This window comes from Aquitalea sp., assembly GCF_030150775.1.
GTDB classification, from domain to species: domain Bacteria; phylum Pseudomonadota; class Gammaproteobacteria; order Burkholderiales; family Chromobacteriaceae; genus Aquitalea; species Aquitalea denitrificans.
Map to the genome: position 1 here is coordinate 1 of NZ_JASLFG010000018.1, position 57671 is coordinate 57671.

At 56.2% G+C, this 57671-nt stretch carries 49 protein-coding genes and 2 tRNA genes (1 of these 51 running past the window's edge); 28 read left to right on the forward strand and 23 right to left on the reverse strand.

Translation table 11 applies throughout. The features are described 5' to 3' along the window. Together QVF59_RS06090 and QVF59_RS06095 are read right to left on the reverse strand one after the other, a co-directional pair. Window positions 1-7035, reverse strand: a 7035-nt coding sequence (locus tag QVF59_RS06090; protein WP_287878069.1) for a hemagglutinin repeat-containing protein, incomplete at its 3' end; no start/stop codon positions are given. A 29-nt stretch (window positions 7036-7064) separates the two neighbouring features. Next, window positions 7065-8744 carry a ShlB/FhaC/HecB family hemolysin secretion/activation protein gene (locus tag QVF59_RS06095; RefSeq protein ID WP_287878070.1) on the reverse strand — a complete coding sequence of 560 codons (1680 nt, stop codon included), beginning with the start codon at window positions 8742-8744 and terminating at the stop codon, window positions 7065-7067. Window positions 8745-9251: 507 nt separating this feature from the next. Here QVF59_RS06095 and QVF59_RS06100 point away from each other — a divergent pair. Together QVF59_RS06100 and QVF59_RS06105 are read left to right on the forward strand one after the other, a co-directional pair. Next, window positions 9252-9467, forward strand: coding sequence for a hypothetical protein (locus QVF59_RS06100; RefSeq protein WP_287878072.1), 216 nt, complete (start codon window positions 9252-9254; stop codon window positions 9465-9467). Between the two features lie 329 nt (window positions 9468-9796). Then, window positions 9797-10471, forward strand: a complete 675-nt coding sequence (locus QVF59_RS06105; protein ID WP_287878073.1) for a helix-turn-helix domain-containing protein — start codon at window positions 9797-9799, stop codon at window positions 10469-10471. Between the two features lie 1273 nt (window positions 10472-11744). Here QVF59_RS06105 and QVF59_RS06110 read toward each other — a convergent pair. The 4 genes from QVF59_RS06110 to QVF59_RS06125 all read right to left on the reverse strand — a co-directional run bounded on the left by QVF59_RS06110 (window position 11745) and on the right by QVF59_RS06125 (window position 16451). After that, window positions 11745-12977, reverse strand: a complete 1233-nt coding sequence (locus tag QVF59_RS06110) for a hypothetical protein (RefSeq protein ID WP_287878074.1) — start codon at window positions 12975-12977, stop codon at window positions 11745-11747. 301 nt (window positions 12978-13278) lie between these two features. Then, a complete protein-coding gene (locus tag QVF59_RS06115) occupies window positions 13279-13866 on the reverse strand; it encodes a hypothetical protein (RefSeq protein WP_287878075.1) in 588 nt (195 codons plus the stop codon). 98 nt (window positions 13867-13964) lie between these two features. Further along, window positions 13965-14573 (reverse strand): hypothetical protein, encoded by a 609-nt coding sequence (locus QVF59_RS06120; protein ID WP_287878076.1) that lies wholly within the window; start codon window positions 14571-14573, stop codon window positions 13965-13967. A 663-nt stretch (window positions 14574-15236) separates the two neighbouring features. Further along, window positions 15237-16451 carry an ankyrin repeat domain-containing protein gene (locus QVF59_RS06125; RefSeq protein ID WP_287878077.1) on the reverse strand — a complete coding sequence of 405 codons (1215 nt, stop codon included), beginning with the start codon at window positions 16449-16451 and terminating at the stop codon, window positions 15237-15239. Between the two features lie 73 nt (window positions 16452-16524). On the opposite strand from QVF59_RS06125, the gene QVF59_RS06130 reads away from it, so the two are divergent. The 7 genes from QVF59_RS06130 (at window position 16525) to QVF59_RS06155 (ending at window position 23533) form a co-directional block, all read left to right on the forward strand. Continuing rightward, window positions 16525-16851 carry a hypothetical protein gene (locus QVF59_RS06130; RefSeq protein WP_287878079.1) on the forward strand — a complete coding sequence of 109 codons (327 nt, stop codon included), beginning with the start codon at window positions 16525-16527 and terminating at the stop codon, window positions 16849-16851. A 668-nt stretch (window positions 16852-17519) separates the two neighbouring features. Then, window positions 17520-18074: a tyrosine-type recombinase/integrase gene (locus QVF59_RS20830; protein ID WP_353851331.1), complete on the forward strand. Its 555-nt coding sequence runs from the start codon at window positions 17520-17522 to the stop codon at window positions 18072-18074. A 912-nt stretch (window positions 18075-18986) separates the two neighbouring features. Next, window positions 18987-19769 carry a hypothetical protein gene (locus QVF59_RS06135; RefSeq protein WP_287878080.1) on the forward strand — a complete coding sequence of 261 codons (783 nt, stop codon included), beginning with the start codon at window positions 18987-18989 and terminating at the stop codon, window positions 19767-19769. 109 nt (window positions 19770-19878) lie between these two features. Then, entirely contained in the window at window positions 19879-21729 is a 1851-nt protein-coding gene (locus tag QVF59_RS06140) for a type IV secretory system conjugative DNA transfer family protein (protein WP_287878081.1), read from the forward strand. Window positions 21730-22171: 442 nt separating this feature from the next. Further along, window positions 22172-22567 carry a hypothetical protein gene (locus QVF59_RS06145; RefSeq protein WP_287878082.1) on the forward strand — a complete coding sequence of 132 codons (396 nt, stop codon included), beginning with the start codon at window positions 22172-22174 and terminating at the stop codon, window positions 22565-22567. 66 nt (window positions 22568-22633) lie between these two features. Beyond that, window positions 22634-23029, forward strand: a complete 396-nt coding sequence (locus tag QVF59_RS06150) for a hypothetical protein (RefSeq protein ID WP_287878084.1) — start codon at window positions 22634-22636, stop codon at window positions 23027-23029. Between the two features lie 264 nt (window positions 23030-23293). After that, entirely contained in the window at window positions 23294-23533 is a 240-nt protein-coding gene (locus QVF59_RS06155) for a hypothetical protein (RefSeq protein WP_287878087.1), read from the forward strand. A gap of 157 nt (window positions 23534-23690) precedes the next feature. Here the strand turns inward: QVF59_RS06155 and QVF59_RS06160 are convergent, their stop codons facing one another. Beyond that, window positions 23691-25460 carry a DUF6538 domain-containing protein gene (locus QVF59_RS06160; protein WP_287878089.1) on the reverse strand — a complete coding sequence of 590 codons (1770 nt, stop codon included), beginning with the start codon at window positions 25458-25460 and terminating at the stop codon, window positions 23691-23693. Between the two features lie 147 nt (window positions 25461-25607). Next, window positions 25608-25697, reverse strand: a tRNA-Ser gene (locus QVF59_RS06165). A gap of 206 nt (window positions 25698-25903) precedes the next feature. Between QVF59_RS06165 and QVF59_RS06170 the strand changes: the two genes are divergently transcribed. Then, window positions 25904-27055 carry a pyridoxal phosphate-dependent aminotransferase gene (locus QVF59_RS06170; RefSeq protein WP_287878091.1) on the forward strand — a complete coding sequence of 384 codons (1152 nt, stop codon included), beginning with the start codon at window positions 25904-25906 and terminating at the stop codon, window positions 27053-27055. 61 nt (window positions 27056-27116) lie between these two features. Here QVF59_RS06170 and QVF59_RS06175 read toward each other — a convergent pair whose 3' ends face one another. Genes QVF59_RS06175 through apbC form a run of 4 tightly spaced genes read right to left on the reverse strand, consistent with a single transcriptional unit; the run spans window position 27117 to window position 29786 of the window. Then, complete coding sequence (locus tag QVF59_RS06175; RefSeq protein ID WP_287878092.1) at window positions 27117-27395, reverse strand: barstar family protein; 279 nt, start codon at window positions 27393-27395, stop codon at window positions 27117-27119. Further along, window positions 27386-27838, reverse strand: coding sequence for a ribonuclease domain-containing protein (locus tag QVF59_RS06180; RefSeq protein WP_287878093.1), 453 nt, complete (start codon window positions 27836-27838; stop codon window positions 27386-27388). The genes QVF59_RS06175 and QVF59_RS06180 overlap by 10 nt, the downstream gene beginning before the upstream one ends. A gap of 3 nt (window positions 27839-27841) precedes the next feature. Further along, complete coding sequence (murI, locus tag QVF59_RS06185) at window positions 27842-28621, reverse strand: glutamate racemase (protein WP_287878094.1); 780 nt, start codon at window positions 28619-28621, stop codon at window positions 27842-27844. Between the two features lie 10 nt (window positions 28622-28631). Further along, window positions 28632-29786 carry an iron-sulfur cluster carrier protein ApbC gene (apbC, locus tag QVF59_RS06190; protein ID WP_287878095.1) on the reverse strand — a complete coding sequence of 385 codons (1155 nt, stop codon included), beginning with the start codon at window positions 29784-29786 and terminating at the stop codon, window positions 28632-28634. Window positions 29787-30086: 300 nt separating this feature from the next. Between apbC and QVF59_RS06195 the strand changes: the two genes are divergently transcribed. Further along, on the forward strand, window positions 30087-31346 hold the full coding sequence (locus QVF59_RS06195) for an MFS transporter (RefSeq protein ID WP_287878096.1): 1260 nt from the start codon (window positions 30087-30089) through the stop codon (window positions 31344-31346). Window positions 31347-31492: 146 nt separating this feature from the next. Further along, entirely contained in the window at window positions 31493-33553 is a 2061-nt protein-coding gene (gene metG, locus QVF59_RS06200) for a methionine--tRNA ligase (protein WP_159878970.1), read from the forward strand. A gap of 161 nt (window positions 33554-33714) precedes the next feature. On the opposite strand, the gene QVF59_RS06205 is transcribed toward metG, so the two are convergent. Further along, the gene (locus tag QVF59_RS06205) at window positions 33715-34035 is read right to left on the reverse strand and encodes a hypothetical protein (RefSeq protein ID WP_287878099.1); all 321 of its coding nucleotides are present in this window, start codon (window positions 34033-34035) and stop codon (window positions 33715-33717) included. A gap of 57 nt (window positions 34036-34092) precedes the next feature. Here QVF59_RS06205 and QVF59_RS06210 point away from each other — a divergent pair, with 57 nt between their 5' ends. The 3 genes from QVF59_RS06210 (at window position 34093) to QVF59_RS06220 (ending at window position 36378) form a co-directional block, all read left to right on the forward strand. Beyond that, window positions 34093-34713 (forward strand): VC0807 family protein, encoded by a 621-nt coding sequence (locus QVF59_RS06210; RefSeq protein WP_287878101.1) that lies wholly within the window; start codon window positions 34093-34095, stop codon window positions 34711-34713. Window positions 34714-35112: 399 nt separating this feature from the next. Next, window positions 35113-35189 (forward strand) — tRNA-Met (locus tag QVF59_RS06215). A gap of 199 nt (window positions 35190-35388) precedes the next feature. Continuing rightward, window positions 35389-36378, forward strand: a complete 990-nt coding sequence (locus QVF59_RS06220) for a 2-hydroxyacid dehydrogenase (protein ID WP_287878104.1) — start codon at window positions 35389-35391, stop codon at window positions 36376-36378. Window positions 36379-36390: 12 nt separating this feature from the next. Here QVF59_RS06220 and yaaA read toward each other — a convergent pair whose 3' ends face one another. Then, a complete protein-coding gene (gene yaaA / locus QVF59_RS06225; protein WP_287878107.1) occupies window positions 36391-37164 on the reverse strand; it encodes a peroxide stress protein YaaA in 774 nt (257 codons plus the stop codon). Between the two features lie 120 nt (window positions 37165-37284). Between yaaA and dtd the strand changes: the two genes are divergently transcribed. Next, window positions 37285-37737: a D-aminoacyl-tRNA deacylase gene (dtd, locus tag QVF59_RS06230; protein ID WP_287878108.1), complete on the forward strand. Its 453-nt coding sequence runs from the start codon at window positions 37285-37287 to the stop codon at window positions 37735-37737. Between the two features lie 73 nt (window positions 37738-37810). On the opposite strand, the gene QVF59_RS06235 is transcribed toward dtd, so the two are convergent. Continuing rightward, window positions 37811-39772, reverse strand: a complete 1962-nt coding sequence (locus QVF59_RS06235; RefSeq protein ID WP_287878109.1) for a LysM peptidoglycan-binding domain-containing protein — start codon at window positions 39770-39772, stop codon at window positions 37811-37813. A 194-nt stretch (window positions 39773-39966) separates the two neighbouring features. After that, window positions 39967-40725 (reverse strand): hydroxyacylglutathione hydrolase, encoded by a 759-nt coding sequence (gloB, locus tag QVF59_RS06240; RefSeq protein ID WP_287878110.1) that lies wholly within the window; start codon window positions 40723-40725, stop codon window positions 39967-39969. A 20-nt stretch (window positions 40726-40745) separates the two neighbouring features. Here gloB and QVF59_RS06245 point away from each other — a divergent pair, with 20 nt between their 5' ends. The 12 genes from QVF59_RS06245 to QVF59_RS06300 all read left to right on the forward strand — a co-directional run bounded on the left by QVF59_RS06245 (window position 40746) and on the right by QVF59_RS06300 (window position 51814). Beyond that, window positions 40746-41507 carry a class I SAM-dependent methyltransferase gene (locus QVF59_RS06245; RefSeq protein ID WP_159878941.1) on the forward strand — a complete coding sequence of 254 codons (762 nt, stop codon included), beginning with the start codon at window positions 40746-40748 and terminating at the stop codon, window positions 41505-41507. 45 nt (window positions 41508-41552) lie between these two features. Further along, the gene (gene rnhA, locus QVF59_RS06250) at window positions 41553-41996 is read left to right on the forward strand and encodes a ribonuclease HI (protein WP_287878114.1); all 444 of its coding nucleotides are present in this window, start codon (window positions 41553-41555) and stop codon (window positions 41994-41996) included. A 59-nt stretch (window positions 41997-42055) separates the two neighbouring features. Then, on the forward strand, window positions 42056-42778 hold the full coding sequence (dnaQ, locus tag QVF59_RS06255; RefSeq protein WP_287878115.1) for a DNA polymerase III subunit epsilon: 723 nt from the start codon (window positions 42056-42058) through the stop codon (window positions 42776-42778). After that, window positions 42775-43458: a 2-C-methyl-D-erythritol 4-phosphate cytidylyltransferase gene (ispD, locus tag QVF59_RS06260; RefSeq protein WP_159878935.1), complete on the forward strand. Its 684-nt coding sequence runs from the start codon at window positions 42775-42777 to the stop codon at window positions 43456-43458. The genes dnaQ and ispD overlap by 4 nt, the downstream gene beginning before the upstream one ends. Window positions 43459-43463: 5 nt before the next feature. After that, window positions 43464-43943 carry a 2-C-methyl-D-erythritol 2,4-cyclodiphosphate synthase gene (gene ispF / locus QVF59_RS06265; RefSeq protein WP_159878933.1) on the forward strand — a complete coding sequence of 160 codons (480 nt, stop codon included), beginning with the start codon at window positions 43464-43466 and terminating at the stop codon, window positions 43941-43943. A gap of 84 nt (window positions 43944-44027) precedes the next feature. Beyond that, a complete protein-coding gene (gene rpiA / locus QVF59_RS06270) occupies window positions 44028-44687 on the forward strand; it encodes a ribose-5-phosphate isomerase RpiA (protein ID WP_287878119.1) in 660 nt (219 codons plus the stop codon). 125 nt (window positions 44688-44812) lie between these two features. Then, a complete protein-coding gene (phoU, locus tag QVF59_RS06275) occupies window positions 44813-45517 on the forward strand; it encodes a phosphate signaling complex protein PhoU (protein WP_159878929.1) in 705 nt (234 codons plus the stop codon). A gap of 140 nt (window positions 45518-45657) precedes the next feature. Then, a complete protein-coding gene (gene ppx, locus QVF59_RS06280) occupies window positions 45658-47157 on the forward strand; it encodes an exopolyphosphatase (protein ID WP_240902510.1) in 1500 nt (499 codons plus the stop codon). A 2-nt stretch (window positions 47158-47159) separates the two neighbouring features. Then, window positions 47160-48227: a magnesium/cobalt transporter CorA gene (gene corA, locus QVF59_RS06285; protein ID WP_287878123.1), complete on the forward strand. Its 1068-nt coding sequence runs from the start codon at window positions 47160-47162 to the stop codon at window positions 48225-48227. Window positions 48228-48353: 126 nt separating this feature from the next. Next, entirely contained in the window at window positions 48354-50702 is a 2349-nt protein-coding gene (locus tag QVF59_RS06290) for a heavy metal translocating P-type ATPase (RefSeq protein ID WP_287878124.1), read from the forward strand. Between the two features lie 16 nt (window positions 50703-50718). Continuing rightward, window positions 50719-50934: a heavy-metal-associated domain-containing protein gene (locus QVF59_RS06295; protein WP_287878126.1), complete on the forward strand. Its 216-nt coding sequence runs from the start codon at window positions 50719-50721 to the stop codon at window positions 50932-50934. 217 nt (window positions 50935-51151) lie between these two features. Further along, complete coding sequence (locus QVF59_RS06300; protein ID WP_287878128.1) at window positions 51152-51814, forward strand: substrate-binding periplasmic protein; 663 nt, start codon at window positions 51152-51154, stop codon at window positions 51812-51814. An 11-nt stretch (window positions 51815-51825) separates the two neighbouring features. Here QVF59_RS06300 and QVF59_RS06305 read toward each other — a convergent pair whose 3' ends face one another. The 7 genes from QVF59_RS06305 to QVF59_RS06335 form a co-directional block, all read right to left on the reverse strand. Further along, window positions 51826-52593: a 3',5'-cyclic-nucleotide phosphodiesterase gene (locus QVF59_RS06305; RefSeq protein WP_159878917.1), complete on the reverse strand. Its 768-nt coding sequence runs from the start codon at window positions 52591-52593 to the stop codon at window positions 51826-51828. A 200-nt stretch (window positions 52594-52793) separates the two neighbouring features. Further along, window positions 52794-53468 (reverse strand): amino acid ABC transporter permease, encoded by a 675-nt coding sequence (locus QVF59_RS06310; RefSeq protein WP_287878132.1) that lies wholly within the window; start codon window positions 53466-53468, stop codon window positions 52794-52796. After that, the gene (locus QVF59_RS06315; protein WP_287878135.1) at window positions 53465-54202 is read right to left on the reverse strand and encodes an amino acid ABC transporter permease; all 738 of its coding nucleotides are present in this window, start codon (window positions 54200-54202) and stop codon (window positions 53465-53467) included. Before QVF59_RS06315 ends, QVF59_RS06310 begins: the two co-directional genes overlap by 4 nt. Before the next feature lie 88 nt (window positions 54203-54290). Continuing rightward, entirely contained in the window at window positions 54291-55097 is an 807-nt protein-coding gene (locus QVF59_RS06320; protein ID WP_287878138.1) for an ABC transporter substrate-binding protein, read from the reverse strand. Between the two features lie 192 nt (window positions 55098-55289). Then, window positions 55290-56858: a phosphonate ABC transporter, permease protein PhnE gene (phnE, locus tag QVF59_RS06325; RefSeq protein ID WP_287878140.1), complete on the reverse strand. Its 1569-nt coding sequence runs from the start codon at window positions 56856-56858 to the stop codon at window positions 55290-55292. Continuing rightward, a complete protein-coding gene (locus QVF59_RS06330; RefSeq protein WP_159878911.1) occupies window positions 56852-57649 on the reverse strand; it encodes a phosphonate ABC transporter ATP-binding protein in 798 nt (265 codons plus the stop codon). Before QVF59_RS06330 ends, phnE begins: the two co-directional genes overlap by 7 nt. Continuing rightward, a protein-coding gene (locus QVF59_RS06335; RefSeq protein ID WP_287878144.1) for a putative selenate ABC transporter substrate-binding protein crosses the window boundary here: on the reverse strand, window positions 57646-57671 show its final stretch. It continues 823 nt past the right edge of the window; 26 of the gene's 849 nt are visible here — the last part of the coding sequence; its start codon lies off the right edge, out of view; the stop codon is at window positions 57646-57648. The genes QVF59_RS06330 and QVF59_RS06335 overlap by 4 nt, the downstream gene beginning before the upstream one ends.

Sequence of the window (57671 nt, forward strand, 5' to 3'; positions counted from 1 at the left end):
GGGTGGCACGCAGACGCTGATGTCGAAGCCGCTGGAGGACTGGTGGCTTTCGTACTGGCTTTGGTCTTGCAGGGTGGTGATGGCCAGTTTGCCGCCGACGTCGGCATTGACTGTTTTGCCGGCCAGCTGTGCGCCAAACAGCGTAGTGTCATTGCCGCTGTGCAGGTTCAGCTGATTGCTGGCGGTGACCAGGGTGTTGTCGTAGGTGGTTTCACTACCATTGGCCACGCCCTGGCTTTGGCCGACGCCCACCTGGAAGCTAATACCGTTTTGCTGACCGAAGCCGAAGGTGGCACCGGCACTGGCATTGCTGGATTCGTTCTTGTTGTGAACTTCGGCGGTGTTGGTGGCCGCTTGCAGCAGGATGTCCTTGCTGGCGGACAGGTTGATACCGGTAGCTTGCAGCTTGGCCCCGGTGGCACTGAGGTTACCATCGGTGGCGGTGATGTTGAGGGTATCGGCCTGGACGATGGTGCCGCGCTGGGTGGTGCTGCTACTGCTGCTGTCCTGGCTGCTGCTGTTGCTACCGACCGTGGTACTGACACCGAAAGCCGATGCATTGCCACGACTGGCATTGTTAGCGCTGTCTTTGATATTGGCGGCGGCTTGATCTTGCAGTGCTTTGGCAGCCCCTCCATTCATCAGCTTGTAAGCATCGTAGCCAGCCTTGAGGGCCAGTGCGCCTTGCAGACGGTCGTTGGAGGTATTGCGCGCGGCCTGGGCAGCGTCGTAAACACTGGTGATGACGCTACCTACGGTGCCAGACAACTGGCTGCCGATGGTGAAGCTCTTGGTTTCCTGATGGTATTGGTTGTTGTCCTGATTGCTGATGGCGTCCAGGGTGACGGCATTGCCTTGCAGGGTGGCGGTTTGCTTGGCTTGCAGGTTGGCTCCTTGGCTGAGCAGATTGCCCTGGCCCGTTCCGGTGTATTGGTTGTCAGCCCCGGCCAGCACGGTCAGATTGCCGCTATTGGCGCTAAGCAGGCTGGTGCTTTGGGTGGTACTGGTCTGGGTGCCATTTTCTTTGCTGGAGGTGGCTCCAAACAGTGTCCAGCGAGGGGCAGCTCCTGGCAGCAAGCCGAATGCGCTGCTGCTGGAGCTGGCCTGGTGTGTGGTTTCCAGTGTGTTGGTGGCGGCCAGGATGTTGACGTTCCGGCCGGCTTGCACTTGCAGGTTTTGGTCGGCCAGTACGGTAGCGGCGCTGGCGCCAGCATCTCTCCCGGCAAGCAGGGTGACATTCTGGCCACTCAAGGTACTACCAGTTTGCAATGACGCCCTGGATTTATCACTTTCCTGCGATTGGCTGCTGCCAAACTGGATGCCCGTCAGCAAGCTGGCGGAAAGGCCGGATTTTTGTTCCTGATGGAAATAGCTGGAGGCATCCTTGCGGATTTGTGCCTGCAGATCGATATCCCGCTGGGCGGTGGCATTCAATGCTCCGGTGGCATTGACGTTGGAGGCGGTGACCACCACGTCGCGTCCTGCCTGCAAGTTCACTTGATTGGCGCCAAGCTGGGTGCTGTTCAGCGTGGTGCTGTCATGGCTGCTGATGTCGGTGGTGGTACTGCTGCTGAAGAAGCCGCTCTTGTGGGTGACTACCTTGGTGTAGTCGCTATGGGCGGATTCCGATGTGCCAAGCTGCAGGTCGCGCCCGGCGGCCAGGGTGGCGGTGCCCTGCGTGCTATTCAATAGCGCGCCCTGTGTCTTGATATCCTGCCCGGCTACGATGGTCAGGCCATTGTCACCAGCTAGGGTGCTGCCATTTTGCGCGGTGTCGCTTTGGCGATGTTCGTAGTTTTGCCGGTAGTTACTGCTAGCCTGGGTAGTGGCGAGTGCGTTGAGATTAATGTCCTGGCCTGCCTGCAGGGAGGTCTGACCACTACCCTGTACCTGCGCAGCAGTCAGGTTCAAGGATTGTCCTGCTGCCAGAGTGGTATCCCCCTTGGCAGTCAGGCTGGCGCTGTTGAGTGTATCTGTCCGGTTGGTAAAGCCGGTGCTTCTACCATTCATCTGCTGCTGGGTCGTGTCGGTGGTGCTTTGGACATTCAGGGTATTGCTGGCAGCCGCAACCAGATTACCGCCACTGGTGACTGCCGACGCTTTCAGGTTCATGTCATTACCGGCTGCCAGTTGCAGATTGCCCCCGGTATCAATAGTGCTGGCGACGGTATTGGTTTTGGTTTGCGACCAGCTGCTGCCTGCGTAGTAGGTGCCGAGCTGCTGCGTCGTCTGTGTGCCGGTGATGTTGAGATTCTGCCCTGCGGTGAGAGTGGCATCACCAGTAGTTTTTACCTTGGCGGCACTGACGGTGAGGTCGTTTCCAGCTTGCAGCAGGGCAGAGCCGCCGCTGACGGTAGCGGTGCGCCCCAGTTGATCGGCAGAGGAGGCCAGGGTCAGGTTCTGGCTGGCCTGCAGTGTGATGGCATTGTCTGATTTGACCACCCCGCTATTAATGGCAATGTTCTGTGCTTGTGCTGCGAGTACGCCGCCTGTGGTTTGCAGGGTGCCGCTATTGCTCAGGCTGCCATTGGCTGACAGCAGCATCGTGGTGCCGCCGATGACTGCGCCTTGTCCTGCCATGCTAGGCGTGCTGCCCGGCAGGTAGACGGTGGGCACCAGTACATCCTGGCCATCAACATGCTGGGTAACCAGCCACACGATAGGCTGGGTCAGTCTGGCGATTTGTTCGGCAGATAAGGCAATGCCAGGGCTTAACTGGAACTGCTGTGCGACTTGGACACCATTATTCATCAGCGCCTGATATTGCTGGGTGGCGGACGTGTCACCAGTCAGGAAGCGCTGTCCGGTCAGCTTGGTAATGGTCTGGCTGACCAGTTGCTGTTCGTAATAACCATCCCCCAGCCGCTTCTGGATGATGTTGGGGTCGTATCCCAGCCGGCTGAGCATGTAGTCGGATGAGATAAAGCTGGCGTACCGGGTAAAGCGTGGGTCGGTCTCTACCAGATAGTGCTGCCCCGGCGCTGTGGCGGTATGGAACAGACCGCCACTTGGCAGTTGGAAGCTGCCGCTTACTGGGTTGCCAACCAGCGCCTGTGTGTTGCTGGCCGCTGGCGGTGCACTGCCATTGCTGGCGGCAATATTGGCCGGATGGATGGTGCTGTTATTGATGCTGGGTGCGGAGATGGTAACGGTTTGATTGCCCGCAAAAATGGCATCCAGACTACCGATTTGCTGTACCGTGGTGTCGCGCCTATTGGTCTGGTAGCGCGAGCCGCTAAAAGTATCCCCGCTGGTGCTGAAGGTACTGGTGATGTCGGCAACGGTGGTCTGATTCAGGCTCTGGCCAATATTGTTGACGGCGGTTCCGGCTTTTACATCCAGATTGTTGCCAGCAGCAATGGTGCTGTACTGATTGGTGACACTTTGTGCATTGAGACTGAGGTCGCCGCCAACCAGGAGCTGGGCGGGATTGGCGGTGCCGCTGGCCTGGTCGGTGGTCACGGTGGTGTTTGTCAACCGGCTGATTTCGTTGACCTGAGCGACGGTATCTCTACCTGAAATAATAAGCGCGCCTGCTGAGAAGGATAATCCGTTACCCGTTACAGGGTAGGCTGTCGGTGCACCATTAACATCGCTGAGACCATTTATCGTATTAATTTGCCCAGGTGTCATGACAAATACGCCGGAGGAGCCCCCGCTTTGCAGGTCGTAAGATAGGAGATTGCCTGCCGGATTATATCCTGGGATGTATTGATAACCCGATCCAGACTGACTGAAATAGGCAATGGTCTGGGTGGTGGTCAAGGGGGTGACCCTATTTTGAATCTGGACTGTCCGATTGCTCCAGATTGGGTCGTCAGGATTGCTCCAGTTGGCAAAAACCCAACTGCTACCATTACTGGATGATGTCGTCAGTGTATCTAGTCGTACGGTTAGCGTTTTACTGCTTGGATCATCTTGTATAAAGGTGAATTTTTCGTAATGGTAAGCTGTGGAGGTAACTAAATCTCCCTTTGCATTTGTATGGGTTGAATAGGTTTGCCAGCTGTCAACATGCGTTCCATTGCTGAAACCAAGTTGCCCGATATATCTAAAAGAAGAGCCGCAATAATAGTTACTGTCCCCTTGGTCATTGGTCGAAATGGATTCGTTCCATTGTGAACAAGCAGAGGGCAGTCCTAGCGTCGTTTGAGATTTGCTACTGCTCGTTGAACTCTGTGTCACCGTCACCGGATTAGATGCATTGGTGAACGTCGTCGCGTATACCGTCGCATTGCCGCCGGCCTTAATGGTGGACTGATTGTTGTTCAGCAGGTTGACGGGTTGGGGGGCATTGCCAATGGCCAGGTCTTGCTCAGCCGTAATCAGCGCCCCATTGGTATTGTTGATGCTGTTGGTCAATTGCAGGGAGAGATTGCCGGTGGAGGCAATGGCTGCGGTGCTGCCGTCGTTGACCAGGTCAGCACCTTGCAGGGTAAGAGCCTGGCCGGTAATCAGGCCCTGGTTGGTCTGGGTCGGGGCTGTCAGGTTGACGGTTTGACCGGCAATGACCCCGCTGGCGCTATTGCTGGCAGATTGTGTTTGGGTAGAGGCAAGTGTGCCATTGGCCTGCATCACACCGCTGTTGTGCAAGGTCTGGCTGTTCAGAGTGAGATTGTTGGCCGCCTGCAAAGCGCCGGCATTGCTGATGTCACCACTGGTGCTGATGCTGAGATTGCGGTTGGCAAGGATGGTGCTGCCGCTGGCATTGCTGAAGTCGGATTGCAGGCTCAGCGACAGGTCATTGCCGGACTCCAGTGTGCCGATGCCGGACAGCTGCCCGGTGGTAATGGCGAGGTTATTCTGGGTCGAGATGCTGCCATGGGTGTTGTCCAGGCTGGCGGCAGTCAGGGACAGCATGCCGTTGCTGCTGACCGTACCGTCGTTCTGTACTGCGCCTTGCAAGGTTAGCTGGCTTTGTCCGCTCCCCAGGGCCTTGATATTGCCCTGGCTATTGCTGAGCGATTGCGCCTGCAGGTTCAGGGTACTGCCGGCCTGTAGCAGGCCCTGGCTGTTATTGATGCTGCCGGCCTGAATCGTCAGTTGCTGCTGGCTGGCAATAGTCCCGCCCACATTGCTGAGCCCTTGCTGGGTGCTCAGTTGGACATCACCCTGTGCGCCCAGTACACCATCATCGTTTGTCAGGCTGCCGGTACTGGCCATCAAACTGCCATTGCTGAGCAGTGTGCCATGCTGGCTATTGTCCAAGAGCCCGTTACCCGTGTTGATGGTGGCCTGACCCGTGCCAAGCTGGGCAATCTTGCCGCCCTGGTTATTCAGGCTGGCCGCATGTACGGCCAAGGCATTGGCAGCAAGTGTGCCTTGCCGGTTATCGATGGCACCCGTACTGCTGACGGAGAGCGCCGCCGCGCTGGTCAGTGTCCCGGTGTTGTTGTTGAGTGATGCGCTGCTGACCGTCAGTTGCCCATTACTGCCGATTTGCCCCCCGACACTGTTGTCCACGGCTTGTGTCACCGTGAGCTGACTATTCCCGGTATTGCCCAGTGCCAGCAGTTTGCCTTGCTGGTTGTTGACACTGCCAGCCTGGACATCGAATTGCCGGGCTGACATTACACCTTGCTGATTGTTCAGCATGGTGGCGGTCTGCAGTGTCAGTGTATTTCCAGCACTAACGGTTGCCGATTGGGTTGAGATATCATCTTGGCTGTTGAGCGCCGCGTTGCCATTCAAACTGCTGACCGTAGCGTGATCCAGAGTCAGGCTGCTGCCCTGCAAGGAGGTATTGCCGGCTGCCAGCAAGCGGCCACTATGCATAAATTGCTGGCTGGCGGTGATGGACAGGCTGCCACTGCCTGACAGTGTGCCGTCGGGTTGTACACCAGAGGCTGCTGTGCCGTTCCCGTTGACCGTAGCCGCAACCACGGCCAGATTGTTGCCGGCACTCAGTGTGCCGTTCAACAGGGCTTGCCCACCCGCGGTGGCGGACAGATTGCCGGTTGTGCTGGTGGTGCCGCTGTTATCCAGCAGTCCTGCCGCCTGTAACTGGAGATCGCCTTGGGCGCTGGTGCTGCCAGACAGTGTGAGGTCGCCCGCGCTGTTCAACTGCATACCCTGGCTGGCAATCAGTTGACCCCGGCTATTCACGCCAACACCCGCTTCGGTTCCCACCAGCTTGATGACCCCGGCGTACATGCCGCCTAACTGGGCAACATCCAGTGCCAATGCCGGCGCGTTGTTGTCGCCAGATATCGGCGTTGCCTGCAGCGTATCCTTGCTGATCAGGTTGCTGCCCAGCACCACATTGAGCTTGCTGGCATACAAGCCGGCATTCACCTGCAAGGCACGACTCAAAATGGTAAAGCTGTCGAGATTGCTGACATCTGCGGTGCCATCAATGCTGACGCTTCCACCGCGAACCTGGTAGCCGGTCAGTGCGCCGTTACTTAGCACAGGTGTGCCCGTGGTCAAGGTGGCCTGGCTGGTATTGATGAAACCGGCACCACCGCCAACACTGATTCCCCATGGATTGGCAATGATGACTTCAGCTTTTTGCCCTGCCACTTCCAGCATGCCGCGTAACTGTGAAGGATTGGGTGCCGTGACCTCGTTCAGGATGATCCTGGCAGGGCCGCCAGCCAGATTGCGGTTACCGTCGATATAACCGGCCAACTGGGTGCTTGTTGGCTGTGGGGCATTGTTGAGAATGGCTCCACCAGTCGGTACATTGAATTGCTGGTACTGGTTGTGCGACACCCCGGCTGCGGTGGGGGCTGCAATCTGGACAACAGGGATTCCGCTAGGGGCTGGTATCACGGTTGGCTGTTTGCCCGCGGTAGCATTGGGGGCAGCAACGATATCGGCAGCAAAGCTGGCAGCACCCAGGCTCATCAGGGTGAAAATGGCAACCGCCTTGAACAGCAGTCCACCTCCATGTATACCGCTCGCTGGCAATGGATTACGGGTTTCGCATCCCTTGCGTGTCCCGTTCTTTCCTTGTCCAGATACGATTTCTGCAACGGCCATCAATTGTTGGCGTGACTTGTTGAAGATAATGCGATAGCAGGTTTTATTCATGGTCAATTACCAAAATTCAATGTGCCGGATCAGTACTGCATGGCAAGGCGGAAATGGGTAATGGCGGGGCGGTTCCAACCGGTCGGTTGATGAAGGGCACGCTCATGGCTCAGTTCGGCAGTAAAACCAGGGCACAGGGTAGCGCGCAGGCCAGCAGCCCAGCCTGATAGGGTATTGGTATCCCAACTGCTGCCGGTTTGGCGGGCTACCTGGCCGACATCCAGGCCAGCAAAGATATCAAGCGTGCGGCCATGACTTGTAGGTGGTAGCAAGGCCCAGCCCAGTTCGTTGCGTAATACCCAGCCACTTTGACCTGTCAGGCTGGTGGTATTGAAACCGCGAACGGTATAACGGCTGCCAATGCTGAACTGCTCAGAGCCCATCAGCAGGTTCGGGCTGTACTGCCCACGCCACTCACTGCTCCAGCGCAGATTCTGCTGACCCAGTTTGAAAGGGGAGGAGATATTCAGGTGTGCAGTCCAGATTTCGGCGCGGGCACTGGGGCCACTTTGTGCGGCCAGGGTATTGGGCATTGCGCCCCAGAGTCCCAGCTCCCGGCTGTAAGCCAGTGCACCATCCAGCTGCCAGCTGTTCCACTGGCGACGGTGGGACAATTCCAGGCCAAGTGCGGTCAGGTCACGTCGCTGGTTGAGGATTTCAGCATCGGCAATAAAACTGCGTGAAGCCTTGCGTGTCAGTTGCAGGGCTATCTCGGTTTTACTGAACTGATCCCGGTCGATGAGGCGGGAGAGTGACAGGAAGGTGTTACGACTGTGACCACTGGAAACCAGCAGCTGATTGCTTCCCTGAATCAGCTGGTGATAGGCAGACTCACTATAGCTAGCCATCCCGGTCCAGTTCCCCCAGGGTAATACCCAGGACAAGGTATCGGAGCGGGTGCGCGGGTCTGTAAGCTGACCCAGCTCCTGGCTCCACGACAGGGACAGGGCATCGTTGATGCCGATGACGTTGTCGATGCCCAGCGTGGCATTACCTTGCTGTACGCCGGTTGAAGGCTGGCCGCTATCGTCCCAGCTGAATGCGGCGGTCCATGGTTTGCCGCGCTGGCGGGTGATGATGACATCGGACATTCCGTCCTCTGCTCCTGGAACGATTTCCATCGTTGCCTGCTGTGAGCGGGCGCGCGACAGCTGTTCCAGGCCTTGCTCAAGTGCCCGGACATTCAGGATCTCGCCAGAGGTCAACGGAAATGCAGCACGCAATGACAGATCGCTACTGCCGTCTTTGAGATGAATGCTCCCCAGTCGACCAGGAACGACCGCCAGCCTCAGCGTGCCGGTTTTGAGATTCTGTTCCGGCAGATAAACCCGGCTAGTGACAAAGCCGCGTGCAATCAGCTGATTGGTGAGGTCTTGCACCAGACTTTGTAGTTTCGGCACATTCATGCATTGGCCGCGGATTGCCGCAGTGGCATGTGTCATCCAGTCTTGCCAGGCTGGAGGGGTATTCAGCAATGCAATATGGTGAATCTCAAAGCAGGGGCCTTGCGCGGGGAGCGAGGTAGGGGCCTGCTCTGTTTGCTTGGGTAAGGGCGCAAAGATATCGGGACGTTTGAGTAGCTCTTGTCGCTGTAGGTCAAGCTGTTGCTGCTGATCCCGTAAAATCTGGTCTGGTGTTTGTGCGGCGGACAGGAAGGAAGAGTACAAGACTGCAGCTGCGGTGATTCCCCGAGGTAAAGCGATACGCATAACGGCATTAAATCATTGTGGTGTTATGCAAAAAGGATGAAATACGAACGATTTGAGGTCAAGAGATGATGGTAGCGCTAACCTGTGCGTAATGATGGTGCGGCTTACGGAGCGCTTGGCAAAAGCAAGTACTGGCGGGCTTTGCAGGTGTATGTTTGCGTAATTTTAAGTAAAACCACTTATCTCAATTGCTGGTGTGTTGAAAATGGTCTGTCCAGTTGAAAGCGACTTGGTTAACTTAAGGTTTGCTTTTGTTACTATGGCCCCTGAGATACTCAGGTACTGAGTAGTACGTGACTTTGAGTCCAATCAGCCATACGAAGATAGCTCAACTGCCTAGTGGTTGCCCTGCCAGCCCCAGAGGTGGAACCAAAGCTACAATCTCAGTTGAACTTGTTTCTGTGCGTGATTAAGGAGTGAGGTAGATGATGTGGCTCATCAGCACGAAATCTGTCAGGCAGCGGTGGTACGTCGCCATCGTAATGATCTGGATTGCGAAACAGGGTGGTGCTAGTTCTCACTCCGATCAATTCGACCTTGCTGCCTTGGGACTGTAACGTCCTGTCAAATGGGCCGGATAGCGGCATCGTCAACGACGCCAACGACTGGGCTACCGAAACCATGAACAACCCGCGCTACCCGCTAGAGCTGTTCCTGCGTGTGATTACGGTAAGCCTGGCAACTATGAAAATCGTGAAGGCACTACCCAAGCTGGATATCTGATTTGTACAGGGCGTGCAACGTTGAGAGCACGCCCTGCCGATATCACGATTTATCACTGATATATCATTGATATATCAATGGCATAACATGCTGGTTTCTTCATAATGAATGCTCCTTAACACGCCCCAACAGGAGCAAGCTATGTCGAATCATCGTGCAGATATCAAGAATGGCAACAAAGGCACTCAGGGTACTAACAAGACTTATGACCAGAACCAGGGTAACCGTGGTAAGCAGCTGAACCCTAATCAACAGCCAAAGCAACCAGCCAAGAAGTAACGGCATTACCAGAAGAAGCAGGCGAGCTAGCTCGCCTGCTAGTGTGCACAATGGAACAGAAATCGAGAAAATATCGCTATACCAAGCAGCTCATCAACATGGCAATACGCGATGGCTGGACTCAGACCCAAATTGCCAAGGAATGCCGCACTCAGCAGTCTGTTGTGAGTGATTGGAAAAATGGATCAAAGCAGGCAACTGAGCAGCAGTTAAGAAAATTGCTTGAGATTTATGGCCCTAGACTGCGTAGAAAGTCGTTTCGGATTTATCACCGTTGGGTTGAAGTGCCTGACCAAGAGCCAGAAATCACGCTAATCAAGGTGGAGGGTGAGATTGTTTTTTTGCATGCCTATGATGCCTATCTGAGCTGCCATCGATGCAACCCTGCAGAATGCAAGGACTCAAAGCATCCGAAAAAAGCTGTTCCGCAGCGCCGGATCATCATTCACGACCAAGGCGCAGGAAAGTTTTGCGTTGTGAGGCAAAAGCGGACGATTATCCCGAAGCACCAAACGAAATTTTCGGATACAAACATTTTCTATAGCTTTGCAATCGGTCAGCTTTCGGTTGAGCAGATATTGGCATCATTTGATGGCAATGAATTTTATGAAGGCCAAAAAGACTATTTGGCTGATAGGCTGTTAATTCGCATGTTGGCCAGAAAAGCCTTGCTTGAGCATGGTGTACCACTTGACGGGGTTGAAGAGCATCTGATGGTTTGTTAGTCTTGTAAACCAACCCCAAAAATAACGGTGCTACTGCTGTAGTACGCGTAAAAAGATCATGCGTGATCATAAGCGTTTCTCCGGTTGCTAATGCCCTGCGGTCTGGCCACTTTGCCCCTGCGGCGCTTGGAGAACTTTTTAAGGAAGACAACCATCTGGCAGTGATGCTGTTCTAGGTGGTGGTGCAAGCTGGCTACTACCGAAAAGTGCTTGTCTTGATTAGGGAATGGGGCGGGAAGAAGGCCGGGCCACTTTGTACAAAGTCGCCCGGCTTTCACTTTTTGGGCAGAGCGAAGCGGTTCTCACTGGCTTGCTACTTCTGTCTGACTAAGAAAATTCGCCCACCACTCCATCATCTTGACTCGTTTCTCCATGTACTCCGCCCGGTTGTAGGCGGCACGCACCTTGTTGGTCTCCACGTGCGATAGCTGGCGTTCGATCGCATCAGGATTAAAGCCCGCTTCGTTCAGGATGGTCGATGCAGTTGCTCAGAGGCCGTGTACATCGGCTTTATGTGCGTTTCGTCAATGAGATCGCTGGGGCAGAGTACCTATGCGCACTGCTATCAGATGATGCCTCTGCTCAAACGCTGGTTTGGTTGCCAGTGGCCGGGATTAACAGTTGAAGCTATGTCTCATCATCTAGCCAAAATGATGCAATGTTGTTCCGAGAAAGCAAATAGTTAATGGCATACCTGATGGCATACTGGCTAAAGTGAAAAACAAAAAAGCCCTTGATTACTCAAGGGCTTATCTGTTTGGTCTGGCGGAGAGGGAGGGACTCCTACTGTTTGAAAAAAAATACTTAAAAAACAATTGGTTACTAATTTATTGAAAGTTGGTTTGTACTTTCAATAGTCATTGGTTTTGTACCAATCTACTTCTACTATAAACCACAAAATCTACCCATGTTGCAAGCTGCTCAATGCTTAGCTGCAGAAAATTTCTCAGCGGTAACTAGCAAGTCATCATTACTCAGTAAACAATTTCAATTGACCTGAATATTTTACGGCTAAAAGTAGTAGCTGAAGAGTTTTTCCATAAGTCGACGTTATAACCATGTCTGAGTATCGGTCGTTTTGGGTTTGTTTCATGGGTAACTATAATGCACTTTGTTACTAGATATTAGTAATGCTCGTATTGCTGTGGAAAATAATAAATTTATATGGCCGAATAAGTTAATAAGCTGTCAGAGTTTATAACTGATTGAATTTTTTATAAAAAAATCCAAAATTAGAAACATTGGAGAAGAAATTATTTAAATATTTTAGCTTTTAATGAGCAAGAAGGATGAATGAGTCCATGATGTGAATGCATGCTGATTTTATCGTCATGGTTTTATTGTTTACTTTCCATAGGCGGATGCCCAGTGGGTATTCAATCAACTCCAGTGAGAAATTAAACATTTGCGGATAACCTCCAGTGTCATTGACTCGAATGTATCCATCTCCACTTCGGTAGAATTTTACTGCCAAATTTCCTCTTTGTACGGTAAAGCCGTCTTGGTTGGCTGTGATTTTAATTGCAGCTTTTATATCTGCTTTTGAATTTATCTTTATAGATATTTCCTCAATAATTTTTTGACACTTCTTTAATGATGATTTTGTATCATCTACAAGATGTGCCTTTGGATTGCTGATTTGAAGTCTTGGAAGATTCTTAGATTTAGATTCGATTAATGGTAGTACCATAAAGTTAGCTAAAGTATGTCTGCTAAGTAATTTTATTAGAATATGTACTAACTCTAAAATCTTTAGAGGATATGTGGCTATTTGCCTGAGATAGAAAATAGGTGTTTTCGTGTAGAGGCCAATATACTTTCCGCTAATGCCATTATAGAAACCTACCTCTGGCGCTCTTAATGATTTGGAAGCCTTCTCTCTGATAGCCGCATTATCTAGCAACGAGTATTTTACGACCCCATTTGTATCATCATCATTGCGATACTGCTTGAAATTGTATGGGGAAAATGTTCCGACAGACTTCCATCCTTTTCCTGGAAGATAGAAGAGTAGGTCAAGCTTTAAGCTTCCCTCTGGATTTAGAAGAATGCGACCGTATTTTTCAGGTTGAAATTCTATCACAAAGTTAGTGTTCGACCTTCCTGAAATTGATATTGGAGAAAATGAGCTTATTTCATCGCTATTGAAATCAGAAGTTTTGCTTGGCAATTGTTTAAGAAAGTTCTCAGCATAAAGCATATATTCGAAAGGAGACGTTGCTCTCGAGTCATAAATCCTAATTGCAAAGTCATCAATTCGGCCAATTTTATTTCTTCTATTGATGGCTTCAATTTTAATTATTACAGACTGCAATGATTTTCCAGTAATGCCCGGTTTATTTTCGTTTTCTTCATAGCGGAAGAATAGAGCATTTGAAATATTGAAAATAGGTTTGAATTTTAAAATGTAGTTATCAATAAAAACAAAAAAACCTAGCATGCCACCAATCATGCCGACAATTGAGCTTAACTCTTTTAAAATATCTGAATTAATTGTGAGCTCCATATGTTTCTTTCAGTCTGATGTTTTATGCCAAGTGATGTAATGTACATGTATGATATTATTCATTAAGAAAAATTTAATGAATTTGTTTTCAAGAAAATATTGTTTGTCAACTTCTAACGACTTTGTCTGACGTGTAATGCAGCCACAATTCGTAATGAGGTGAGCTTATCGATTTGATACTGCCCATGGTTGTATAAGTGCCATTAATAGATAAGCTCACATAAACTCATACTATAGCAGCATCCAAAGTATGCCATGCCACTACTGGCTAGTATAAATAGCCTGGTCTTTAGGAAATATGCTAAATATCATTGCCCATATAAAAGTCAACCATTGGGATGTCATCAAATCGACTCAGTCCACGTTCAAGGCTATAGCTGTACATTATTTCACTTTTCCCTTGCGTAAATATAACTGTTCTTCTGTTTAGCCATCTGTCATATTTGTCGTGTGCTAATTCATACTTGGAAGATAAATCATTGACAAGAATATTGCCGGATGTATTCACATATACTCTGACAAATGAAAGTTTTTTATTATCATCAAAACAGAAATATGCTTTATCAAAGCCATCAGTGGCTGTGTTGCTTTTTATTTTTAGCGTATTCCCTGCAAGACACTTTCCTTTTGTTTCGTGGATATCACTATAGTCGGTTGGACTGATTTGGCTGGTACTGTATTTTCCAGAGAGCTCATTATTTACTATGTCTAAAGTCGCAACACCTAACTCTTGATTGAGTGGCATTGCATTCTTAATGATTGGTGCTTTTATTCTCTTCTTTACTTTGGCAGATTCTGCATGGGCGGATAGTGCTGAAGATGAAAAAAACATTCCTATTATCAATGCTTTCAATGATATTGAGACGAAATTCCATTTCTTAGTTATCATGCTATGTCCTTTATTTGGATGTAAAATAATGCATCAATTTCAATAAATACTAAAATTGATGCATTATTAAATTAAACTATTATTTTCTTTTAATTCTCTCAATTGTTTGTGCCTTTGTTCTGCGCCTTGGCATCATTAGAAAGCTCAGCCTTTGCTGCGGCCTCTTGTGTTTCGGCGACAATTTTGATGTTTGCTAAGGTATATTCCATGAATACTTTCGCGGTTGCATCATGATGGCTAACTCGCTCAATTCTTTCCAAGACCTGTGGTAACCATTTTGGTTTATCTTCATCTTTCAATCCCTGTAAATCTTGAGCATGGATTGGCATGGAAGCTTTTGTTAAAAATTCGGCATGTGGTAATGTTGCCACTTTGAAAATTGGAATGTCGGCTTTTCCTGAACAAACTTTACGATTAATTAAATAAGCACGTCCGCTAATTTTATTAATATCAGATTCTGCTGGTATTGTAGTCTCGGTATTTTTAGTCTTGACTATTTCTGGCCAGCTTCTATTGAAGGGGACGACTAGGCCAACATACTTACACTTTCCGTCCCCGTCTTCCCTCCACCACTCACGGTGCATGCTAATTTCAGTTACTGCTTCAAGTGGTGGATTGCGGGGCCAAAGATAATTAACGTCAGAATAAAGTGTGATATTTGGAAGAATAAGTGTGCCAACATATAAAATGTTAAATATTTCAAACATAATTTCTTCCTTTTTTGTGATGTTTTTATGTGTGCATATATTCATTAAAAATATGCATCTGGCAATTGTATTTCTTTGGCATTAAACTTACAAATGTTAATTTAATTTAATCTTATTTAAAATAATTTAACAAAATGAATGTTGAGATAGTACGGATGCTTCAGTAACCGACTCTTGTTGCAATTTATTTTCATCAATTGTTATTTTTACTGATTTGTTATAACTAATTGGTCTATTGCGGTCGCTGTCATCATCCATCCTCTTGCCTATACGTTGAGGCTACACATTCGCCGAGCACAAGCCGCCGAATGGAAGGGCCGCCTTTCCCGATTGGAAGGCTTCGGTGAGTAGCCGCGCGTGCAGGACGGGGACAATCCACCAGCTGCTGCGGGATATCTGAAACTGGGGGAAAGCGTCTGAGACATCAGAGCGGGCGGCGAAGCTAGCACCCGTGACGCGAACGGCTGGCGGGCGAGGCGGCTCCATACCGGGGTATTTCGGGTGGTGAAACTGAGTGAAGGCTTATCCTGTAATGTAGGAGGGCTGGGCTCAGCCTCACCACCCGGGGGATTGAAACGTGAGGATATTCTCAGGCTGAGCCGATCCTCGATTGAGGATACGCTTACTCAACCCGAAGAATATCGATATCGATTTCAGATGGAGTTAGTCCATACGACCGGTTGCTGGGTTGATTTTGTTAACCTGCGCGGAAATCTGCGGGTACATCGACAGCACCTGGCGACGGAACACTTCACGTTGGTCGTTGGACAAATTGATGCCCTGCAGTCGCGCTTGGGTTACGGCAGCATTCACCTGGTTCTTGACGTTTTCTTGGGCATCAGGCGGAAGCTGAGCTTGAGCTTCGTCCAACAGCCGCTTGAATGACACCGCGTCGTACCCATTCACCACAGCAGCATTTATCGGGGCTGCTGCACTGGTCTTGCCGGTCAGAATGGGCAGCAGATTTGTCGCACCAATCTCTTTGGCAATATCTACCGGTGTTTTACCTCGCTTGTCTTTCAGAGCAACGTCAACACCGCCACCTTCAATGAACAGCTGCACGGCCACATCATCTTGCCGACGAATGGCTGCAATAAACTGCTCCTGGGAGTGGTAGGCAAAACCCATCGCAGTCAGATTTTTCCGTGCTTCGATTTTGTTGACCATACCTCCTTGCGGCACTGCGCCGGATTGCTGAACGGGAGCGGCCTGGGACAGTGCCACAGCAGTCTCAGAGGGGATTACGGCAGCTACAGCATCGCGGTCCGGCTCTTGAGCCTGAGTGCCCGGCACTTCAATTTTGGCGACCAGCAAGCCGGGCACCTTCTTGCGAATGTCGTCGGTCACTCCGGCCATTTGTTTGGTCAGCCACTCCACATCATTGCCCCGGATGGCGTTTGCAATACCGTTGAATAGGCCGCTAGTGAGGGATTCGGTTTTTTTGATGCTGGAGTACATTACGTACGCCTTGACACCTTTCTGGAAGGGATATACGCATACCTGAATGACTTCCGCCGAGCTGAAGAATGGGTTCTTTACCGGTGCGGGGCGTTTAACGATTTCAGCGTAAGCTGAACTACATTGGTATTCGACTACAGAAATACTGCCATATTGTTTTTGGACTGCTGCTGGGCTATCTGGGCGTGCAGGTAGTACAGCCGGTAGGCTTCTGGCGTTGAACGTAGCGGGGGTGGCCCAAGACGATAGTGCATCACGAATCTGGTCGGCTACTTCCTGGGCGGTAGCCCCAGGAACTACCAGTTCAGTTTTTGCGGTTTTGACTTCAGTCTGGTCTTGCAGGCTACCCGCCATTACCGGCGTAGTAGAAAGTAGTGCCAATGTGATAGCAGATGACAGTGAGCGGATATGTGTAGGCATCCTAATCCCCTTGCATGCTTAAAAATGTTGTTAATTTAAGTTTTAATAATTAACTTTACTTAACAATTGTAGCATGAGTCATGACAAGGGAATGCTTCTATACGCTTGTATCAATGACTATTCTATGTGTGCAATGCATCAGACGCTTTCACAAATTATCAAGCCTTACGCCATCGTTGCAGCGCTCAGCATTCTGGTAAGCGCGGGTCTGCACTTCTGGTTTCCGTCGGCTCTACGTTTTCTCGATAACTTGCTCACCGAGCATCCGATTTTCGCGGGTTCCTGGCTGGCGCTGTCTGCAGCTGGGGTTGATTACGCGATTACGACCGTGTATCGCAAGCTCCGTTTCGCGGAAGTTGGCGCAAAATCCGCAGCGCAGCTTCATATTTCTCGAGATTGAAATGCGCACACCGTCTAAATCAAAATCCCGTGAGCCCCGCCCGGCCGACCAAGAGTTTCGCGGAAAGTCGCCTGCGCCGTCACAGACACTTACTGATGCTGCTGCCCGCTTGCTAGCCGCCCTGGGCCTGAGTGCCGACCGCGTGGCCCGCAGCCCGGACAAAGAACGCTAAACAGATGACAGCACCGCAAACCGCCAGGGGTATTAACCGTTTTGACATCGCCCGGAGTGGCGATGGCTCACGTACAGATGGCTTGCACTGGACTGAGCGCGCCTCCACTCTTCGGGAACAGCTGGAATCAAGGATAGACGCACGGCAAGCCGCCCGAGAAAGGGCGGATGTGCGTGAAGCCCGCGACTTTGTACGCGATTTCGATAGTCGTGATGTTTCAGATTCGACCGCGACGCGATATGCACGTGCCGTTGCCCAGATGCGCGAAACCGGTCAGCGCCCAGACGACGCTGCATGCAAGAGCACTTTCGAGTTTCGTCGTGCAGCACATGTCCACGTTGTGCGAGCAGAATTGAAGTGCGCGCTTCGTGACTTAGACAAGCATCGCCGAGCGGGCGCTGATGCACAGGCGGCCGAGGCTTACGACCGGGTCAAAGAAGGGCTTGCCGCGCTTCGCAAGTACCCGCCCACGTCCGGCAGCCGAGCTGCTGACTTGATGCGCTCTAGTGCGTTCCACGGGCCGGCGCGCGCAGACGCTGCGCGCAGCAACGGCAAACGCAGCTCGCTTACTGACTTGCCGCCTGACTGGCGCGATGCTGTTCAGCGTGAAGCACGTGACAGCGACCGTCCCGCCGTCGCGGCTCTCGCGTTGACAGGATGCAGGCCTACAGAAGTTCGCGGGATTCGTGTCCGCCAGGACGAGAACAGCGTAACGCTGACTATCCGGGGTGCTAAAGTAGACCGAGACCGTGGCATTGAATCCCGCTCAATCATACTTGACCGCGCTGACCTAGATAGCAGCCAAGCAGGCCGCGACCTGGCGGCTTGGCTGGGGAACCGCGAGCAGCGCACCATTGCATACCCAGGTAGCGTTGAGGCTTTCCGGGAGCGAGTCAGCCGTGCAGCCGACCGCGCTGGCCTGGAGCAAGTCTCTTCGTACACATACCGCCACGCAGCCGCTCGCGAACTCAAAACGGCGGGAGCAAGTCGCGTTGAAATTGCAGACCGTCTGGGCCATCGTAGCGAGCGTTCACAGTCTGTTTATGGGTAAAAAAGCATGGTAATGAGCCTAGTAGACACTGCAGAACTCCGCCGCCGTGGGCTGCACAATGAGGCCGAGGCCGCTGACGCAACAGAGGAGTCCGGCGGCAACTACCTGCCGCCAAGCATGCCCCCGGCCATTATCACAGACGATAGCGCTACGCCCATGCGCAGCGGGGCAGCGCCCCACGGATTGCCGACCAGCGCAGCATCTGCCTCTGCCCCGGCGGCGTCTGCCCCGGATGTCGGCCCGAGCGCCGCCGGCTCTAGCGGTGGCGCAGTGAGTCATTCCGCCTCAAGCGCTGATTCCGCCGTCGCGGCATGCGCTGGGACATTTGCCGAGCGCGCGGATAGTGGCGCGCATAACCCCCCACCTATCGACACCTCGCGGGCTGCGCAGGACGCCCGCATTGCCGCCTTGAATGGCGAGGTTCCCGTCTGGGTGCGCGGCAATCCAGAGCTTGACCCGGCGATGCTCAACGCTGCCGAGCAATTGCCTGTGCAGTCGTTTGTGCAGTCACTTGAGCGTAACCAGTCACAAGGGTCAGTTGCGTATTCAGCGCGTGGATCATCTCTCGACCGCGAGCTGACCCGGTAGCATTTTCACGCCATTCGCATGCAATTGGGCTGCCGCTGACGCGGCCTGGCGCGCGCACTCCGTGCGCTTTTGCGCCGTCGCCCAGGGGTGCCTACGGGCACCCCGCCTTGTCCCACACCGGGCTTCGCCCGCTACGCGACAAGGCTTGTTTTGCGCGTGGTTTTTCGTCTTCATCCGGTGCTGTTTGCGCAGACGCCTACCCTCGAAACACTCGCCAGGTGCACACGGCATCGCGGCGACTAGGCAGCATCGAATACGCGGCATCCATGCTACGTCGCGCTATACGTTAGCGTGAGCGCCCCCCTAGCGCGTTTTGGAGTTTTCATGGAATCCGCTATTTGTACTTACGCCGCCATGTGCGCGGCACTACACTGCTGCACTACACCCGCTTATGCTGCCGGTGCGCTGAATTTCACGCTGTATGACGCAGCTGACGCGCTGCGCAATGCTGCTGCCGACGGGTTGTTTCGCCGCGTGCTACTCCCGGGTTTTGCGCGCACCGCGTGCTACCAGCCAACACCTAAATCGGCGGACATCAACTCACGCAACGCAGCAAAATTTCTACGCGCGGGAGCCGCCGCCGCCGTACTGTGGCGCGGTTTATTGCGTGGTGGCGCGTTCGCTGCAGTACCCTGCTGCGACTGGCTGTCGGCAGATGCGCAGGCTGCGTTGCGTGCACTGCACGGAATTCCTAGCGCGGGCCACGCGGAGCCGCTAGTCGGCATTGAACGAGCGTCAGAGAAGTATTGCATCTATGTGCCCGTGCCGCCTGCCTTAGCCGCCCAGTCAGCTAACGTCATCGCTAATGCCGCCGCGCGCTGGCTGCCACTGCTCGAGCAAGGCACGGCCCGCCTAAACTTTATCGCAGCAACAGGGCGCACAGCAGACGCGCTGAATGCTGCGCTTGTTGAATTCGTGCCGCACGCCTCGGACTATGCAGCGCTTGAGCTCGCCGAACTCGACGCACGGATTGAAGCTGACAAGACAGGTCTTGCACGTCTGCAGCTTGCCCGCCCGCGTGCGGAGCTTGCCGCTGTTCTGGCATCTGCTGCAGAGCCTGCACCATACCCCTGGCTTGCACATCAAGTGGTGTCGGTATCGCTATGAAACAGTTCTGGCGCAGCCTGTTTTATCAAGAGTTTGCTAGCCGCAATCGCGATATCGTTGTCAGCCGCCCTCGCGCGTGGCTTCGTGCTATTAACCAGTTGCTGCGCTGATGCTGCTGCTTGAGAAATCACCACGCCAGTGGACTTCTGTCTATGTCGCGCACCGGCTGCGAGCGGTAGCGCTGCATCAGTTGGGCTGGCTTCTGCCACTGTGTGTGTTTGTTGCTTTCACAAGCGCAACTAGCATCTACACAGCGCCCTTTCTTTCGGGTAGTTATGCACAGCGCTGTGCCATGTTATTGCTAATCGCGATGACCTCCGGCGGGCTGGCTGCGCTGGGTATGTGCGCGTACTGGGGGCAAATCGGCACGCAGGTGCGCCTGCTGCTGGACAGCCGCCCACTAGACCTGGCCGCCGTTAGGGCTGGGTATCGCTTACCTCAAGCCCCGACATTCGACGACGGACCGGGCATTGTGCTGGGTGAGATACACCCCACCCGCAGCTATAAACCCAGCGGTGATTATTCACTTGTTTATCACACTGACGAGCAGTACAGCCCGACGCCGGAGCTTTCCGTTCTGCCCGCCAAGTCTCTGGTGACCGGATTGTTGGTGCTCGGTAGTATCGGGAGCGGTAAGACCGCGTATGTCCTCCGGCCCGCCGTCTTTCAGCTATTCCACCACGCTAGCCGTCCCGGCGGTTTGGTGATGGACTCGAAAGCAGCGTTGGTAGAGTCCTTGCGCGCAGAAATGGCTGCAGCAGGACGCAGCACCGACCTGCTGGCAGTCGGCCCTGGTCAGCGGACCAGGTGGAACCCACTACACATGCCGTTGTCGTCCCCGGCGACGGTTGCAAACGCGCTTCTCACTGCGCTAGAAAACGTGAACGGTGCCCCCTTTAGCCCAGACACCAGGTGGATCCGCGCCGGGGCATCGCACCTCGCAGAGGGGGCGATAGGCCTTCTGCGCTTACTTTCTAATTACGTTACTGCGAGTGCGGTTCGTCACTTACTCAGCGATTTACTGCAAATTACGGCAAGCAGCGATATGGCCGGCACAGTCGCATCGCAATACATCGAAACGCTGTTCGCCGGCTCTACTGCGAAAGCAGAGCACTATGAAGATTTCGTGTTCTATTCGCGTCTCATCATCGACCGGATGAGCGAAGACGAAAAATTCCGGGCTATCTATGTTTCGGAGCTGTTTAACCTACTGATTCCCTTGACCTCCCCAGGCGTAGCGCACTTATACAACGCGCCGGAAGCCGAACTTGACATGCCGGACTGGTCAGAATGCATGAATCAAGGGCTGGTCGTCGTGCTCGACTGCAATAGCCGTGAAGTGCCGGGCCTTGCAGTGATTCTCGGCATGCTGCTGAAGCTGTCTTATGAAGATGCGATGCTTGCCCGCCTTGCCTGGGCACGCGCAGGCCGCTGCAACGCCGACCGCTACATGGCGCTGGTTATTGACGAATATCAGGACTACGCAAGCCCTGGTGATGCGGAATATCAAGCGCTTTGCCGGGAGTCAAAATCAATTACCGTTCTGCTTACGCAGGGTCATGCCTCCATCGTTCAGCGTGTCGGTGAAGAACGCGCAAAAGTCTTGCTGCAATCTCTGCGAAACCGGCTTGTTTTGAATCAGACCGTCCCCGATTTCGCAGCTGATTTGCTGGGGCAGCACGAAGCCGAGGCGGTAGACCGCAGCATTGCCGAAAATGTAGTCGGCGCGGCATTGACTGCAACTGGCCGGTTCGGTGGTGAATCGACAGTTTCTCAGTCGTATTCAGTACGCCGGAACCGCGAATATGTCGTACCGCCCGAGGTGCTAGCAAACCTCCCTCTAGGGCAGGGCATTTTGCAATCGCACGACGGAAATCGGAGCGTTCCGCTACATCGCGTATTCTTGCGTCCATATTTCGCCGCCCCCGGCACTCGACATGCTGACATGGATAAAAAATGACTCTTAAATCCTGGCTAGCACTTATTACACTGATTGTTTCAATGATTGCGGGCATTCACGTTTATGAAACGTATATTTCCACTCTGCCTGCCTGCGTATGGCATTTCTCGCTTGCCACTTGGTTTGGGTGGGCTTGCTGGCATGCAATACGAATATTTAATCGATAGCTTGTTGCTGAAATGTCACACCCTCTCTTGGTTTTAAAAAAAATGGATTTCCTTTAAAGCTTGACAAAGTTGCTATTTGACGTGATACGAAAACTTGACAAAGTTGCTATTTAACGTAATACAACTTGACGAAATAGCTATTTAATATGATACGTCTATCTGATTCTTAGTGATTTCTCTCGATTAATTCCAGATGGACAGTCAGGTCTTTCACCACCACACTGCGTCCATTCCTGGCGCCAATGGGGCACCGGGCTAAATGGGAGACCTATCAGATGGAAAGTATTAAATTGAATCGCGGTAATTACGGTGTTGCCATTCTAAATGGTATTAATTGGGATATTGTTGTCGAGCAACTGGTTGCATTGGATGAAAGTGAGGCTGTTCTGCTTAGTATTTATAAAATGCAGGACTACGAGCTAACTCGCTTTACCGGAACTAATCATGAGACCGGTCCATATGGCGTTTTTATCGATGCGGGTGATGATGTTTTTCTTTTTTGCCGTTACGGCATTCCTGATTTTGAAACAGCCTGCTATTGGATTGTGCAAGGGCTGGAATATGAGCGTGCTGAATGTAAGCGTTCCAAGGTACTTATCGATGAGTATGAAAAGGAGCGCTCGCAGGAGCGGGAGGCGGCTGCTTTTAGCGCTGCGGACGTGCAACAGTAAAGCTACTAGCCTTTAACTTACTCAGCCCAGCGCCACTGTGGCGATGGGCTGAATGAAAGATATATTATGGATAATATTGAATTTAAATGCAGTAATTTTGGTGTTCTTGCTGAAAGCCGCAGCCGAAGCCAGTGTGGCCTTGTTGTTTTTGAAGAAAACTTTAGCTGGAATATTATCGTTGAGCAACCGGCTCCGGTGGACGAACATGAAGTTGCTTTGCTTCGTGTCTATAAAATGCAGGACTACGAGCCTACGCGCTTTGCTAAGAGTATTTATAAAGCTGGCCCATACCGCGTTGATATTTCTGTTTGCGATAGCCTGATTTTTGATATGCGCGGCATTTCTGATTTCGATGACGCTTGCCGCTGGCTCCGGCAAGGGCTGACCTTTGAGCGTGCTGGCCGCGCCCAAATCATCAAAGCATTGCGCAATCGCTTTGAGTTAAGCGAGGAGCAGGAATGAATGCGCCGGTTTGGGAGCTCGTGACTGTTTTCACAGTCGACTCAGTAGACGCCGCTTCCTTGCGGGTGCGTGTCAGCTGCCGGCAAGAATCCGCGCATGCATTCATTAAAGGCGCTTATCGTGTAGAAATTGCAACCGCAGACCCTGGCTTGGACTTATGCCTGTACGAGGCGCGAGGACTTTCATATGAAGGTGCACATCGGTTGGCACTGGAGCGATTGCTACTGAGCATTTGCTAACTAATCCTAAAAAGGGGTTTTATTTATGCTTGAAATGAAAAACGCAGAAACATTTACCGGTGATGGATGCGAAAAAATCGCATACACGCTCATGGCTGGTGTGGGGAACAACCGACTTGTAATGGTAGAAAATTTTGGTGGGAATCTGCATAGCCCTGCACGGCTGCGCAAACTCGCTAATCAGTTGCTTGCTATTGCAGACGAAGCAGAGACTATTGACTTCGGCTGCAGTCTTCAAATGGCGAGCAAAGAAACAGAGCTCTAAAACAACCCACGCTCGCCGCTAGGCACCACCTGGGGGATGTTTTTAACGTCCCCAGGTGGGTCGGAAGCATAATTAAGAACTATCGCGTCAACACCTTTCGCGGCATAAACCGGGGCCATTGACGGCCCCTATTTATTCCACGGTGTATTGACGCTCATTATGGTGCTACTGGGGTCGGCAGCGTTACGTCATAATTTAACTGTGACAAACGCCGCTGCATTTCTTCAAGCGTCAGCAGCATGGTTTCATCTTCATACCCATCTGCAACTGTATTATCCGACGACTCAGAGTGCCCGCTGATGCAGCGCAGATTTACACCCGCTAGTTTGCCATGTGTCAATAGTGTATGTCGAAATGCATGTGCTCCACGTACTGCATGACCTAAATTATTTGCTACACCGTGCAGACCAATGCTCTGTAGATACCCGCGAAACCAGCGTGCGGCATATGTTCCTGCATCACCATTATATGCAGGCCAGGATGGGAATAATCGTGTCTCTTTCTGAGTTCGGAGTTTTTCTAAATAAGCAGGTAGTCCAAGTCTTATCAATTCTGGGTGCATCGGAATTGTTCTTGACTTTCCAGTTTTGACGGACTTGATAATATCTATATCAGCACTATTGCCAGATTCGTTTGTTATTCTTAGCCACCATATATTGCTGCTTTCCCCGAAGTCAGTCTGCGGATTTATCTGGCATATCTCTCGAATGCGTGCCCCCGTATATAGCCCGATAGCGGCCAGCCAAAATTGATGTACTTTTCGAGTATTTTTGCAAATTACTTTCATTTCCTCACTGGAGAAAATTAATTCAATCTCCTCTTTGCGTAAAGCTCTTTGCTTGTATTCGGCCTTTACTCGCGTACCGGTGTATGGGACATTTGTTGTAAGCGTCGTGGGAAAGCCGCAGTCTTGCCAGTTTGTTACCGCTCGCTTCAAAAAAGTACGCAGCGATGCAATATAAGTGTCTTCATACGTTTTTAGTGTGATTGACTCTGTTGCTTCTTCTGCTATTTTTTGTATTGTTTTGCCCGTCCTTCGCTGTATATCTGACCAGCGTGGCGGTAGCTTTTGTATTGTTCGTAGGAATTCATTGATGTGTGTTTGACGTAACTCTGTAATCGGCATATCGCCGATTACGTTCAGGAGCGCGGGTAATACGGCATTGTGTTTTCTGAGCATTGCGCGCTGTTTTTCGGGCAAATGTCTGATGAAGTCAGTAATAGCTGCTGAGAGCGTCATCGCATTGTCAGCGGAGGCGGCAGTCAGTGGGGCTGCGGGCCGGAGCGGATCCGCTGGCAAAAGAATGTCGGGGTCTTCACCAGCATAGCGCGCTTGCATCAGCTGTGTTGCGGTGCGAACTGCGCGAACGTACTCAAGCAGGAGCGCACGCTCTTGCTTCGAGCCTAGTAGCTCCTCTGCGAGCCGGTAGCCGGCAAAGTGCAGCGTTTGATGTAGCGCGGGTCTGAATGCATCTATGCGGCCAGTTGCCCAGGCCTGGCGAGCGAGCTCGCTCATTGTGCGATGAGCTTCCTCTACCTCCTCATGTGATATGTGCAGTTGCATATCGTCATCACCCGTATCACCCGTATCACCCGCATCAGCCGCAGCTCTGCGCTGCAAATCAGCGGTGTCAGCCACAGCAAGCACGTTTGCGCGCACTCGGGCTGTTAGGTCGGGGGTGATTTCACTAATGACTGACAAGCTGTTATAGAAGGCGTTGGTGCGGCGTTCTCGCTTCTGCTGCCCCGCGCGGGCTATTGCGATTTGCTCGTCAGTCTCGACGGCCAAGCGCTTGCATTCAATGCACGCCGCCTTGAAGTCTCCACCGAGTGACTTTTTGAACTCGCGTTTGCGAATGATAGTTCGCACGTCGTGCGGCACGCCCCGGCGGAAGAAGTACCCCGTCCCGGAGGGGGATTTGAACATGTACTGCGGCATGTTGTCGCTCCTGATGGAGCCCTCTGTTTGCTTGCCGCCTTGTACCTGACTTTGTATCGTCTTTTGTACCATATGAATGCAAAAACCCCTTGTAACGCCAGTTATATTTGGCAATTCAAGGGGTTATGTATGGTCTGGCGGAGAGGGAGGGATTCGAACCCTCGGTACGCTCGCACGTACGCCTGATTTCGAGTCAGGTACATTCGACCACTCTGCCACCTCTCCGACTCAGAGATGCGCAGTTTATGGGGGGGCGGGTATCCTGTCAATAGCCAGTTGGTTTGCAGCTGGAATTTTCTTGTCTCGGCTGCCTGTACCGGTGGGTTTGTTGCCGTGGCTGCATGTGGATGGTCGCCCGGCTGTGTGGCTTGCTAAACTGCTGGTTTGGTTGGCTGTTGGCGGCCAGTGCCGTATTTGAACCGAGGATCGTGGTGAAACTATCAACAAGAATGGATGGCGTGGCACCGTTTCAGGTGATGGCCATTCTCGAGAGGGCACGTGCCTTGCAGGCCGAGGGCCGTGATGTCATTCATCTGGAAGTGGGCGAACCGGATTTTGCCACGCCAAAGGCCATTGTCGAGGCCGGGCGGCAGGCCCTGGCCGATGGCCACACCTTCTATACCGCGGCCCAGGGGCTGCCGCAATTGCGCGAAGCCATTGCCGGTTTTTATCAGCAGCGCTATGGAGTGACGGTGGATGCGCGCCGTATCATCGTGACGCCGGGGGCCTCAGGCGCCTTGCAGATCGCCTTGTCCTTGCTGGTGAATCAGGATGATCAGGTGTTGATGGCCGACCCCACCTATCCCTGTAACCGGCATTTTGTCAGCCTGTTGGGTGGTGAGCCGGTTTGCCTGCCGGTGGGGCCAGAGACCCGTTACCAGTTGCTGGCCGATGGTGTGGATGAGGCCTGGTCCGAGCGAACGGTGGCGGCCATGGTGGCCAGCCCGGCCAACCCGACTGGCACGCTGTTGAGTGTCGCGGAGCTGGCGGCGCTGAGTGCCAGCTGCAAGCAACATGGCGGTAGTCTGATTGTGGACGAAATTTATCACGGGCTGACTTATGGCTGTGATGCGGCAACTGCGCTGGCGGTCGACCCGGATGTATTTGTGATCAACAGCTTTTCCAAGTATTTCCAGATGACAGGCTGGCGGCTGGGTTGGCTGGTGGTGCCGGATGACTATGTCGAACCGGCATTGCGCCTGGCGCAGAACCTGTTTCTGTGTCCGCCGGCCATGGCGCAATATGCAGCATTGGCGGCTTTCCAGCCGCAGGTGATTGCCGAGCTGGAACAGCGCCGCGCCGAGTTTGGCCGTCGCCGCGACTATCTGTTGCAGGCGCTGCCGCAATTGGGATGGAAGCTGCCGGTGCAGCCTGAGGGGGCGTTTTATCTGTATGCCGATGTCAGCGCAGTGACTGAGGGCAGCTTTGCCTACTGTGCGCGTTTGCTGGAGGAGGTGAACGTGGCCATCACGCCCGGAGCGGATTTTGGCCAGTTTGGCGCGGCCCGCCATGTGCGCGTGGCCTACACCACCGGCATTGAGCGTCTGGCAGAGGCGGTGGCGCGGATTGCCAGCCTGGCCTAGTGAGGGATGACGCAAAAAAAGCTGCCATCTGGGCAGCTTTTTTTTTGATGGATCACTGGGCTCAGTGATGGATGTCCAGCGTGACATCTCCGCGTTCTTCAGCAACGGATTGCAGGATTTCCAGCAAAGTAGCGTATAGATCTACCCCCAGCATGTGGCGCGATTGTTCGGTATCGCGCCAGACAATTTCATAGGGACCGCGTACATCGGCACTGAGTGAGTCGTACAGTGCGTCCAGGTTGCGGCCGAAGTGGGCCGGCAGGTGGAGCTGACGCGTGATTTCATCGTAAAACTGCTCGAGCGACGTGATGTGTTGCAACTGACAAATACTTACTGGCATGCAGGCACCTCGATGAAACGCTGGTAATGGTCGACGGAAACAAAGCGTTGGCCTGCTCGGGAGAACACCAGGCGATAGGCACCGCGCTTGCCTCCTTTATAGTTCAAGTCCGCTTCCTGCCATTGCCCTTTGGGTAGCTGCTTCTCGTAATTGCCAAAGCGGTCGCCACCGATAGACTTCCCCTGCAGGCCGGGAACACTCCACAAGTTGCGGCCAGGTTGCCAGCCGGCTGCCTGCGCCTGGCGTTTGGGGATGAACTGATTAGGCAGTCGACCGGTTTTTCCCACGGTCTGCAACACACTTTCCAGTTCGGCTGTGTCCAGTCGATTGCCGGTTTGCTGGTTGACCATTCCGGCTACGTTGCTGCACTGGGGCAGGGCCCAGGCGGCGGGGGCGAGCAGGGTGCCAAGCAGCAGCCCTTGCATGATGCGGCGTAGCGACATGATTTACTCCAGAGTCAGGGATTCGACAGCATACGCGTGACCGATCAGCAATGGCAGCATGCGTGCCATGGGCAACGTGTCTGGTGCGGTGGTGATGAAACGGTAGCAGCGGTCGCCAATACTGTCGCTGCCATGTTGCTGCAGCAGCGAGTCGACGCGTCGGGCAATGGCCTCGGCCGGGTCATACAGGGCAATCTGCTCTCCGGTCAGCTCGCGGATCAGTGGTGACAGAAAGGGGTAGTGAGTGCAACCCAAGGCAATGTGGTCGATGTTTTCCTGTAGCAGCGGCTGCACCACGGCAGCGACCCGGGCGCGGGTGAGGGCGCTGTCCAGTTCGCCAGCTTCCACTTGCTCTACCCAGCCCAGGCCGGGACGGCGTAGTACCTCCACGTCACCGGCATGTTTGTCCAGTAATGCCTGTACCCGTTCACTGGCCAACGTGGCCTGGGTGGCCAGTACGGCGATGCGTCCGGTGCGGCTGGCTGCTGCGGCTGGTTTGATGGCCGGTTCGACCCCGACAACCGGTATCGGCAGGTGCTGGCGCAAGGCTGCCACGGCAACTGTAGTGGCGGTATTGCAGGCCACCACTAGCAGGCTGGCTCCCTGGCTGTGCAGGTAATCGCCAATTTTCAGGCTGCGCTGGATGATCTCTTCCTTGCTGCGGCCACCATAGGGGCAGTACGCCTGATCTGCCAGATAGGTAATCGGCCAGTCGGGAAGCGCTGCTTGTACTGCACGCCAGATGGACAGCCCGCCCAGGCCGGAGTCGAACATTGCAATCATGGTGGCGGGCTTAATTGTTTTGGATGACGATCTTGGGGAACTTGCCGGAGAAGTCCTGGGCTTTCTCGCCCACCTTGACTGCCAGTTTGCGTGCAATACCCTTGTATAGCGCTGCCACGGTGCCATCCGGGTCGGCAGCAACTGTCGGCTTGCCTTGGTCTACCGCCAGGCGGATGCCCATGTCCAGCGGCAGCGAGCCCAGCACTTCCACGCCAAAGTCGGCTGCCATGCGCGCAGCGCCGCCTTCGCCGAAGATGTGTTCGGCATGACCGCAGTTGCTGCAGATGTGAATGGCCATGTTTTCCACCATGCCCAGAATAGGCACGCCTACTTTCTGGAACATGGTGACGCCCTTGCGTGCATCCAGCAGGGCAATATCCTGCGGCGTGGTGACAATCAAGGCACCCGTCACCGGCACTTTTTGCGACAGGGTGAGCTGGATGTCACCGGTGCCCGGCGGCATGTCGATGACCAGATAGTCCAGATTGTCCCAGCGGGTGTCATTCAGCAGCTGTTGCAAAGCCTGGCTTACCATGGGGCCACGCCACACCATGGCCTGGTCGGCGTCTACCAGATAGCCGATGGACATGGTCTGGATGCCGTAGTTGACAATGGGTTGCAGGCTCTTGCCATCCGGGGTTTCCGGGCGCTGGCCTTGCAGGCCCAGCATCAGCGGTTGCGAGGGGCCGTAGATGTCGGCATCCAGAATGCCGACGCGTGCGCCTTCGGCTTGCAAGGCCAGCGCCAGATTGACGGCGGTGGTGGATTTGCCCACCCCACCCTTACCGGATGCCACGGCAATGACATTCTTGACGCCAGGTAGCAGTGGCACGCCGCGCTGGGCGGCATGACTGGTGATCTGGCTGCGGACGGTAATCTGCAGTGCGCGGCCGTCTGCGATGGCTTGCAGGGCTGTTTCGAACTGATTGCGCACCAGATCAAACTGGCTGGCAGCAGGGTAGGCCAGCACCACTTCCAGTGCCAGCAGGTCGGCACTGATCTTGATGTTCTTTACCGCCTTGGCAGCAGCATAAGTTTTACCGGTATTGGCGTCGATCAGGCCGGCAATGGCCTCCATTACTTGGGCGTCGGTCAGGGTCATGGTATCGGCTGCGCTATCTGCGTCCGGCTTGTTGCCGAACAGCTTGGTCAGTTTGGAGAGCATGGGGGCGATGGGAGTGGGTGAATACCCGACAATTTTACTATGTTTTGGGACGGGTGCGTTGTCCCTTCCGGAAGTAGGCATGTTACTCCCGCCGGCCCTGGCTGGCTATGGGTTTGGCCGCAGGGTCGGCGGCGGATGTCAATATTGCTTCATCTTGAAACAATTTGCCGCAAGCACTTGATCAGTGTAGAATTTCCGGCTTTTTTTTCGTGCTGGCGCGGCTGTTTTCTGCTGCTGCAAGCCCGGGCTCGGCCCTGTCAGGCCGTGGCGCGCTCTTTGTCGTCAAGAAAGGTTGTTGCGTTGCAGTCCAAACATATTTCACTCAGTCCGGCGAATCTGCTATTTCCGCTGGCGCTGGTTCTGTTCGAATTTGCCGTTTATATCGCCAATGACATGGTGCAGCCCGCCATGCTGCAGGTTACCCGAGAGTTTCTGGTTGGCAGCAGCTGGGTTCCCACTTCCATGACTGCTTTTCTGGTAGGTGGTGCCGCTCTGCCATGGCTGACCGGCCCCTTGTCCGATCGTATCGGCCGCCGTCCGGTACTGCTGTTTGGTGTGGCCTTTTTCATGCTGTCCTGCCTTGCCACTTATCTGGTCCACTCCATCGAAGGCTTCATTGCCCTGCGTGTGGTGCAGGGGATGGGGCTGTGCTTTATCAATGCGGTGGGCTATGCCGCAGTGCAAGAAGCGTTTGAAGAAACCGCCGCGGTCAAGGTAACCGCGCTGATGGCCAATGTAGCGCTGATTGCCCCACTGGTGGGGCCGCTGGCTGGTGCTGCGCTGGTGGAAATTGCACCTTGGCGCAGTTGCTTCTTGGCGATTGCCGCCATGGCGGGGATTGCGCTGCTGGGCTTGATCTGGAAAATGCCGGAAACCGTGGCGCCGGGTCAAAACCGCGAGTCCTTGGCGCAGATGGGGGCGGATTACCTGCGCCTGCTCAAGCAGCCGCGCTTTGTGTTCTCTGCCCTGTGCATTCCGCTGCTGGCCCTGCCCCTGATGGGCTGGATTGCCCTCTCGCCGGTCTTGCTAGTGCGCGACCTGGGCATGAGCACCCTGCAATACGGCCTGATGCAGCTGCCGGTGTTTGGCGGATTGATCGGCGGTAACTTTGCGCTGGTGCTGCTGGCTGATCGTTGGCCGCTGGGACGTTCGGTATTTGTCGGCATGGGGCCGATTGTCGGTGGCCTGCTGCTGATGCTGGGCGGTGTGCTGTTTGCTGCCGAGCCGGTATGGTTGATGGTGGCCGGCATGAGCCTGATGAGCTTTGGCGAAGGCTTGAGTTTTGGTGTGCTGTACCGTTTTGCCCTGATGTCCTCGCCCGTGGCCAAGGGCACGGTATCTGCAGCCATGAGCATGCTGTCGATGGCGGGTTATGCACTGGGTATCGAGCTGTTCCGCCTGGCTTACATGGCAGGCGGTATCGCTGGCTTTGCTAGCTGCTCGGTATTCACCGCCGTGCTGTTTGTGCTGCTAGCACGTCGCACCGTGCCGCAGGCCATGGCCGAGCGTGCCGCACCGGCCGATTACCTGCCGCTGGAGCTGCAGGGCCAGAACAGCTAAATCACTGCATTTCCGTCTACAGCAACCCGGTCTGATGGCTTTTGTCGGCAATCAGCCGGGTTTTTGCCGAACACCGCCGTGACCCGTAAGGCTATCCGGCCCTATAATCGACGGCTTGAGATCGCTTACCATCAGGAACACCCACAATGAGCAAACGCAAGATTCTGGTAACCAGTGCACTGCCTTACGCCAACGCGGGGCTGCATCTGGGCCACATGCTGGAACAGATCCAGACCGACGTCTGGGTGCGTTTCCAGAAAATGCGCGGGCACGAATGCTATTACGTGTGCGCGGACGACACCCACGGCGCCCCCATCATGCTGGCCGCCGAAAAGCAGGGCATCACCCCCACCCAGCTGGTGGATGCGGTACGCGAACTGCACCTGGCCGATTCCCAGGGCTTCCTGATTGGCCACGACAACTACTACAGCACCAACAGCCCGGAAAACAAGGCATTTGCCGAGCAGGTGTACAAGGCCCTGCGCGCCGATGACAAGATTTCCAGCCGCACCATCGAGCAACTGTTCGACCCGGAAAAACAGATGTTCCTGCCGGACCGCTTCGTCAAGGGCGAATGCCCCAAGTGCGCGGCCAAGGACCAGTACGGTGACAACTGTGAAGTCTGCGGTGCCACTTACAACCCGACCGAACTGAAGAACCCCTACTCGGCGGTGTCCGGTGCCAAACCGGTGCTGAAAACTTCCGAGCACTACTTCTTCCGCCTGGGCGAGTGTGCCGACTTCCTCAAAGGCTGGACTAGCGGCAGCAGCGTGCGTGCCGATGGCGTCAGCCAGCCGCACCTGCAGCCGGAATCGCTCAACAAGATGAACGAGTGGATCGAAGGCGGCCTGCAGGATTGGGATATCAGCCGCGATGCACCGTATTTCGGCTTTGAAATTCCGGATGCGCCGGGCAAGTACTTCTATGTCTGGCTGGATGCACCGATTGGTTACATGGCCAGCTTCAAGCACCTGTGCGACAGCAAGGGCATCGATTTTGACGCCTGGTTCAAGCCGGATTCGGACGCCGAGATGTATCACTTCATCGGCAAGGACATCCTGTACTTCCACGCCCTGTTCTGGCCGGCCATGCTGCATTACTCCGGTCTGCGCGTGCCCACCGGCGTGTTTGCCCACGGCTTCCTCACCGTGGACGGGCAGAAAATGTCCAAGTCGCGCGGTACCTTCATCCAGGCCAAGAGCTATCTGGACTGCGGCCTGAACCCGGAGTGGATGCGCTACTACATGGCCGCCAAGCTCAACGGCCGCATCGAAGACATCGACCTCAACCTCAATGACTTCGTGGCACGGGTGAATTCCGACCTGGTGGGCAAATATGTCAACATCGCCAGCCGCTCCGCCGGTTTCATCAGCAAGCGCTTTGGCGGCAAGCTGGCCGACAGCGTGGCGGATACCGCCATCCTGCACAAGCTGCAAGCGGCTGCATCGGAACTGGCTGCCGCGTTTGAAGCGCGCGAATACGCCAAGGCACTGCGCGACGTGATGGCGCTGGCCGACGAGGTGAATGCCTATGTCGACGCCAACAAGCCGTGGGAACTGGCCAAGCAGGAAGGGCAGGATGCACGCCTGCAGGAAGTCTGCACCGTGCTGATCAATGCCTTCCGCCTGCTCACCATCTATCTGAAGCCGGTACTGCCCAAGCTGGCCGAAAGCGTGGAAGCCTTCCTCGGCGTGGCCCCGCTGGCCTGGTCCGATGCCGACAGCCTGCTGTTGGGCAATACCATCAACACTTATCAGCACCTGATGCAGCGCATCGACCCGGCGCTGATCGACAAACTGATCGAAGCAAACAAACAGAATATGCAAGCCACGAGCAATGCACCGGCTGCCGCCGCTTACGAGCCGCTGGCCGACACCATCAAGATTGACGACTTTGCCAAGGTAGACCTGCGCATCGGCAAGGTACTGGCCTGCAACTTTGTTGAAGGTTCGGACAAGCTGCTGCAGTTCACCGTGGACCTGGGCTTTGAACAGCGCAACATCTTCTCCGGCATCCGCTCTGCCTATCAGGAACCGGAAAAACTGGTGGGCCGCAATGTGGTGGTGGTGGCCAATCTGGCCGAGCGCAAGATGCGCTTTGGTGTGTCGCAAGGCATGATCGTCTGCGCCTCTGGTACCGACGATAATTCCGGCCTCTTCCTGCTGGATGTGGATCAGGGCGCGGCACCCGGCATGCGTATCGGTTAAGCGCGGATCAGCCTGCGTCACAAGCCCTGTCGCGGATTGCGGCAGGGCTTTTTGCTTTCTGCGATGCCGTCACGAATGTGTCATTTTGCACTGTTAGAGTGCCAGCAGATAAAGATGTGGAACTATAGTGTTGGCTAATTTGTCAATAACGTGTTAAACCTTTAAATCAAACTAAAATTTTGTCGCAATGATAAAAAAAACAAGGAAATATAAAAATGCAAATCTCTCAACTGAAACCCGGTTACACCGTACTTGAGCATAAAGACAGTGGCGATATCGTCCACTACACCGTTGTCAGCATCCGCCAGGTTGGCAAGATGTTTGAAGTCACCTTCCAATCCGTGCTCGGTCTTGCCAGTGCCTTTTATCCGCCAAACGGCTTTATTCACGCTGCTGCCTGACCACACTGCGACCTGACGAACCCGGGTCGATATCACGCAAACCACCCCGCCGTCGGCGGGGTTTTGTTTTCTGGTGCTCATGACTGATGGATTCTGCCGTATCATGACCGCCTGCGTGTTTGCCAAGTCCCATTGCCCATGACCCGCCTGCACAAACTGATTCCCGAACTTGTTGCCAACTTTCTGCTGCCCTGGCTGTGCTATCGCTGGGCACAGCCGCAATGGGGTGAAAGTGCCGGGCTGGTCGTGTCTTCCTTGCCGCCCATCGCCTGGAGCGTGGTCGAGCTGCTGCGTTTTCGCCGTATTGATGCGCTCAGCCTGCTGGTACTTGGGGGAATTGCCCTGTCCTTGCTGGCCATGTTGCTCGGTGGCAGTTCGCGGGTGTTGCTGATGCGCGAATCCTTGTTGTCAGGTTTGATCGGAGTGGCATTCCTGCTGTCACTGCTGCTGGGCAAGCCACTGCTGTTCTATCTGGCGCGTGCCACCGTGGCGCGGGAGTCTGCTGCAGGGGGGCAACGTTTTGAGCAGCGCTGGCAGGAGGCTGGTTTTCGTCGAGGCATCCGATTGCTGACGTTGTTGTGGGGGATGGGTCTTACGCTGGAAACAATATTGCGTGCCGCGATGGTCTGCACTATGTCAGTCGAGCGTTTCTTGTTGCTGTCGCCATTTGTCAGCTATGGCCTGATGGCCATCATGTTGCTGCTGACCTGGCGCGGACGCCTGCTACTGCGCCCTCGCACCATCGCAATGGTGGGGTAAGCACAAAAAAAGAGGCCGCCTGTAGAGGCGGCCTTGAATTTCCGTGATGAACACTTAGGAGAATACGCGCTGCACGTCACCAGGGTGGGCACAGAACGATTCAAACTGCACTGGCTACCTGTCTGCTGCACGTTCGCCTCTCGGGGAAGACGACGGGATGTGTGGCAGGCGGCCAGCCACTCATGGGGCAGAAGTGACTGGCGGTAACACAGTACGTACTTTAGGCCAGTGATATTGAGGAGATGTGTCAGTCGCGCGGGCAAATGTTAATAAGTTTTACAAATGAACCGGCTGTCATATTAAAAAAATTTTAAGAAATTGTTGACAGCCTGTCGTGCTACTTGTACTATGCAATCCTCTTCTGAAGAAACACAGCAGAAGACAGCGACAGAACACTGACGCGGGATGGAGCAGTCTGGTAGCTCGTCGGGCTCATAACCCGAAGGTCGTAGGTTCGAATCCTGCTCCCGCAACCAATAATGATGACGACAAAAATCGCATCATACAGAAAACCCCGATAGAACCTGGTTCTACGGGGTTTTCCGTTTTTATTGCGCCATCTTGTCCTTGCCGGTCCTTGCATAAAGCAGGCATGGGTATGGCCATGCACTAGCGGACCGGGCGCTTGCCGACAGCTTATACTGCAAGACCACCCATATCCCGCAGAGAGCTGCCATGCGCATTGCTGTTTTCGATACCAAGAATTACGACCGCTTGAGTCTGGACGGTGCCAATCAGCAGTTTGGTCATCAACTGAGCTATTTTGAGCCACGACTCAACCGTGACACGCTGGAGCTGGTGCACGATGTGGATGCGGTCTGTCCCTTTGTCAACGACAGGCTGGACGCCGAGGTGATTGCCAGCCTGGCTGCACGTGGTGTCCGCCTGATCACCCTGCGTTGTGCGGGCTTCAATGGTGTGGACCTGGCGGCTTGCCGCCAGCATGGCATCACGGTGACCCGTGTCCCGGCCTATTCACCCCATGCGGTGGCCGAGCACGCCTTTGCCTTGCTGCTGGCCGTGGTACGGCGCATTCACAAATCCTATGTCCGGGTGCGCGAAATGGATTTCTCGCTGGATGGGCTGGTTGGCTTCGACCTCTATCGCAAGACCATGGGTGTGGTTGGCACCGGGCGCATTGGCCAGGCTACCATTTCCATTGCCAAAGGCTTTGGCATGCGGGTTCTGGCATTTGATGTATTCCCGCAGGCCGGGCTGGATGAGAAGCTGGGCTTTGAATATGTCACCCTGCCACGTTTGCTGGCCGAGTGTGACGTGGTCAGCCTGCATTTGCCGCTGACAGCGGAAACCCAGCACATGATCAACGCTGAGTCGCTGGCCGGCATGAAGGCCGGCGCGGTCCTGATCAATACCAGCCGTGGTGGCCTGGTGGAGACTGGCGCGCTGATTGCGGCACTGAAGGATGGGCGGCTGGCTGGTGTCGGGCTGGATGTATACGAGATGGAAGAGGGTGTGTTCTTTGAGAACCACTCCGAGGTTGGCTTGCAGGATGACCAACTAGCCCGCCTACTCACCTTCCCCAATGTGCTGGTGACAGCACATCAGGGATTTTTGACGCGCGAGGCGCTGGACAATATCGCTGAAACCACGCTGGCCAATGCGGCGGCTTTCGAGCAAGACCGGCTGCTGGATAACAAGGTGTAGCTAGCGGGCTGCTCAGTCGTGGCGACGCCGGAATACCCAGCGTTGGCTGTCTGATTCGCTGCTGTCAAAGCGATAGCCTCCCAACTGGAAATCCTGCAGTGCTTCCGGGGTGTCTACGCGATGCAGTGCTGCCCAGCGTGCCATCAGGCCGCGTGCCTGCTTGGCATAAAAGCTGATGATCTTGTACTGACCATTCTTGTAGTCCTGGAATACGGGGGTGATCAGCCGGCCATGCAGTTTGGCTGGTTTGACCGATTTGAAGTATTCGTCTGATGCCAGATTGATGAGTACCGGATTATCGGTGGCATCCAGCAGTGTGTTCAGTGCATCGGAGATGCGCTCGCCCCAGAATGCATACAGGTTGGCTCCGCGTGGATTGGCCAGTTTGGTTCCCATCTCCAGGCGGTAGGGCTGCATCAGATCCAGCGGGCGCAGCAGGCCATACAGACCGGACAGAATGCGCAGATGCTGCTGCAGGTAGTCCAACTGGTCATCGTTCAGGCTGGCGGCATCCAGGCCCTCGTAGACATCGCCCATGAATGCCAGCACGGCCTGTTTGGCATTGTCCGGCGTGAAGCTTGGGTTCCAGTCGTGGTAGCGGCCCACATTCAGCGTGGCCAGCGCATCGCTGATGCTCATCAGCCGGGCAATGTCGGCCGGGCTTTTCTCGCGCAGCACGCTGATGAGCTGCTGGCTTTCGGCCAGGAAGTCGGGTTCGGTGTAGCGCTTGGTGTGCGGCGGTGTGGTGTAATCCAGCGTTTTGGCTGGGGAAAGTACCATCAACATGGGGCGTGTCCTTGCAGCAGAATGGGGTGAATTGTAGCGGAGCCGTGATGACTGTGGCCGGAATGTTCATCCTGCGGATCGCGCGGTTAGAATGCTGGATTGATTACTGGAGATGCGGGCATGCGGGTGGTTGTTCAACGGGTGAGTGAAGCAAAGGTGAGTGTGGCGGGTGAAATATGCGGGCAGATTGCTGCCGGCTTGCTGTTGCTGGTGGGCGTGGAGGAGGTGGATACGCAGCAGGATATCGACTGGCTGGTGCGCAAGATCAGCCAGCTGCGCATCTTCAACGATGATGCCGGGATAATGAACCGCTCACTGCTGGAGTGTGGTGGCGAGGTACTGGCGGTCAGCCAGTTCACCCTGTTTGCCTCTACGCGCAAGGGTAATCGTCCTTCGTATAGCCGCGCCGCGCGCGGTGATATCTCCCGCCCGCTGTTCGAGCAGTTTGTTGCCAGCATGGCACTGGTGCTCGGCAAGGCGGTGCCAACCGGGGTGTTTGGTGCCGACATGCAGGTGAGTCTGGTCAACGACGGGCCTGTGACCATTTTGCTGGATAGTCGTGCACCCGAGTGAGCGCCAGGAAGTTTGCTCGCAGACAAGAAAAAACCCGCACCAGCGGGTTTTTTCATTTGCAGGGCAAGGGAAATTACAGGCCCTGTGTCTCAATGCGTACGCGCTGGCCTGGCTGCAGGCGGGTCAGCTGATTGGCATCGTTCCAGCGCTGGATGTCAGCATGGTTAACACCAAAGCGGCGGGCAATGCTGTAGACGGTATCGCCACGCTGCACCACGTATTCAGCCGGAACGGCTCCGGTGGAGGCAGTCGGGCCACTGCTGACCTTGACCAGGGCCTCATCCTGCGCGGATGGGGCCGGCACAGCCTCAGCCAGCATGGTGTTGCTGGCCAGCGGATTGGGTTTGACGCGGATGGTCTGGCCCAGTTTTACCGTGCTGTCACTCAGGTTGTTGTAGGACTTGAGATCAGCCACGCTCACGTTGTAACGACGCGAGATATTGAACAGGGTATCGCCACTGACCACGGTATGCTGGGTGGCCGCCGGATTGACACTGGCAAGACGGGCTTCCAGCGGTTTGGGTGGCGGGGTGGTGCTGGATGGCAGGCTGGGTGCTTCAGCCTTGGCCAGTACTACCGGCTTGCTGACTGGTTTTCCAGATGGGGTGGCCTCGCTATCGGCCAGGATGGTCTGTGGCGTGCTGAGCGTAGTGGCTGCCGGGCTGATGGTGGTCGTGCTGGTAGCAGCAGCTGTTGTCGCTAGTGCTACGACTTGCTCAGTCGGCGGCGGTGTCATTGCTGCGCTGGTTGTTGCTGGCCGAATTGTTGCGACCAGAGCCTGGCTGTTGACTGGCAAAGCTGTGGTCACGACCGGAGCTGCCGGAGCCTTGAGCTGTGCCGTCATCGTTGCTGCAGTCTGTGGCTTGGCGCTGGCAATCAGGCTGTCACTGGCGGTGAGGTTGCTGTCTGTGCCATCAAGCGGAGTGGCACCATCGCCCTTGCCGCGCAGTGCTACCAGTACCGGGCGACCTGCTGTCAGGCTGCGGGAGCCCAGCTTGTTGACGTTTTGCAGTTCTGCCGAGCTCATGCCATAGCGTTCGGCCACGCTGGCGATGTTTTCATCCGCCGACGGGGTGTAGACCTGCCAGCTTAGCAGCGGCTTGTCCCAGTGCGACAGGTTGTAATCAAACTTGTCGGCCTTGGCCAGCGGAATCAGCATCTGGCGGCCCGGCTTGTGGGCATAGACCGGCAGGTTGAAGGCCGGATTGAGTTCCTTGAATTCGGCAACCGACATACCAGCCATCTTGGCGGCCACGTCGATATCCATGTGGCGGCCAGTAGAGACAGCAATGAAGTAAGGCTTGTTCGGGAATTTGTCCAGCCGGATACCATACTTTTCCGGCTGGCTGAGGATGTTGCGAACGGCAATCAGCTTGGGCGCGTAATTGCGGGTTTCATTCGGCATCCGGATATTTTCGTAGGTGGGTTCCAGCCCGGCAGCCTGGGCGCGGGAAATGGCGCGTGCCAGATTGCCTTCGCCCCAGTTATACGCGGCAAGGGCCAGATTCCAATCGCCAAACTGTGCGTACAGATTCTGCAGATAGTCCAGGGCGGCGCGGGTGGCTTCCATGATGTCGCGACGACCGTCATACCACCAGGTTTGTTCCAAGCCGTAATGGCGACCGGTGGCGGGCATGAACTGCCACAGGCCGGCAGCGCCTACCGGCGAGTTGGCAGTAGGAACAAATGCACTTTCCACGATGGGCAGGAAGGCAATTTCAGTTGGCATGCCGCGACGTTCCACTTCATTCATGATGTGGAACAGGTATTTATGGCTGCGGTCAAGAATGCGTTTGAAGTATTCGGGCTTGCTGCTGTACAAGCGTTCCTGCTTGCGTACGATGTCGGCATTGACTTCCGGCAACTGGAAACCTTCACGTGCGCGTTCCCAGACGTTGTCGCCATTACGCAGCAGACTGGAGTTGAGCAGCATCATGTCCAGGCCAGCCGCCTGGGCTTCATCTACCCCTACCGACTGTCGAAAAGCACCGGAATCGGCATGTGCCAGCAACGGCAAGGAAAATGCAAATGACAACGAAAGTGCCAATGGGGTGATTCTTTTCATTTGGCCAGCCCGGATTTCTGATCTGGGCCGATGCTAAACACCACCCCATGGTGTGTCAATGAAAAAAGACAAATCATTTCATGAGCTTTGCGTGAATACGTCGTTCCGGATAATTGATTGCACCAGTCAGCCTTTTGGCAAGAATGATCTACCCGTAATGCATGTCAGCGAAAATTGTTTTTCCATTCGCGCAACACGGTAAACACCTCCACGCGCTGGGACAAGTGTTGCCCGGTATGGCGGCTGGCTGTGTACTGCACGCTGGCAATGTCGCTACGCATGAAGGGATTGGTGGTTTTCTCCAGTCCCAGCTCGGTCGGCAGGGTAGGCAGCCCCATGGCAATCTGCTTTTGATCCAGCAACTGCCGCAGCTGGATTTCGTCATTGTCCGGCTCTACGGCCAAGGCAAATTTGAGGTTGGACAAGGTGTATTCATGTGCCGGATAGAAACGTGTGGTATCCGGCAGTGCTGCCAGTTTGTCCAGTGAGGCCAGCATCTGGGCCGGGCTGCCTTCAAACAGCCTGCCACAGCCTGCACCAAACAAGGTGTCGCCGCAAAACAGCTGGCCGTGTCCGTAGTAGCCCAGATGATCCAGGGTGTGACCGGGTAGCGCCAGGACATCAAATGCATAGTCGTGCCAGTGCACGCTTGCCCCTTCCATCACCGGCTGATTGACGCCGGCAATGCCTGGCGGTCCGTAAACCTGCGCCTGTGGCCAGCGTTGCAACAGTTCGGCCAGACCACCGCAATGGTCAGCATGATGGTGGGTGATGAGTATGATTTGCAATGCCAGCCCGCGTTGATCCAGAAACGCAATCAGCGGTGCCGCCTCGCCAGGGTCAACTGCAAGTGCACCGGTGCCCTGTTGCAAAACCCAGATATAATTGTCGGCAAATGCCCGAACGGGGGTAACGGTAAACATGGTCGGATCGGACTCCTTCAATGATGCAAGCGTTTTCCACGTGGCTGACCACGACCGAGCTGGGACATTACCTGCTGCAGTGTGAACAGGCATTTTTCGATCGGGCGGTCGCCGATATTTTCGGTTTTCATGCTGTACAGATGGGCCTGCCCGAAGTGGACTTCCTGACTGCCAACCGCATTCCCTGGCAGTGCCGGGCAGCTGAAGGCGGCAAGGCGCAAATCATCTGCCACCCGGCACAAATGCCGTTTGAATCACGCAGTCTGGATTTGCTGGTCATGCCTCATCTGCTGGATTTTACCACCGAGCCGCATCAGGTTCTGCGTGAGGTGGAACGGGTGCTGGTGCCGGAAGGCCGCTTGCTGATAACCGGCTTTAATCCGGTATCGCTATGGGGAGTGCGACGCCTGATCCAGGGTCGGGCAGATACCCCGTGGCGTGGCAATTTTTTCCCCTTGATCCGTATTCGCGACTGGCTGAAATTGTTGGATCTGGAACCGGTGGCCTGCTGTTTCATGGCCTATGCGCCGCCACTGTCGCAGCAGGGGTGGCTGGAGCGTTTTGGCTTTCTGGAGCGTGCCGGCGATAGATGGTGGCCGCTGGCGGCGGGTGTCTACGGTATCGAAGCGGTCAAGCGTCAGCGTGGCATGCGCCTGATCACCCCGACCTGGAAAACGGCCAAGCCGTCCAAGGGACTGGTTGTGGCCGGAGGGAACGAACGTCACCCCAGCCATAGACAAACGCCGTCCAGCCACCGTCAGGTGCCAGGCCGGCAAGATTGAATCAGCCCGGCCCGTGTCGGGCCGGGACAACAGAACAAGAGAAACATGACAACAGAAGATTGTGTCGAGATTTATACCGATGGTGCCTGCAAGGGCAATCCCGGCCCCGGCGGCTGGGGCGTGTTGCTGCGCTTCAAGGGCAAGGAAAAAGAGCTGTTTGGCGGCGAGCGCGGCACCACCAACAATCGCATGGAGCTGTTGGCGGTGATTCGTGGCCTGGCGGCACTGAACCGACCCTGCCATGTGGTGGTCTACACCGACTCGCAATATGTTCAGAAGGGCATTTCCGAGTGGATTCACGGCTGGAAAGCCCGTGGCTGGAAGACCGCGGCCAAGGAACCGGTAAAAAATGCTGACCTGTGGCAGATGCTGGATGCCGAGCGTAACCGCCATACCCATGTGGACTGGCGTTGGGTAAAGGGCCATGCCGGCCATGAATTCAACGAGCGGGCCGACCAATTGGCCAACCGTGGCGTTGAGACCCTGTAAAAGTTTTGCCTCCTTATTGATTGTGGCCGGTTCACGCCGGCCAGCCAGAAAGCAGCAGCATGAGACAGATTATTCTCGATACTGAAACCACCGGCCTCGATCCGGATCAGGGCCATCGCATCATCGAATTTGCCGGTCTGGAAATGATCAACCGCAAGCTGACCGGCAAGCATCTGCACCTTTACATCCATCCGGAACGTGATATCGACCCGGATGCCGAGCGGGTGCACGGTATTTCGCTGGCATCGCTGGAAGGCAAGCCGCGCTTTGCCCAGGTGGCCGCGCAGATGGCCGACTTCATGCGCGATGCCGAACTGATCATTCACAACGCACCATTTGACGTCAAATTCCTCAATGCCGAGTTCGACCGGCTGGGGCTGCCGAAGATCAAACAACTGGCTGGCCAGGTTACCGATACCCTGGCCATGGCCCGTGACCAGTTTCCCGGCAAGCGCAACAGCCTGGATGCCCTGTGTGACCGCTTTGACATCGACCGCTCCAACCGTACCCTGCACGGTGCGCTGATCGACTGCGAGCTGCTGTCCGAAGTGTATCTGTGGATGACCCGTGGCCAGGAAAGCCTGGTGATGGATATTGACGTGGATGCCGGCAACAACCAGGGTGGTGACATCCAGTTCGAGCGCAAGCCGCTATTGGTCAAGCGTGCCAGCGCGGAAGAGCTGGCTGCACATCAGGGCTATCTCGGTGAGCTGGACAAGGCGGTGAAGGGCAGCTGTCTGTGGCATACGCTGGAAACTCCGGTTGCAGGAGATGCCACATGAACCGCTATCTGGCCCTGGTGCCGGCAGCGGGCTCCGGCAGCCGCTTTGGCGGCCCCAGCCCCAAGCAGTACCTGCAACTGAATGGCCGTCCCTTGATGTGGCACACCTTGCAGGCACTCAGCCAGGTGGAGGCCATCAGCGAAGTCGTGCTGGTGCTGTCGCCGGGTGATGAATGGTTTGATGACTTTGACTGGGATCTGCCCAAGCTGTGTGTGCATCGGGTGGGTGGTGCCAGTCGCGCCGAAAGCGTGCGCAACGGGTTGGAAGTCATGGCTGCCCGTGCCGAAGACTGGGTGCTGGTACACGATGCCGCGCGCTGCTGCCTGTCGGTCGCGGCGGTAGAGCGCCTGATTGCAACGCTGGCCGATGACCCGGTGGGCGGCCTGCTGGCCTTGCCGGTACCGGATACGGTCAAGCGTGCGGATGCCGAAGGGCGCATCAGTTCCACCGTGCCGCGTCAGGGCCTGTGGCTGGCGCAGACGCCGCAGATGTTCCGTGCAGGTTTGCTCGGCCAGGCCTTGGCCAGCAGCATGGCGGAGGAGGTGACTGATGAGGCCGCAGCCATCGAGCAGCATGGTCACAAGCCACGGTTGGTGGAAGGCGATGCCCAGAACTTCAAAGTGACCTACCCGCGCGACCTGGCACTGGCCCGGGCGATTCTGGCTTCACGAAAGGATTGAATTCCATGTTTCGAGTTGGACAAGGTTACGATGTGCACCAACTGGTGGAAGGCCGCCCGCTGATTCTGGGCGGGGTGACGATTCCGCACAGCCATGGCCTGCTGGGCCACTCCGACGCCGATGCCCTGCTGCATGCCATCACCGATGCAGTACTTGGCGCGGCGGCGCTGGGGGATATCGGTCGGCATTTCCCGGATACTGACGCAGGTTTCAAGGGGGCGGATAGCCGCGTTCTGTTGCGTGAGGCAGTCGCCCGTGTCCGTGCTGCAGGCTGGCAGGTGGTAAATGTGGATGCTACGCTGATTGCACAGCGTCCCAAACTGGCACCGTATATTGCTGCGATGTGCGCCTGTATTGCCGCCGATCTGGAGGTTGCGCAAAGTGCGGTCAATGTGAAGGGCAAAACCAATGAAACGCTGGGTTATCTGGGGCGCTGTGAGGCGATCGAGGCGCAGGCCATCTGTCTGCTGATGCCCTTGTCCTGATACCGTTTCGCCCGACAGATGCCAGCCGATGTGGGATAATCGGCAGCTGGATGTGCAATCGAACTCACTGCTGGAGGTATCAACATGCTGACCCAAGACCAACTCAAGCTGGCTGTCGCCAAACAGGCGCTGGAATTCGTGCCGGACGACTGCATCATCTGTGTGGGCACTGGCAGCACGGTCAATCTCTTCATTGAAGAGCTGGCCGCCATCAAGGGCCGCATCAAGGGCGCCGTATCCAGTTCCGAAGCCTCCACTGCTCGTCTGAAAGCCCACCATATTCCGGTGTTTGAGCTGAATGAAGTGGAAAAGCTGGAGGTGTATATCGATGGCGCGGATGAAATCAACCATCACCTGCACATGATCAAGGGCGGTGGCGCTGCGCTGACGCGCGAAAAGATTGTTGCCAGCGTGGCCGAACAGTTTGTCTGCATTGCCGACGAGAGCAAGTATGTGCTGAAGCTGGGCGCATTCCCGCTGCCGATTGAGGTGATCCCGATGGCGCGTAGTTCGGTAGCACGTCAGCTGGTGGCACTGGGTGGCCATCCAGAGCTGCGTCAGGGCGTGGTAACCGATAACGGCAACCTCATCCTGGATGTGCATGGCCTGACCATCAACACGCCGGTGGAGTTGGAAGAAACCATCAACCACATCGCGGGTGTCGTAACCTGCGGCCTGTTTGCCCGCCGTCGTGCCGACATTCTGGTACTGGGTCGCCAGAGCGGCGTGGAAGTCATCCGCTAAGCCGTTTTCCAGCAGCAAGCGGGCCTGTCACGACAGGCCCGTTTTGATTAAATGTCATCAGCCTGTCATCTGGCCGGCTTATCATTCCCCTTTACCTGAATTCCGGATTCGTTCAAGAGGCAGACATGGCAGAACACATCTCCAAGCAGTTCGACATGGAACTGGAAACCATCCGCACCCGCGTACTGCAAATGGGTGGCCTGGTAGAACAACAGATCCTGTCTGCTATCGATGCCCTCATGTCCGGTGACATCGTCAAGTTTGACAAGGTGATTGCCGAAGACGCGCTGGTCAACTCCATGGAAGTGACCATCGATGACGATTGCCAGCACATTATCGCCCGCCGCCAGCCGGCCGCCAGCGACCTGCGCATCATCATTACCGTGATCAAGACCATTACCGATCTGGAGCGCATCGGCGACGAAGCGCAGAAGATCGCCCGCATGGGTAAAACCATTTATCAGTCCGAGCGTTACCAGATGCCGCGCTTCCGTGAAATCCGCAAGATGGCGGAAGTGGCGCTGGCCATGCTGCGCCGTGCACTGGATGCGTTTGCCCGGCTGGATGCCACTGCAGCGCTGGAACTGGCGGAAGAAGACATGCGGCTGGATGATGACTTCGCCGCCGAACTGCGCCAGTTGATCACCTTCATGATGGAAGATCCGCGCACCATCAGCATGTCTATCGATACCCTGTTCATTTCCAAGGCTATCGAGCGTATCGGTGACCATGCCAAAAACATCTCTGAATACGTGGTGTATCTGGTCAAGGGTAAAGATATCCGCCATACCTCGCTGGAAACCATCAAGCGGGAAACGCTGGGCGGCTGATCAAGCGCAATGACGAAATGGCATAAATGGCGGTAACATCCCGGGTGTTACTGCCATTTTTTATTGAACAATCCATGGCGGAGCAGCGCCCTGACCCAGCCGTCCGCCCTGACTCCGCAGCAAACCATATTGGAAAAGGCTTGCCTTTGACCTCCACCCTGCCTACCCCGGATGTCCTGGCCACCGTTGACCTGGGATCCAATACATTCCGTCTGCAAGTCTCCCGCGTTGTCGAAGACCAGCTATACCCGCTGGATGCAATGAAAGAAACCGTCCGCCTGGGTGCCGGCCTGACTGCCGACAAATATCTGGACGAACTTACCCAGGAAAAAGCCCTGGCTTGCATGGCGCGCTTTGGTGAGCGTCTGCGTGGCTTCAGCCAGGCCCAGGTTCGGATCGTTGGCACCAATACCTTGAGGGTGGCAAAAAACTCGGCTGAATTCATCCAGCGGGCCGAGGCTCTGCTGGGGTTTCCTATCGAAATCATCGCTGGCCGCGAAGAAGCGCGGCTGGTATATATCGGTGCCGCGCATTCGCTGCCGGCCACCAAGGAAAGACGTCTGGTGGTGGATATCGGCGGCGGCTCCACCGAGTTTGTCATCGGCAGCCAGTTCAAGGCGCATGTAACGGAAAGCCTGCCGCTTGGCTGCGTCAGCTTCAGCCTGCGCTACTTTGCCGACGGCAAACTCAGCCGTAGCAATTTTGCTGATGCCACGCTGGCCGCCCGCAATGAAATCCAGCGTATTTCCAGCGAGTACCGCCCGGAAGAATGGCAACTGGCAGTCGGAACTTCCGGTACGGCACGTTCCCTGCGCGATATTCTGGAAATCAACGACTGGTCGGCATCCGATATCACACTGGAAGGCATGCTGCAGTTGCGCGCGGAGCTGATCAGACGGGAAAACCTGAAAAATGTCAGCCTCAATGGTCTGAAGGTGGACCGGCTGCCTGTGCTGCCGGGTGGCCTGGCCATCATGATTGCCATCTTCGAAGAACTTGGCGTCAGCAAGATGACGGTGGCCGAAGGTGCGCTGCGCGATGGCGTGCTGTACGACCTGCTGGGCCGCCAGCGTGAAAAGGACATGCGCGAAAGCACGGTGCAATTGTTCAAGCGTCGCTACCACGTGGACGTGCAACAGAGCGAGCGCGTGCAGCAACTGGCCGAACGCCTGTACCGCATGGTAGCGGGTGAAGATATTGATCAGGACATGCTCAAGCGCCTGGTGTGGGCGGCACGCCTGCATGAAATTGGCCTGACCATTGCTCATACTGCGTATCACAAGCACTCGGCCTATATTCTGCAGAATGCAGACATGCCGGGTTTTTCCAAGCGCGAACAGGCCATGCTGGCCACCATCGTGCTGGGTCATCGTGGTGACATGGGCAAGATGCAGCAAGTGGTGCACGACCCGGTGCTGTGGCAGGCGGTTGTGGCATTGCGGCTGGCGGTACTGTTTTATCGCAGCCGCCATGCGATTCCGCTATCTGACTTGCTGGATCTCAAGTCGGCAGCCAAGGGTTTTGTACTCACCGTGAGTAAGAATTGGCTGAATGACAATCCCTTGACAGCCAGCGCCTTCCGTCAGGAAGTGCTGCAGTGGAAGAATGTCGGTTTCGAGCTTGATATCAGCCAGATCTGACCATGCGCCATGCCAAGGTAAAGCAGCGGGTGCCCACGCTGGGCGAACCGCCAGGAACCCTACTGCCTGTCGGGGACGCCAAAGTGGAGGCCAGCAGCATCACCCTGCTGGAATTCGGCCCACAGGAGCTGTGCGAAACCCGGTTTGAGTCGGTGGCCGCAGGGCTGGCCCACCAGTCTAGTCAGCCAGTGCGCTGGCTGAATGTATATGGCCTGCACGATGCTGGCGTGATGCAGGCCATTGGCGAGCGTTTCGGCCTGCACCCGCTGGTGCAGGAGGACATTCTCAATAACCGGCAACGGCCCAAGCTGGAAGACTACGGCGACTATCTGTTCATTGCCACGCGGGTGTTCGACTTTCCTCCCAACGGTGGGCGTCTGCGCTACAGCCAGATGTATCTGGTGATCGGCAAGGATTTCGTGCTTTCCTTCCAGGAGAAGCCCACAGGAGTGTTTGAAGCCGTGCGCGAGCGTCTGCGCAGCAGTCGCGGTTCTTTGCGCAGTAAAGGTGCGGATTACCTGGCCTATGGCCTGATCGATGCCATCATTGATGACTACTTCGGTGTGCTCAGCCAGTTTACCGAGCATGTGGAGCGCACCGACCAGATGTTGCTGCATGGGCGCGAGCAGGGCGTATTGCACAAGGTGCAGCGCCTGAAGCACGACTGCCTGAAACTGCGGCGTTCGATTTTGCCGCTGCGTGAAATCCTGCTCACCCTGATGCGCGGCGAGTACCGGCTGATCCAGCCTGATACCCAGGTCTATCTGCGTGATGCTTATGACCACACCATGCATGTCATCGAATCACTGGAAATGTCGCGCGAAATGGTAGCGGACATGCTGGATCTCTACCTTTCCACCCAGTCGCACCGGCTTAATCTGCAGATGAGAGTGCTGACCGTGTTCAGCATGATCTTCATGCCACTCACGCTGATAGCCGGTATTTACGGCATGAACTTTGAAAACATGCCGGAACTGCATTGGCACTACGGCTATTTTGCTGTGCTGGGACTGATGGCGGCGATTGCCGTTGGCTTGATCTGGCTGTTTTCCCGCCGTAACTGGATCTGATTCTTCCGGTCTTGCCGATCAACCGCAGAGGCGCAGGCCCTGCGGTTTTTTTGTATGCGCCAAAGCTGTGTCATGGTGGTTTTCATATACCCCTTGGGGGTATATACTGCAGCCAAGGAGTCCATCATGACCGAAACCGTGATCACCCTGCCGATTGCCGGCATGCATTGCGCGGCTTGTGCTGCCAGGCTGGAAAAGGTATTGGGCAAGCTCGATGGCGTCAGTGCCAGCGTCAGTTTTGCCAGTGAGCAGGCCCAGATTCACTATCAGCCTGGACGCAGCAGCCTGCAGCAAGTACAGGATGCCATCGTCAAGGCTGGTTTCAGCGTGCCACAGCAACAGTTGCAGCTGGATATCAGTGGCATGACTTGCGCTGCTTGTGCGGTACGGTTGGAGAAAGTGCTTAACAAGCTGCCGGGGGTCAACGCACAGGTAAACTTTGCCACCAGCGCGGCTCAGCTGCAGTTTGCCGCCGGCATATTGCCCATTGCCGATGCGCTGCATGCTGTGCGCAAGGCCGGTTTTAGCGCCACGCTGCATGAGGACGCCGGGAGCGAAGATCTGCAACAGCAGCATGCCCGGCAGTATCGCCGCGAACTGGGCTGGTTTGGCTTGGCGCTGCTGCTTACCCTGCCTTTCCTGCTGGAAATGCTGGCCATGTTGTTTGGTTGGCATCAACTGATGCTGCCGCGTAGCCTGCAACTGGCGCTGGCCACCCCGGTGCAGTTCATCATCGGCTGGCGCTTTTATCGCGGTGCATGGCATGCACTCAGAAGTGGCGGTGCCAATATGGATGTACTGGTGGCACTGGGTACCAGCATGGCCTGGTTGCTTTCCACCGTGGTTACCCTGAGCGGTTGGCAGCAACAGCATGTGTATTTTGAAGCCAGTGCGGCAGTCATTACGCTGGTGTTGCTGGGCAAGCTGCTGGAGGCGCGCGCGCGCGGCAAGACATCAGGTGCCATTGCCAGCCTGATCCGGCTGGCACCACGCCATGCCCGTATCGAGCGTGATGGCCAGCTGCAGGATATTGCCGTCGAGCAATTGCAGGTAGGCGATGTGGTGGTGGTACGTCATGGAGAAAGCCTGCCGGTGGATGGCGTTGTGGTGGAAGGACAAGCAGCCATCGACGAAAGCATGCTCACCGGTGAAAGCCTGCCGATCAGCAAAACCATCGGCGACAAAGTGTATGCCGCCACGCGCAACCAGCAGGGCATGCTCAAGGTGCGTGCCGGCAGCGTGGGCAGCCAGACCCAGCTGGCCGAGATCATCCGGCTGGTGGGGCTGGCACAGGGTTCGAAAGCGCCGATCCAGCGCCTGGCCGACCAGATTGCCGGTGTGTTCGTCCCGGTGGTGGCCACAATCGCCCTGCTTACCCTGTTGTTCAATGGCTGGTGGCTGGGCGACTGGAGCCAGGCCTTGATCCGTGCAGTGGCCGTGCTGGTGATTGCCTGCCCGTGTGCACTCGGCCTGGCCACACCTACAGCCATCATGATGGGCGTAGGCAAGGGGGCCGGACGCGGCGTGCTGTTCCGCAATGCGGCGGCACTGGAAACTGCCGGGCGTATCAATACCTTGGTGGTGGATAAAACCGGTACGCTGACCGAGGGCAGGCCGGTGGTCACCACCATCTGGGCGGCAGATGGGGATGAAAACCGCGTGCTGCAACTGGCGGCCAGCGTGGAAAGTGGATCCGAGCATCCGCTGGCACATGCTATCTTGCAGCAGGCCGCAGAGCGTGGCCTTGCCTTGCTACCCTTGCAAGCTTTTCAGGCCGAGGTTGGTCAGGGCGTTACTGCCAGTATCGATGGTTACGGCAGCCTGCGTGTGGGGCGGCCTGACTGGGCCAGTAACGCCGCCTTGCCGGCGGGATGGCCACTGCCAGGGCAAAGCATGATTGCACTGGCTGACGATACCCGGCTGCTGGGCCTGTTGGCGATTGCCGATACCTTGCGGCCAGGAGCTGTGAGTGCAGTAAAGACCTTGCAGCAGATGGGGGTGCAAGTCATCATGCTGACCGGCGACAATCCCTCTACCGCGGCAGCCATTGCCAGCGAGGCCGGCATTACCGATTATCGGGCCGGACTGCGGCCGCAGGATAAGGCTGAGGCTGTGGTGCAGTTGCAGGCGGCTGGCCGCAAGGTGGCCATGCTGGGCGATGGCGTCAATGATGCACCGGCGCTGGCGGCGGCCGATGTCAGCTTTGCCATGGGTGCTGGTTCGGATGTGGCGATTGAAACGGCTGACATCACCCTGATGCAGGGCGATATTCTGCATGTAGCCGATGCCATCCGCCTGTCACGCGCCACGCTGGGGAAAATCCGGCAAAACCTGTTTTTTGCCTTTATCTATAACGTGCTGGGTATTCCGCTGGCGGCGCTTGGCATGCTGAATCCGGTGCTGGCCGGGGCTGCCATGGCCATGAGTTCGGTGTCGGTAGTCAGCAACTCATTATTGCTGCGCCGTTGGAAATAAACGCAAAGGAAACATCATGAGTGAACTGAAACTGAAAATCGAAGGCATGACCTGCGGTGGCTGCGCCAACAGCATTACCAAGGTGCTCTCCACCATGGCCGGTGTCAGCAGTGCCGAAGTCAACCTGCAGGACAAGGCCGCCAGCATTGTTTACGATGCCGCAACCGTGTCTCCGGAGGAACTGGCGGCAGCGGTGGAAGATGCCGGTTTTGATGTGGTGGGCACCGACTGACGGAATGAGTATCCGCCTTTGGTAGAAACACTTATACTCACGTCATTACAGCTGCCGGTCCTCAGGCCGGCATCTTCATTTACACAGCAACGGTGCAGAGCCGTGACATGAAGCGATGATGGGTATCAGGATTCGGAGGCTGGCCGCAGGCTGCGGTCTGGCGATGGCATGCCATGCCGTTTTGGCCGCGGTGTTACCGGTGCTGGCTGAGGAAAACGTGCCTTTCTCCTATCGGCAGGATGGCAACATTCAGGGCTATTGCGCCGAGGCCGTGCGGGCAGCTCTGGATGCTGCCCGTGTGCCGCACCAGATTGATATCCAACCCTGGGCGCGTATCTACACCACCACACTGAGCAAACCGGGAACCCTGATGTTTCCCATTGCCAGGACCGCGGAGCGGGAAGACAAGTTCAAATGGATAGGCCCGCTGGTGGCCAACCGCATTGCGCTGTTCCGCAAGAAGGGTCGCAGCGATGTGGTGGTACACAGCCTGGATGATGCCCGCCGCTATCGTATTGGCGTAGTGAATATGGACTTCCGCGAGGAATACCTGCGGCGCAAGGGTTTCAGTGATGTTGGCGGCAAGCCGCTGATGGTGGTGAGTTCCAGCGACTTGTTGCTGCCCATGCTGCAGGCCGGGCGCATCGACCTGGTACCGCTGGGCCTGGCGAAATGTGCACCGCATGGTCTGGACTGTAGCGGCATCGAGCCGGTGTATGTGCTGGGTGAGCTGGAGTCTGCGCTGTACATGGTCTTCAACCGCGATACCAGCGATGCACTGGTGCAGAAAGTGCGCGAGGGTTTTGAGCAAACCCGGCGTAACGGCAGTCTGGCCCGTATCATGGCTCCGCTGAACCGTATTTACGGTCGTGGCGAGTAAGGCTGACTGTTTTACAGCTCGATGCTGATGCCTTGTTCCAGCGGATGCAAGTGCAGCAGCGATGGCAGCTCCTTGCGAACCTGCTCCAGTATCTGTGTACGCTGCCTGTTGTCGGTATGGGTGATCCAGACATGGACATTGGGCGGCAGGATTTCCAGCAGGGGAATCAGCAGGGCCGGCGACATGTGTCCATCCACCATGGCCTTGGCGGAGTTTTCATTGAGATAGCTCAGTTCGCAGATGACATCGGTCAGCGACGGCACATGGCTGATCCAGTGCCAGAACGCCAGGCAGGGGCCGGAATCTCCGGTAAAGGCCAGCGCCCGCCACGGGCCTTCCAGCAGCCAGCCGACAGCCGGCACGTTGTGTTCTGCTGGCAAGGCGGTAGCAATACCGTCCGGCAAGGAAACCGCATCTCCCACTTCCACTGCATGCAGTCGTAGCCAAGGCACATTGCCCGGCGCTGCCTTGGTGTAGTCCGGCCATTGCTGGCTGCCAAACATCTGCTGTTTCAGCGCATCGATGGTTTCCTGCTGGGTATACACATCCACGCCGCGTCCGCCGTGGCTGATATGGGTATCGGCCAGCAGCGGCAGGCCGCTGCAGTGATCCAGATGACTGTGCGTGAGCAAGACCGTTTCGATTTGCAATAGGGCTTGCGTGTCGAGATCGACAATGCCGCTGCCACAATCGAGCAGGCAGTTGGCGTCCACCAGAAAACAGGTGGTGCGCATCGCCTGGCCATAGCCGGATGATGATCCCAGAACCTTGACGTGCATGTGTGTCCCCTTGCAAAGGTGCGGCATGAAGCCCTTTGCAGTGTAGCCGATGGCGTGGCATCGCGCCGCAGCCGGTACCGCGGCGCATGCAAGTCGGGAAAATGTGCAGGGGTCTCTGCTTTACGTAGCCGGTGTGTCTGTACCGATTGTATGACCGGGGCTATGGGGGAAATGCCAGACAGCAGGTAAAACCATGCAAATCAGGGCTCAGCTGCCATCAGCCGGCGTCCGGTCCATTCCAGCGTGGCGCACAGCAGCAGGTAGGCAAGGGCGACAATGCCGAATATCTGCAAGGGGTAAACCTGCTCGCGGTTGTTGATCTGGGTGGCGACAAAGGTGAATTCGGCCACACCAACCACATACGCCAGCGAGCTGTCTTTCAGCAGGGTGATCCACTGGTTGACGAAGGAGGGCAGCATATGGCGCAAGGCCGGCGGCAGGATGACGTAACGCAGCGTCTGCCAGCGCGTCATGCCCAGTGCCGCACCAGCCAGCCATTGACCCTTGCCTATGGCCTCAATCCCGGCCAGCACCGACTGGCTCAGATAGGCGGAGTTGATCAGCGCCAGAGCGGCAATCACCGTCAGTACGCCGGGGATGTCGATGCCAAACAGGATGGGCAGCAAAAAGTAGCACCAGAAAATCAGCATCAGCACCGGGATGGCACGCAGCACCTGTACCAGCATGGTCAGGCTGCGCTTCAGGCGCGGGCCGCCCATGGTGAGGGCAATGCCACCGGCCAGTCCGCCCAGCGTGGCCAGCGCACCGGCAGCCAGGCTGATGCCAACGGTGAGCAGCAGTCCACCCGGATGGCCATGCACCAGATTACCCCATAGCAGATAGTCCAGATTGTCTTGCAGCAAGGTCAGCATCATCGGATATGGCCCTCGGTGGCGTGCCGGCTACCGGCCAGTTGGGTGGCGATCACCAGCAACAGGTAGAGCGCAGTGGCCACGGCAAAGGCTTGAAAGGCCAGCAGGGTTTCGCTTTCCACCTGACGCGAGGTATAGGACAGCTCCGCCACGCCAATGGCCATGGTCAGCGAGGTGTTCTTGATCACCGCGGTGTACTGGCCCAGCAGCGGCTGGCGAATCACCCGCAGCGCTTGTGGCAGCACGATGTAGCGGAAGATCTGCCACTCCGTCATGCCCAGGGCGCGCGCCGCCAGCCTTTGCCCGCGGGCCACGGTATTTAGCCCGGCGGCCAGTTCGGCGCTGATGAAACAGGCCGAATACAGCGACAGCGCCAGCCAGGCGGCCAGCCATTCGAAAGAGGGCCAGCCCAGGCTGAAGCCCAGTGGCAGTGCCCATTGATGCGGGGTGTTCAGCCATTGCATGGCGGCATCCGGCAGCAAGCCGCCAGCCCCGAAATACCATAGCAAGACCTGCACCAGCAGCGGCGTGTTGCGATGCAGGCTGCAAAACAGACGGGCAGGCCATCGCAGCCAGCGTTGCCGGCTATCCTGTGCTGCGCACAGCAGGATGCCCAGCAGGGTGGCTGCCAGACTGACACACAGTGCCAGTGCGGCAGTCATGGCGGCACCATGCAGCAGCCAGCCCAGATAATGCGGTGCCAGCCAGCCTTGTCCCAGCCAGGAGGGTGGAGTCATTAGTCCGTCTTTTTAGTAAGGGGGATGAAAATGCAGAAAACCGGCCTGTGCGACAGGTGCGCAGGCCGGTTGGCGTGTCCGGGTGAAATCAGACGGCGTCGCCGATCTTGAAATCACGCGGCAGCGGTGCCTTGGTGCTGGGGCCGAACCAGCGGTCATAGATCTTGCGTGCTTGGCCGGATTTTTCCAGCTCCAGCAGCGTTTCATTTACTACCTTGGTCAGGCGTGCCTCGCCCTTGGGCAGGCCGATGGCCTGGTATTCGCGGGTGAGGGTAAACGGTGCCAGCTCGTACTTGGCCTTGTCCGGGGCATTGGCCAGCAGTGCCGCCAGCTTGGAGCCGTCCTGCGAAATGGCCTGCACATTGCCATTGCGCAGTGCGGTGAAGGCCAGCGGGGTGTCGTCGTAGGCCACTACCGTGGTCTTGCTGTATTTCTCGCGCAGATAGATTTCCTGCGTGGTGCCCTTGTCCACGCCCACGCGCAGGCCGGCCAGCTGTTCCGGCTTGCTCAGGCTGCCTTTGCGAGCGATGAACTGCTGACCGGAAGCAAAGTAGGGCAGGCTGAAGTCCACCTGCTTCTTGCGCTCATCGGTGACGGTGAAGTTGGCGGCCACCAGGTCGGCCTTGCCCGCCACCAGCAGCGGAATGCGATTGGCCGGATTGGTGGGCACCAGCTCCAGCTTGACCTGGAGTTTCTTGGCAATGGCCTGGGCGACTTCTACGTCCAGACCGCTGATCTGGTGGGTCTTGGCATCCAGAAAGCCAAACGGCGGGTTGCTGTCGAAGGCTGCCACGCGCAGTACGCCGGCTTTCTTGATGTCGTCCAGGCGATCGGCCAGGGCATGGCCGGCAGTGCCCAGCAGGGTGAGCGCCAGTAGCAGGGAAGGGGTTTTCATGGCTAAGCCTCTTGTGGAGTGAGATGACAATGACAGTCAGTACCGGTAGGTACAGCTGTGAATGGCCTCCATGCTAGGTGTAGTGGCTCAGCAGGTAAAACGATTAAAAATGCATTTTTTATCAGGATATGGAATAAGCAAGGGCAGCACAGTGGCTGCCCTTGCACAGGCAGGTGGGGCCGGGCGCAGCGCTCAGTCCATCTGCCGTCGCCAGGCACGGCTGAGTTGTTCCACTGCCCACGACAGTAGCAGCATGGCGATGATCAGGCTGGCAGCCCGGTGCTGCTGGAAGAGAGACAAGGCCAGATAAAGCTGCTGCCCCAGCCCGCCGGCCCCGACAATGCCCAGCACTGTAGCAATGCGGATATTGTTTTCCCAGCGGTACAGGGTATAGGCCACCCATTGGCTAAATACCGTCGGCAGCAGGCCGTAGGCAAAAGCCAGCACCCGGCTGGCCCCGGCCTGGCGCAGGGCCAGTTCTGGCGCGTGATCGGCATTTTCCAGCGTCTCGGCAAACAGCCGCCCCAGCACGCCGGCAGTGTGCAAGGCCAGCGCCAGCACCCCGGCGGCCGGCCCCAGCCCGACAGCCAGCACGGCGACGGAAGCCCACAGCAGATCAGGTACGCCGCGCAACAGGTTAAGCAGCAGACGGCTAGCCCATTTGGCGGCACTGCCAAAGCGCCCGGCAGCCGGCATCGCCAGTATCGCCGCCACAGCAAAAGCCAGTACCGTACCCAGTGCCGACATGGCCAGCGTTTCCAGCGTGCCATGGGCCAGCTCGGCCAGCATGTTGCCATCCGGCGGGAAAAAGTCATGGCTGAAGCGTGCAATGGCGGACAGATCAAAGCCGCTGTCGCGCCAGCCCGGCAGCAGCCACAGCACGCTGGCCAGCACCGCTAGTACGCCGCTACATAGCAAGTAGAGGCCGCCACGCGTGTGTTCCAGTGCATGACGCGACAGCAGGCTGATGCCCTCGCTCAGGCTCACCAGCAACAGGAAAACCAGCAGCAAGGTGCTGACCTCGCCGCCATTGAGCATTTTCAGGCTGGTGTCCAGTAACTGGCCGACGCCACCGGCACCAACAAAACCCATCACTGCGGATGCCCGGATGGCGCACTCCCAGCGATACACGCTATAGCTCACCAGCTCCGGCAGGGCTTGCGGCCACAAGCCATACAGCAGGCACTGCCAGCGGCTGGCACCTTGCAGATGCAGTGCGCCAGCCAGTTCGCGCGGCTGGGATTCCAGAATCTCGGCATACACCTTGCCCAGCATGCCGCCATAGGCCAGACCGATGGCCAGCACCGCCGGCAGGCTGCCCAGGCCCGCAGCCCGCACAAACAGCAGTGCCCAGACGATTTCCGGAATGCCGCGCAAGATCACCATCAGTCCGCGTAGCAGTGATTTGAGCAGTTCGATACCCGCCAGCGCCGATTCGCCCGCCAGCACATGGCGCTCCAGTGCCCGTGTGGTGACAAACGCCAGTGGCGCGCCCAGCAACATTGCCAAGGCAATACCTGCCGTGGCACTGGCCAGCGTGGTGATGGTTTCGCGTGCCACATCCAGCAGAAAACTGCCTTGGGTGGATAGCGGGAAAAAGCCGGCGACAAAACCGGCCATGGTGCGCCAGCTATCAGGATTGGCCAGCGTGGCCGGATTGAACTGGGTCAGGCTGAAGCTGGGTGCCAGCAAGGCCAGGCACAGCAGCAGGGTGAACAAGCGCGGCCACCGGGCCGGATCGCGTGGATGGGGGGTCAGCATCGCAAGCCCTGGCTGACGCTGGCTGCCGGTGGCGTAGCTGCCGGCTCGGCCAGCCTTTCGCCGGCATAGAGCGCGCTTACCACACCGGGATGAACCTGCTCGCGTGGCAGATCAAACATGATCTGGCCGTCACGCACCCCGATGATGCGCGGGAAATGGGCCAGCGCCAGTTCCACCGAATGCAGGCTGACCAGCAGGCTGGCCTGGCGTGCGTGGGCTTCTGCCACCAGCAGGCTGATGGTGTCTTCCGCCAGCCTGGGGTCCAGCGCGGCCACCGGCTCATCCGCCAGCAGCAGATCGGCCTGCTGATACAGCACGCGGGCAATGCCGACCCGCTGGCGTTGGCCACCGGACAACTGATCACAGCGTTGCCATAGCTTGTCGGCCAGCGCTAGCCGCTGCAGGCAATCCTGCACTGCCGCGCCGTCATTCGGCCACAGCAGGCGGGTCAGGGCGGCCAGGCCGCCATATTGGCCCAGCTTGCCGGCTGCCACGCTGTGGATCACCCGCTGGCGGGCTGGCAGCGGGGCTGCCTGGTAGACCATGCCGATGCGGCTGCGCAGCCGCCGCAGCCAGCGTGCCGACAAATGCCATGGGTTGTCACCCAGCACGCTCAGGCTGCCCTGGCTTGGGCGGTAGCGCGTGGCGGCCAGCAGCAGCAGGGAGGTTTTGCCGGCCCCGGAAGGGCCGATCAGCGCTGCCTGTTCGCCGCCGGCCAGCTCCAGCCTGATGTCGCGCAGCACATCCACGCCGCCTAGCTGCAGGCTGACACCGTCAAACAGCAGGCTCACTTGAGCAGGCCTGCCGCTTCAG

Bases quoted from the DNA above. Each gene is read 5' to 3' on its own strand.
- QVF59_RS06095 (WP_287878070.1), bottom strand. From the start codon at position 8,744: ATGCGTATCGCTTTACCTCGGGGAATCACCGCAGCTGCAGTCTTGTAC.
- QVF59_RS06105 (WP_287878073.1), top strand. From the start codon at position 9,797: ATGGAACAGAAATCGAGAAAATATCGCTATACCAAGCAGCTCATCAAC.
- QVF59_RS06110 (WP_287878074.1), bottom strand. From the start codon at position 12,977: ATGGAGCTCACAATTAATTCAGATATTTTAAAAGAGTTAAGCTCAATT.
- QVF59_RS06115 (WP_287878075.1), bottom strand. From the start codon at position 13,866: ATGATAACTAAGAAATGGAATTTCGTCTCAATATCATTGAAAGCATTG.
- QVF59_RS06120 (WP_287878076.1), bottom strand. From the start codon at position 14,573: ATGTTTGAAATATTTAACATTTTATATGTTGGCACACTTATTCTTCCA.
- QVF59_RS06125 (WP_287878077.1), bottom strand. From the start codon at position 16,451: ATGCCTACACATATCCGCTCACTGTCATCTGCTATCACATTGGCACTA.
- QVF59_RS06130 (WP_287878079.1), top strand. From the start codon at position 16,525: ATGAGTCATGACAAGGGAATGCTTCTATACGCTTGTATCAATGACTAT.
- QVF59_RS20830 (WP_353851331.1), top strand. From the start codon at position 17,520: ATGCGCTCTAGTGCGTTCCACGGGCCGGCGCGCGCAGACGCTGCGCGC.
- QVF59_RS06135 (WP_287878080.1), top strand. From the start codon at position 18,987: ATGGAATCCGCTATTTGTACTTACGCCGCCATGTGCGCGGCACTACAC.
- QVF59_RS06140 (WP_287878081.1), top strand. From the start codon at position 19,879: ATGCTGCTGCTTGAGAAATCACCACGCCAGTGGACTTCTGTCTATGTC.
- QVF59_RS06145 (WP_287878082.1), top strand. From the start codon at position 22,172: ATGGAAAGTATTAAATTGAATCGCGGTAATTACGGTGTTGCCATTCTA.
- QVF59_RS06150 (WP_287878084.1), top strand. From the start codon at position 22,634: ATGGATAATATTGAATTTAAATGCAGTAATTTTGGTGTTCTTGCTGAA.
- QVF59_RS06155 (WP_287878087.1), top strand. From the start codon at position 23,294: ATGCTTGAAATGAAAAACGCAGAAACATTTACCGGTGATGGATGCGAA.
- QVF59_RS06160 (WP_287878089.1), bottom strand. From the start codon at position 25,460: ATGTTCAAATCCCCCTCCGGGACGGGGTACTTCTTCCGCCGGGGCGTG.
- QVF59_RS06175 (WP_287878092.1), bottom strand. From the start codon at position 27,395: ATGCCAGTAAGTATTTGTCAGTTGCAACACATCACGTCGCTCGAGCAG.
- QVF59_RS06180 (WP_287878093.1), bottom strand. From the start codon at position 27,838: ATGTCGCTACGCCGCATCATGCAAGGGCTGCTGCTTGGCACCCTGCTC.
- murI (WP_287878094.1), bottom strand. From the start codon at position 28,621: ATGATTGCAATGTTCGACTCCGGCCTGGGCGGGCTGTCCATCTGGCGT.
- apbC (WP_287878095.1), bottom strand. From the start codon at position 29,786: ATGCTCTCCAAACTGACCAAGCTGTTCGGCAACAAGCCGGACGCAGAT.
- metG (WP_159878970.1), top strand. From the start codon at position 31,493: ATGAGCAAACGCAAGATTCTGGTAACCAGTGCACTGCCTTACGCCAAC.
- QVF59_RS06205 (WP_287878099.1), bottom strand. From the start codon at position 34,035: ATGAGCACCAGAAAACAAAACCCCGCCGACGGCGGGGTGGTTTGCGTG.
- QVF59_RS06210 (WP_287878101.1), top strand. From the start codon at position 34,093: ATGACCCGCCTGCACAAACTGATTCCCGAACTTGTTGCCAACTTTCTG.
- QVF59_RS06220 (WP_287878104.1), top strand. From the start codon at position 35,389: ATGCGCATTGCTGTTTTCGATACCAAGAATTACGACCGCTTGAGTCTG.
- yaaA (WP_287878107.1), bottom strand. From the start codon at position 37,164: ATGTTGATGGTACTTTCCCCAGCCAAAACGCTGGATTACACCACACCG.
- dtd (WP_287878108.1), top strand. From the start codon at position 37,285: ATGCGGGTGGTTGTTCAACGGGTGAGTGAAGCAAAGGTGAGTGTGGCG.
- gloB (WP_287878110.1), bottom strand. From the start codon at position 40,725: ATGTTTACCGTTACCCCCGTTCGGGCATTTGCCGACAATTATATCTGG.
- QVF59_RS06245 (WP_159878941.1), top strand. From the start codon at position 40,746: ATGATGCAAGCGTTTTCCACGTGGCTGACCACGACCGAGCTGGGACAT.
- rnhA (WP_287878114.1), top strand. From the start codon at position 41,553: ATGACAACAGAAGATTGTGTCGAGATTTATACCGATGGTGCCTGCAAG.
- dnaQ (WP_287878115.1), top strand. From the start codon at position 42,056: ATGAGACAGATTATTCTCGATACTGAAACCACCGGCCTCGATCCGGAT.
- ispD (WP_159878935.1), top strand. From the start codon at position 42,775: ATGAACCGCTATCTGGCCCTGGTGCCGGCAGCGGGCTCCGGCAGCCGC.
- ispF (WP_159878933.1), top strand. From the start codon at position 43,464: ATGTTTCGAGTTGGACAAGGTTACGATGTGCACCAACTGGTGGAAGGC.
- rpiA (WP_287878119.1), top strand. From the start codon at position 44,028: ATGCTGACCCAAGACCAACTCAAGCTGGCTGTCGCCAAACAGGCGCTG.
- phoU (WP_159878929.1), top strand. From the start codon at position 44,813: ATGGCAGAACACATCTCCAAGCAGTTCGACATGGAACTGGAAACCATC.
- corA (WP_287878123.1), top strand. From the start codon at position 47,160: ATGCGCCATGCCAAGGTAAAGCAGCGGGTGCCCACGCTGGGCGAACCG.
- QVF59_RS06290 (WP_287878124.1), top strand. From the start codon at position 48,354: ATGACCGAAACCGTGATCACCCTGCCGATTGCCGGCATGCATTGCGCG.
- QVF59_RS06295 (WP_287878126.1), top strand. From the start codon at position 50,719: ATGAGTGAACTGAAACTGAAAATCGAAGGCATGACCTGCGGTGGCTGC.
- QVF59_RS06305 (WP_159878917.1), bottom strand. From the start codon at position 52,593: ATGCACGTCAAGGTTCTGGGATCATCATCCGGCTATGGCCAGGCGATG.
- QVF59_RS06310 (WP_287878132.1), bottom strand. From the start codon at position 53,468: ATGATGCTGACCTTGCTGCAAGACAATCTGGACTATCTGCTATGGGGT.
- QVF59_RS06315 (WP_287878135.1), bottom strand. From the start codon at position 54,202: ATGACTCCACCCTCCTGGCTGGGACAAGGCTGGCTGGCACCGCATTAT.
- QVF59_RS06320 (WP_287878138.1), bottom strand. From the start codon at position 55,097: ATGAAAACCCCTTCCCTGCTACTGGCGCTCACCCTGCTGGGCACTGCC.
- phnE (WP_287878140.1), bottom strand. From the start codon at position 56,858: ATGCTGACCCCCCATCCACGCGATCCGGCCCGGTGGCCGCGCTTGTTC.